Genomic DNA, 57,671 nt, shown 5'->3' on the forward strand with positions numbered 1-57,671 from the left:
GGCTCAACCGGGGCGCTGGGTGGGTCAATCGGGACAACCTCAATCGGGGCGATAGGTTCATCCTCTACAGGTGCCTCAGTGGGTACAGTCTCTACAGGAATTTCACCTGCAAGGGTAGTTTCCTCAGCGGCGGGGGATGCTGAGCTGGCGGCTGCGGTAGGTTCTGCGGTGGTTTCTTCTGCCATTGCTGCGGTGGAAGATAGGCCAGTAACAGCGATTCCTGCTGCTAGTAGTGCGGTGGCGGTCTTTGTGTGAGCTGACATAGGTGCCAGACTCCTTCCTATCACATGATGTGATGTGAAATGATTTAATGTCATGACATGGTAAGGAGCCTGCCCAGCGCTGCAAGCTCTTGCAAAATCCCCTTGAACAGACACTCGCAGAAACTGAACAGGTCCCTTACTTAGATATATGCAAGCTGCTTGCTAAAACGGCGGGCTATTTACTCAGAAATTTCCTTAAAACAGAACTGCTCTCCGGCATGGTGCCGGAGAGCAGTTCTACCTAGCATTTATGCTAGGGCCTAGAACGGTTCTTATCGTTGGTTCTTGCTGGTCACCTGGGGTGCTACCGGCAAGTCGGTAAGGGCCTGAATCGCCTGAGTTAGAGCTGTATCATCTAGACCGATATAGCTTTGCGTCGTTGAAATATCCGCATGCCCTAACAGCTCCTGTACTGCGCGAATGTCCCGGCATCGTGCATATGTTGTGGTGGCGAACCAATGCCTGAGTTGATGGGTGGTGTAACCATCACCCAAAAGCCGGGCAACTCGCTTACCGATGTAATCAGGGTGCCGGTGTCCTGAAAAACGCCCAGGGAAGTAATAGCCCTGGGCTTTCATCTCTAGATAGGGCAGCAGCACCGTGTGAGCTGGAATCGATCGAGTAACCAACCCCTTACCTTGTACCGTAATCCAGCCATCACAGTAATCCTGGGTATGGAGCTTGGCAATTTCAAATCGCCTCAGTCCTGCATAGGCCGCTAGTAGAAGCATGAAGATATCCTCTGAGGTGTCGGTGTTGTCTAGCCCCTTTTGCAGAGCAGTTGCTGGGATAGGCCTTGCTTTGCCTCGCGGGACTTTCACTGATAGCAGCAGCTTCGTGGGGTTATCTGGTCGATGGTTGGTAATTTCCAGGTAGTGGAAGAACCTTCGAATGGTGCCTAAAGCGTTCTTCTTGGTTGCTGGCTTCCAATGGGGATTTGAGAGCCAGTCTTGTAGCTCTCCTGTAGTGATAGTCGCGGGCGTGGCCTGGGGGTAAGCTTTTGACAAAAGATTCAACCATCGCGTTCGGGTGTAGACAGTCGAAGGCTGTCGCCCTGCTGCTAGTAGCCATTGGTTGAAAGCGGTGATTGATAGGGCCCAGGTAGTTGCGTTATCCATAGCTTCTCCTAGTAGCTGTACTAAGGTTTGACGGTGGATACGCGTGTCTCCGAGGCGGGTTACTTATTCTTTTTTGAGAGTGAGGCTGTAGGTTCTCTTAATCCAGGCCAGAGTATTAGACGCCCAACGTCCCTCAGACGGAGTCGACGAGAATCTGATAGCTGGTTTTCAGGGTAGTCGGGGTGGGTGGCTTTATAATGGCCTCTGCTACCTAGGTGTACGGTGAATCCGTTGGCTTTGAGGAGACGAGCCATCTCGCGCCCGTTATTGGGCATAGGTATTTTGTGCATGTGTCCATTATCTCAAATGGTCTTGCGTATCTCCTATGGGGTCGGTTGCCCGTGGTGTGCTTGCCTGGCTGCGAGCTGGTCAATGAGGTCAGGTCTGTAGCCGTTCCATATCTGGGTTTCTTCACCGGGTACTTCGACGATGGGGGCTTGTAGTAGGCCTCGGGCTTTAAGGCGTGCGGCTATGGCTGGTTCGTTCTCTAATTTGATGAGCCTGTAGGGAAGGGCACGGTCATTGAGCTTGCGCTGGGTGAGTCTGCATTGATGGCAGTTTGGGGTGGTGTAGAGGTTGATGGTGGTCATGGTGGTTTTTATTTCTGGTGGAGTTTGTAGGTAGGAGCTAGAGGCTTGGGGAGTAGCTCTTCGGGTATTGAGTAGCCTAGCTGTTCTAGTTTCGCTTGGAGGGCGGTGGTTTCTCCGGGGAGGGCTAGGTAGTAGAAAGTGCAGAGAGTTTCGCCGGTGGGGTTGGTGATGTGTGCTTGGTAGAGGTCTTCGAATTCGGGGGCGCTGCCGGCTGCTGAGTAGTGGTGGCGGGGCCGTTTGGTGATAGTGAGGGTGTGGGGTGTGTTATTAGGCATTACTAGGCTCCCTTGTTCTCGAGCGCAGCTGCGGTGTAGAGCTTTTTTAGCAGTAATGTTGCTTGTAGGACGCGGATGAAGATGGGGGCTTGTAACCCGGAGGCCGCAGGTTCAAATCCTGCCCCCGCAACCAAGATGAGAAACCCACTCGAAAGAGTGGGTTTCTTCGTTTAAACTACTCAGCAAGAGAATCTTTCCCGTAGATGCTTATAAGCGGTAAGCAGGGCGTCAGTGCTCATCCGATTTATGCCTTACACTAGTGAAGTGCTCTTCGCACAAACTTGCTTTTTTACCTATAGGGAAACTCATGGCTAAATACACGCCGCGCCACGCCGCGCCCAAAAACATCGGCAAGCGCCGGGCAACTGCCCTCTCACTCACCGCCCTGCTGGCCCTCAGCATGGCCCCGGCCAACGCAGCCGAAACCGCGCCCCTGACTGAAAACAGCCAGGCCGTGCAAGAAGCAGAAGCGCTCATCCACGAAGCCCTCACCAGCGAGGGAAGTAGCCCCTCAGCTATCTACAACGATGCTCCCGAAACGCTAGTTAGCGAAAATTTCTATGACGCCCCGGCCCAGCTGCCCACCGCTAACGGTGCCCTCATCAAGAAGGAAAACTTCACCTTCAAGGTCGATGCCAACAACGTCATCGCCCACCCGGTAGCCCAGGCCCAGCGGATTATGTATAAGTCCACCGACCACCTGGGGAACCCCGTGGCGGTCACCGGCACCGCACTCACCACCACCAAGCGCTGGACCGGCCCTGGTGAGCGTCCTATCATCGCCATGGCCCCCGGTACCCAGGGCATCGGGGATTCTTGTGCCCCCTCTAACCAGTTCGCAGCAGGAACCGAATACGAGAGCCTCGTTATCACCTCCCTGCTCAATGCCGGTTATAACGTCGTCATTACCGACTACATCGGCCTGGGCACCGTGGGCACCCACAGCTACCTCAACCGAGTAGACCAGGGCAATGCTGTGCTAGACGCCGCCCGCGCAGCTACAGCCGCTGACCTCGGCCTGGGTAGCGCTACCTCACCCATCGGCCTCTGGGGCTATTCCCAGGGCGGCGGTGCGGTGGCGTCCGCCGGTGAACTCCAGGCCAGCTACGCCCCCGAACTTAACCTCAAGGGCATCTACGCTGGCGCCGTCCCCGCTAACCTGCAGGCCGTCACCAGCTTCATCGACGGCGGTCTTTACACCGGTTTCTCCCTGATGGGCGTAGTAGGCCTGGCTGATAGCTACGGCATCGACCTGAGCCACAAGCTCTCAGCCGAAGGCCAGGCAGCCCTCGACACTATTCGGGACCAGTGCACCCTTGACGCCGTGGGTACTTTCGGTTTTAAGAACACTCGCACCCTGACTGCCAGCGGCCAGACCCTGGCCCGTGAAATGACCACCGACCCCCAGATCTCACAAATCATGGCCCAGAATAACCTGGGCCAGCAGGGCCGCCACCCCCAGGTGCCCATTCTGATTGCTTCATCCTGGGGCGATGACGTGATTCCCTACCAGACCAACCGCCAGCTGGCTGCCGACTACTGCCAGCAGGGCTCCCGCGTCACCTTCTACACCCTGGCCGGCGTCACCCACGTGGCGGGTATCTTTGAGGGTATTCCCCGCGGCCTGATCTTCCTAGATCGTCAGTTTAAGGGTCTTCCCAGCATCAACTCCTGTTGGCGGTTCTAGGGTTTAACCGAGACCGTGTATCTATACCAGTAGGCCCGGGTCATCTTACGGTGGCCCGGGCCTACTGCACGTCTTTTTCGGGTGCCTCTCACGGGGAGAGGCTGACTCACGGTATAGGCAACTCCTTTACTCTGTGCTGACTGATGAGATGGAAAAGATTTAGATACCTGCTGACAGGTAGCTAACCACACCCCAGGGTGAAGTAACGGTAACGCGGTACTGGGTCTTGATGACCGAAGCGCTGGTGGTGGCAGCATCGCCGTAGGTTGCTGCGGGCATGCGGGTCATAAAGGAGACTACGCTGGCACCGGCCCGGCCGTTAGCAATATTGCTCATGACCTCGATGTCCCAGCTCCAGCCGTCGCGGCCGTCTGCGGTGGTGTAGTGGTTGCCGTAGCCCCAGGTGTGCATGGTGTTCTTGGTAACCATGGGCGCATCTGCAAAGCGTAGGTAGTTATAGAGCTTGGAGTAGGTGGTATCGGCGCCCTTGAAGTCGTCGTTGAGTCGAATCATGGGGACGTTGGCGCCGGCTCCGCGGGTGCCGTTAGAGCTGTAGGCGGCCCCGCCGTTAGCGAAGATGAAGCGGTAGCTGCCGGTAGGGGTGGGCTGGTAGACCACATCGCCTGCGATGTTCTCGATGGTTACCGAAATGATGGCTCCTTGGCCTACGCCGTTGATACCGTTTACAGAGTTGATATCGGCCATCTGATTGCCCCCCTGCGGGGTAGGTGGGTGGCCAGGTGTTAGCTGTTGCGCTTGAAGAGGCTAGGGGGTTTCCTGCCTGAGCGGTGGGCAGCGAATTGTCGAAAGAGAAAGCCTGTAGCCCGGTAAGACAGCTGCTGGCGGGGTAGACAGCCCACTCAAGTTCCTTGGCAACGGCACCGGTGAAGTTGCCCTGGGAGGGCCAGACATTGGACCAAGGGGCAGAAACGATTTTGTCGTAGGTGCAGTCGTCTTCTACCTGGGGTGCGGACGCGGCAAAAGCAGGTACAGCTGTGCTGGCAAGAATGACGGGGGTGGCCCAGGCTGCGCCACGTGCCAGGGTACGACGCTGGATTTGGGGTGTAGCCACGGCGGTAATTCCTTTGTTTTAGTGCAAGGTTAGGAACGGTTCTGCAACAGCTGTTGAAACAATCGTATCACCAAATCTTTTATTTGGCACGCTTGTCTTTACTTTTTGTGAAAAGTGCTTTGCTAGATTTGGGGAAAAATCCTGGTAAATAGGGTAATGTCTAGAAATATTGGGTATTTAAGATTTTTGTGGCGCTCCTACTGGGTCAAAAAGATAGATATATAAAAACACCTGTGCTTTTACCTCTTGTGGTGGCGTAAAGAAAAGACCGGCCGCACCATTAGGTGCGGCCGGTCTTTAGTTTATTGGGGTGAGGGTCTTAGGCTGCCTGGGCCCAGTGGCCTGCAAGGTCTGCTGCCAGCAGGGTTCGCAGGGTGCCGGTGTAGTCGGCAGGAATTTGGCTAAAGCGGTAGCCGTCGATGGTAAGAGTATTGCCCAGGAAGGGGAGGTGGGTCAGCTTGGCCTGGTCGAGTGCGTGCAGGTCAAGTGAAATGCTGTTGCCAGCCTGGAAGGAGTTCTTGAGAATCAGGACGCGCTCGTTAGTGATGACCAACAGAGAGTCGCCAAAGCTGCCAAACTTGCCGGTGGCTACATCAACAACGGTCTCCCCGCGCACCATGGAATCTGCCATGTGCAGAGCCTTGTGAAACTTCTTGAGCCCACCGTGGGAAGATTGGCGCTTGACGGCAGAGCCCAGCGAAACGCTGGTGTAGGTGTCGGTTGCCCAGTTTGCAAAAATCATGGTGCTCTTCCTCAAACGGTCGGTGGGGTGGTGTACGAGCTGTACCCAACTATACACATATTTTGTCCCCCAAAGGGCAGGCTGTAGAGAAAAAATTTGTCCCCCGCTTGTCGTATCTCCTAAAATTGCCCCTGTTTGAGCTGGTAGGCCCTATATCTGGGAAAAAGCTGGGTGTTAAAGTTTGGCAAAAATTTACCTGTGAAATATATGGGTGGCGGCTGAGGACAAACTGTGCCAGGATTTTGGGGGACAAAGCGGGGTGGGTGCCGTCCCCGGGGAGCATGCCACAATAGATAGCAGTAATACTTCGACCTATAGGGCTGCACACACATGAAACCCCTCATTATCGGTATCGCCGGTGGCACCGGCTCCGGCAAGACCACCCTGACCAACTCCCTGCTTGAAAAGTTTGATGGACAGGTAGGCGTGATTTATCACGACAACTATTACAAGCGCAATGACCACCTCACTTACGAACAGCGCTGCCTGCTGAACTACGATGCGCCCGAAGCCTTCGACAATGATCTTCTAGCGACCCACCTTAAAGCCCTCATCGAGGGGCGGACCATCGAGACCCCTGTCTACGATTTTGCGGATCACAACCGATCAGATGAGACTCTCATCGTTGAACCTCAGCCCATCATCATCCTCGAGGGCATCCTGATTTTTGCTGAGCCTGAAATTCGCGACCTGTGCGATATCAAGCTCTTTGTAGATACCGATGCCGATGTGCGCATCCTGCGCCGCCTACGCCGCGACGTCATCGAACGGGGTCGTACTATTGAGTCGGTTGAGGCCCAGTACCTCACCACCGTCAAGCCCATGCATGAGCTGCATGTGGAGCCTTCAAAGCGCCACGTAGACATGATTATCCCCGAGGGCGTCAATGTGGTTGCTCTCGATATGCTATTCCACCGTATTACCGGCCAGATTGGCACCCAGGCAGGCTAGCCCTAGCCGTAGGCGGGAGCAAATAGTCGCAAGGGGCGTCCTTGCACTCCTAGATACAGATGTGAGGCCCACCTCCTTGGGAGGTGGGCCCCATCTGTTTAACCCTTGTAGCTGTTTTACTGCTTGCCGGCCTTGAGGGCTGCTAGGCGGGCATCGAGCTCTGACTGGCGGCCAAGTTCTTCAAGGTCGTTGAACTGGGCATCGAGGGAGGACGCCGCGAGCTCCTGCTGGCCGCGTACACGGGCTTCTTCGCGGCGCACCTTGTCTTCGAAGCGGGAGATTTCGCTGGTGGGGTCCATGACGTCAAAGGCCTTGAGGGCGTCGTTGACCTGGGACTGGGCCGCAGCTGACTTCTGGCGGGCTACGAGTTCATCGCGCTTCCGCTTGATTTCGTTCAGCTTCTCCTTCATCTGGGTCAGACCGGTCTTGAGCTGCTCAACCACGGCGGTCTGAGACTCAATCTGGGGCTTGATGGCGGAGGCCTCGTTCTCTGCCTGCATCTGGCGACCCAGGGCAATCTTGGCCAGGTTATCGAACTTGTCGGCATTAGCGGTGTCGCCTGCCGCCCGGAACTCGTCGGCTTTGTTGGAGGCTGCCAGGGCCTTAGCACCCCATTCGCCTGCCTCGCGCAGGTCTTCGGCGTGGTCTTCTTCGAGCATGCGCAGGTTGCCGATGGTCTGGGCGACAGCCTGTTCTGCTTCGGCGATGTTGTTGGTGTAGTCGCGCACCATCTGATCGAGCATCTTCTGGGGGTCTTCAGCGGCGTCAATCAGGGCGTTGATGTTGGCCTTGGTGAGCTGGGCGATGCGGCTGAAAATGGTCTGCTTAGCCATGAGGGTACCTTTCGGTGGGTGGGGAAAGCATGAGCGGGCTTGCTGTGCCTTCTTTTATTCTGTCAAGGCTTGGAGCAGATGGTGGTCTGCCACACCTTGTGGTTACTACGTTGTCAGCGAAAACTAAGCCTGTGCACAGGCGCGGGGCCGTGTGTGAACAGGAAGGGGAGAGCCGGACGGACGCCGGTGGGCTAGAAGTTGCCCCCGGCACCTCCGTCGTCGCCCCAGCTGCCTCCGCCGCCGAAGCCTCCGCCAAAAGTGCCACCGCCCATGCCGCCGCCAAAGCCGCCTGAGCCAAATCCACCTGACCCGAAGCCGCCGCCAGAGCTGTGGTTGCTGCCCCCGAGTAGGGTGCCGAGCAGGATGCCGCCCAGCATGGCTGAATTGTAGTTGCCACCGCCGGAGTAGCCGTTGCGCTGGTTGAAGCGGTCCACGTCGGAGCGGGCGATGCGCTGGGCTTCCCCGGCGAGGCGGATAGCGTCATTGGCGTGAGACAGGGCAGCGATAGGGTCGCTGTGCTGGAGCTGCTGGGCTTCGGTGAGGTTGCGTTCTGCCTCGCGGAGGCGAGTGCGGGCTTCGGCTTTTACGCCGCCTCGTCGTGCCCAGACGTATTCGCTGGCTGATGATACCTGGGCCTGGGCAGACACCAGGGTGTGGCCCAGGGTTTCACGGGCGCTGCGCTCTTGTTCGTGGGTTTGGCGCACCGCATCGAGGGCAGTATCGAGGTCTGACCGTACTTCGTGGAGCCGCTGGTTGAGCAGGTAGGGGTCAATCAGCCCGGCGGAGCGTTCGGTTCGGATTTGGCCGAGTACGGCCTGAACCCCGGCGGCAGCACCTGAGAGCTGGCTGCTGCTGCCTGCCCCTGTGCGGGCTAGCTCCTGGGCCTGGGCAACGTCGCGGTTAGCCAAAATCAGGGCGTTATCGAGTGAGGCTGCCATCTTGCCCAGGTCGGTTTCGGCGTGGTGGACCGACTCTAGTAGGCCCCTGGTCTGGCCGAGAGCTTCTTCACCGGCGCGCAGGGCAAGAATGGCCTGGCTTCGCTGGGTGCCCAGCAAGTCTTCTGCCTCCTTGGCCTCTTGCCGGGCAAAGTCTAGGCGGGCCTGGGCTTCGCTGATATTATCTGCCACCGCCCCGAAAGCGCTGGGGGAGTAGAGGGTACCGAGACGGTCGAGGGCTGCCTGGGCAGCGGGAAAGAGCGGGACAGCTGAGGCTATGCCCTGGTTAAGGGTAGCGAGAGCCTGGGGTGCGGTTTCTTCGAGCTTGCGCAGGTTGGTGAAGTTGGCAACCTGCTCGTTGAGAGCCTTCTGGGCGTCCTCGGTGCGGGCAAGAATTTCGTTCAGCCAGGCCCTCTGGTCAGCTTCGGTATCGGGGATCTCATCGTCCAGCTGTTTTTGCAGCTGGAAGGAACGCTGCATGTGGTTCTTAGCCGCCTCGATGGCAGCCAGGAAGGGTTTGACCTCGTCATCGCCGTACTGCAGCCGGGCGAACTCAACTTCCTGCTGGGAGTGGGCGATGGCGTCATCGGTGGCGACCAGCTGGGCACCTGCCCGGGTACGCAGCTCTTCGATAGAGGGCAGGGGCTGGGATGAGCTGGGTTGCCCGCTGCGGCTGCCGCCGGTGTTCTTGCGCGCGGACGCCCGTGAGCGGCTAAAAGCCCAGGCCCCGCCGCCAGCGACGGCGGCTACACCCAGGAGGGTAGCACCACCCACGAGCGCCCCCGAAGTACCTGATGCTACTGAACCAGAACCGAGTTCAGACTCGATACCGGTGACCGCAGCCAGAGCAGCGGCCTCGTAGTCGGAGTTCGCTAGCTCAGGGTAGATGTAATTCTGATAAATCTTCTCCTGCTGGCTGGTAGAAAGAACCGAGGTGGAGCCGGCCATAAAGTAGGCCTGGCGGGCTTCGGTGGCGATGACCAGTACCACGTCGTTGGTACCCATATTGTTGAGGGTGGCAAAATCACTGGTCCACTCCGAAGAGGAGCTGGGGCTTTCGAACTGATCAATGGTCACAACAAAGAGATTGACCTGTTCGTCACTGGCAAGCTGGCTGATGGCATCCTCTAGCGAACTTGTGTCTCCCAGCGAGGAGGTGGTGTCGCTGACCCGAACCCCGGCGTCCAAATCGTAGGGAGCCGCTGCCAGGGTAGCGGGCGATACTCCCAGCGCCAAAGCAAGGGCAAGCAGGGCAGTGGTGGCAGGTTTGCGTGACATGGGGTCTCTCTTCTAGAGGTCAGCGGTACTTGAGCACTATTGTAGCCCCGCTCACCCCGCTCTCTTTTGAGGTAGCTAACGGCGTTCACCCTCAGCTCAGGGCGATGCATTCCTCAGCTCTATGTACAGCAAACACACAGCTTTGCTTCATTTCTAACACAGACCTATAGCGCATAGTGGGAGCTAAGAAAACACCGCAGGTGCACCTCTTGGACAGGTGCCCACATCAAAAGATCTCGAAAGAAAGCTGCTTGAGATGTCACAGAACTCATGGGAACCCACTCCCGATTCGTCGTCCGCTGATCGTACCGTTCCTATGAACCAGCAGCAGGTAGCGGCCTCCGCCGCGGGTGCCTCCAGCCAGGACGACCCCACCACCGCTTTTGCTGCCCAGCAGGCTCCTGCCGCCGGTGCCGGTGCCGCTTACACCGGCGACTACGCTGCTCCTGCCGACCAGCCCGAACAGAACAAGGGCAAGCATGCAACCCGCACCGTCCTGGCGGCAGCTGCTATCGCTGCCCTGGTCGGTGGCGGTATCGGCGGTGGGGTAGTAGCTGCAACCTCAACCGGTGTAGCCTCAAGCATCACAACCACTAGCTCGGGCACCACCATCGTCAATAACACCGACTCCGTCAACGCTGTTACCGCTGCTGCTGCCAAGGCAGCCCCCTCCACTGTCACCATCGCAGCCACCTCATCGAACGCTTCCGGCTCCGGTTCCGGCGTTATTCTCGACACCGAGGGGCACATCCTCACCAACACCCACGTGGTCACTCTCGACGGGGTTACCGCTAACGCAGCCATTGAAGTTCAGCTAGCTGACGGCACCGTCCGCTCCGCCACCGTGGTCGGCACCGACCCCACCAGCGACCTGGCCGTCATTAAGCTGGATGACACCAGCGGCCTGGCCCTCGCCCCCGCAACCCTAGGCGACTCTGATGCTCTGAATGTTGGCGATACCACCGTAGCTATCGGTGCACCCCTGGGACTGTCTAACACCGTGACCACCGGTATCGTCTCGAACCTAGTACGAACCATCGAAGTAGCCTCATCGGCAGCCGACGAATCCACCACTGACTCCGGTAGCAGCACTACCGACCCCTTTGGCAGTTCACCCTTCCAGTTTGAGATTCCCGGCCAGCAGAGCCAGAGCACCACCTCAAGCTCCACCATCGCCATCAACGTCATCCAGACCGATGCTGCGGTGAACCCCGGCAACTCCGGTGGTGCCCTCATCAACTCCAACGGTGAAGTAATCGGTATCAACGTGGCCATTGCCTCCACCGACTCATCCAGCACCTCCACCAGCGGCAACATCGGTGTTGGCTTCGCTATCCCCATCAACTACGCCAAGCGGGTAGCCCAGGAAATTATCGATAACGGCTCAGCCACCCACGGCATGCTGGGAGCTACCGTCTCCACCTCACCCGCCAACAACGACTCATCCGAAGCCTTTGGCGACGGTGCCCTGATTCAGGAGGTCACCAGCGGCGGCGCAGCCGAAGCTGCCGGCCTAAAGTCAGGCGACGTGGTCACCGCTGTTGACGGGCGTAGCATCAGCGAGGCAACCGAGCTGACCGCCGCCGTCCGCCAGGCAGCAGCAGGTGACACCGTCACCCTTACCGTTGAGCGCAACGGCTCAACCCAGCAGGTCACCGTGACCCTGGGGGACGCCGCTAACAGCTAGAGACATCAAAGGCTCTGCCGGCTCACGCTCGCCGTGAACCTGCAGAGCCTTTGTGTGACTAAATTGCTCCACCTACAAAGCCGTGCTGACGCCAGGCCTCAAACACCGCAATCGAGGCGCTGTTGGCCAGGTTGAGGGAGCGACGGCCCGGAACCATCGGGATCTTGACCCGCTGGGTAACGTGCGGGTTATTCTGTACGTGCTCGGGCAGCCCGACCGATTCGGGGCCAAACATGAGCACGTCCCCCTCCTGGTAGGTAATATCAGCGAAGTTAGTGGTGGCCGTGGTGGTAAAAGCAAAGACGCGGGCCGGGGCTAGGGCCTCCCAAGCGTCCTCGAGGGTCTCGTGCACGGTCATGATCGCCAAGTCATGGTAGTCGAGACCAGCCCGGCGCAGGTTGGCGTCCTCAAAGTTAAAGCCCAGGGGCTTGACCAGGTGCAGCTCTGCACCGGTGATAGCGGCAAGACGAATCGCGTTACCGGTATTACCGGGAATCTCAGGGGTATAAAAAAGAATCTTGAACACCCCAACAGTTTACGCGCCCGCCGCGAAATAAAAGCGCGCTGGGAGCTGTTGAGAGGGTGAAGCAGTCCATAGCCTGCCACGGGAGCGGGGGAGTATGATGGAAGGCTAAATTGTTTTGACCAATCGCCACGGAAAGGCCAGCGCCCATGCCCCGGGTCTACCTGGATCACGCCGCCACCACCCCCATGCTCCCTCAGGCTATCGACGCCGTGGTGGAGCAGATGAAAATTGGCGGCAACCCCTCGTCCCTGCATTCAGCGGGCCGCTCTGCTCGCGCTACCGTCGAGTACGCCCGCGAACGTATCGCGCGGGTTGCTGGCTGCGATGCTGCCGAGATTATCTTTACCTCCGGTGGTACCGAGGCAGATAACCTGGCCATCAAGGGGCTCTACTGGAAACGCCGCGAAGCAAACCCGGCTGCGACCCGCATTGTTGTCTCGGGCATCGAGCACCACGCCGTGGGCGATACCGTTGAATGGCTGCAGGCCCACGAGGGGGCCGAGGTGAGCTGGGTAGCTCCGGACGCCAGCGGTGTAGTCAGTGCCGAAGCGGTTCGGCAGGCGGTGGGCGAGAGCCCAGAGACGGTTGCCCTGGTCACCGTCATGTGGGCTAACAACGAGGTGGGCACCGTCCAGCCCGTCGCAGAAATCGCTGCGGTAGCTGCAGAATTTGGAATTCCCTTTCACACGGATGCCGTCCAGGCCTTTGGCACCCTGCTGGTGAACTTCAAGGAATCCGGCGCCACCACCATGGCGATCTCAGCCCACAAAATTGGCGGACCCATGGGAATCGGTGCCCTCATCGCCACCCGCAGCGCCCAGCTCATGCCCGTACTCCACGGCGGCGGGCAAGAACGCTCCGTGCGCTCAGGAACCATTGATGCCGCCTCTATCGCGGGCTTTGGCGCAGCAGCTGCCGAAGCAGGGCAAAACCTTCTGACCGAAGCCAACCGCCAGGCCGAACTGCGGGACCGCCTCATTGAGGGTGTCCTCGCGGCTGTTCCCGAAGCCCAGCTGCGCGGGGCCGCTCCCGAAAGCACCCAGGACCGAGCAGCCGGCACCTTCAGCCGCCTGCCCGGCAACGCCCACTTCACCTTCCCAGGTTGCGAGGGCGACTCCCTGCTCTTCCTGCTCGATATGGCAGGGGTGGAGTCGTCCACCGGCTCAGCCTGTAACGCCGGGGTGCCCCGCCCCTCCCACGTCCTGCTGGCTATGGGACTGAGCGAGGACGAGGCCCGCGGCGCCCAGCGCTTCACCCTGGGCCACACTAGCGCCGAGGACGACGTCACCGCCCTCCTTACCGCCCTCCCCGGCGCCTGGGCCCAAGCCAAAAAGGCAGGTATGGCGGGCCACGCCCCGGACGCCGCTCGATGGAACTAAAACTGCCGAGCCCACAACCAAACTTTTATCGATATTGAGGACAGACTAATGAAAATTCTTGCTGCTATGAGCGGTGGCGTGGACTCGGCCGTTGCCGCTGCCCGCGCCGTTGAGGCCGGTCACGAGGTGGTCGGCGTGCACCTGGCGCTCTCCCGCATGCCCGGCACCCTGCGCACCGGCTCCCGCGGCTGCTGCACCATCGAGGACTCCATGGACGCCCGCCGGGTCTGCGACCAGCTGGGGATTCCCTTCTACGTCTGGGACTTCTCCGAGCGCTTCAAGGAGGACGTGGTCGATGACTTTATCTCTGAGTACGAGCACGGCCGCACCCCCAACCCCTGCATGCGCTGCAACGAGAAAATCAAGTTCGCGGCCCTGCTAGAGAAGGCCGTGGCGCTGGGCTTTGATGCGGTAGTGACCGGCCACTACGCCAAGGTCATTACGGACGAGAACGGCAACCGGGAGCTGCACCGCGCTGCCACCTGGGCTAAGGACCAGTCCTATGTTCTGGGTGTGCTGACCCACGAGCAGCTCAAGCACGCATGGTTCCCCCTGGCTGATACCCCCTCCAAGGACGAGGTACGCGCCGAGGCCGACGAACGCGGCTTCTCGGTAGCTAAGAAGCCTGACTCCTACGACATCTGCTTCATCCCCGAGGGCGATACCCGCGAGTGGCTCGAAGAGCACATCGACATGACCGAGGGTGATATCAAGGACACGGACGGACGCGTGCTTGGCAAGCACCGCGGTTCCCAGGCCTTTACCGTGGGGCAGCGCAAGGGTCTGGCCATTGGGCACCCTGCCCCCGACGGTAAGCCCCGCTTCGTGCTAGAAATCCGCCCCAAGACCAACGAGGTCATCGTGGGCGGTAAGGATCTACTCGAGATTGACGAGATTCGCGGTATCCGCGAAACCTGGGCCGGTCTGCCTGTAGAAGAAGCTGCCGCTTTCCTGGCCGAAGAGCCTGTAGAAGGTGCCCGCTCGGCGTCCTTTGATGTCACCGCCCAGGTGCGAGCCCATGCCGACCCCGTCCCCTCAACCGCCCACCTGGAATGGGTAACTAACGACGAAGCCACTGAGCCCGGTGCCCTGCGCCTGGAAACTGTGGTGCGCCTGCACGAGAAACTGCGCGGTGTTGCTCCGGGGCAGACCATGGTGATTTATCAGGGCACCCGTGTGTTGGGCCAGTCCACCATCGCCCGCGCCTACAGCCTCGACCGGGCTGACATCACCGCTAAGTAACAGATTCCATGAATAGGTGAAGCAGGCTCGCAGCGAAGCTGCTGGCTCGGCGGCTGGCGTGAATCGCTTGTGAGCGAAGCGAACCAGCGAGAGGGGCGGCAGCGAGCGCGAGCCTGCTGAACCTTTTGAAGCTTCTACACCCGGACAAGTCCACAGGGTGAAATCTGCGGGCTTGCCCCTGCAAACAGCACCTGAGGTTTTTAGACTAAACACATGAACACAACTCCGAAGGCCCACGACGTGCAGGCCCATGCTGACTTCGATACCCGCGCCACCTCGATGGCTGGGGTCGATCCGGCCGTCCTGGAAGAACTTTTCACCATGCGCCAGACCATCGACAACATGGACGCAGCTCTGGTGCATATTCTCGCTGAGCGTTTCCGCGCAACCCAGCGCGTCGGCCACCTCAAGGCCGAGCACTCCCTACCAGCGGGGGACCCGGGGCGGGAGGAAGCCCAGATTAAGCGCCTGCGCTCGCTGGCTGAAGCTGCCCACCTTGACCCGGAGTTCGCCGAGAAATTCCTGAACTTCATTATTTCTGAGGTTATAAGGCACCACGAGAAGATTGCGGCTGAGGCCGAACAGAAGTCCTAGCCGCTCAACCCTTAGCCCGCAATGCTACAGCCACCGGTAGGTGGCAGAAAGAGTTACCTCTATGCCCACTCGCCCTGCCCTTTACCTGCCGACCGACGCCGAAATGCTGGCTGCCCGTAAGGACTTAGAGAACCCGCTGACCTTTGAGGAGCACCTGACGGTTGGGGCTACCGGCCTTGGCCCCTGGGCGGGGGACGATGTGTTCGATGCTGTGATCCGTATCCGCGGTGAGCTGGGGGAGCCCCATATCAGTTACCTGCCGGAGCAGGCCGACCGGGGCTACCGGGCAACCCTGTTGGCACGGTCTATCGCGGCCCTAGAAGGGCTGAGTGCGGACGGCACCGCCGCAGGCTGGCGGCTCACGGGCGGCTACGCTGCTGAGGGGGATGCCGCCAGGTCGCTCCTGGAATCTGATATCAATATCCTGGCGGACGTCGTGGGGAAGGAAAGCGGGGCTGCCCCCGGAACCATCAAGCTACGTCTGCTGGGGCCGTTGAGCCTAGCTGCCAGTACCTACTTAACCAGTGGCGAGCGTGTCCTCTCAGATCATGGTGCTCGGTGCGATCTTGCCGAGGCCCAGCGGGCTGGTTTTCACGGTGTGCTGAAGCTGCTGCGTCAGGCTGTGCCCGGTGCGCAGGTGCTGGTGCAGGTAGAAGAGCCCCTGCTGATTGAGGTGGCGGCAGGTCAGCTGCCGACCTCTAGCGGCTACCGTACCCTGCGGGCTGTGCCCCGGCACGAGTTGGTGGCCCTGCTGGGGGCTCTGCACGAGGAACTAGAGGGCTTGGGCGCTCAGGTTGTCACTCGGACTGATTATGTGAAGCTACACCCTGAGGTCAGGCAGACTCTTGCTATCCCCCTGCTGTCGATGGAGGGCCAACCCACCTCGGCATGGGAGGCGCTAGCTCCCCGCCTAGAAGCTGAGCGGGGGCTTTATCTAGAGGTTGTTGATCCGTTGGTCCGGGTGCCTGCTGGCGACCTGGCCCGGGGGCTGTGGCGTACCTGGTCGGATCTTGGTCTGGGGAAGAAGCTTCTCAACCAGCTGGTGCTGACCGAAACCGGTAGCCTGGCCACCACTGACCCCCAGCGGGCTACTACCGTGCTGGGGCACCTGACCGAAACAGCCCGTGCCCTGTCTGAAATCGCCCAAGACGCCTAAACCGGCTCACCGCCTAACCCCGGTACACTAGGGGGAGGCCCATTGTGAACCTCACCAGGAGACCCACCGTGAAAGAAACCATTCTTGTAGTTGACGACGACGACGCCCTGTCAGAGATGGTCGGTATCGTGCTGGCACAAGAGGGCTACGAGACGGTCTTCTGCGACGCCGGTGACCGGGCCTTTGAGGCTTTTGCTACCCACCACCCCGACCTGATTCTGCTGGACTTTATGCTGCCGGGCATGGACGGCATTGAGGTCTGCACCCAGATTCGCGGGGAGTCGGACGTACCCATCATCATGCTGACCGCCAAGGGCGATACCGAGGACGTGGTCAAGGGGCTAGAGGCTGGTGCCGATGACTACATGACCAAGCCCTTCAAGCCCGCTGAGCTGCTGGCCCGCGTCCGCGCCCGCCTGCGCCCGCGCGAAGACTGCCATAACGAACCTTTGCGTATCGGTAACCTCACCATTGACCTGGCAGGGCATACGGTGAGCCGCGAGGGTGAAACGATTCAGCTCACCCCCCTCGAATTTGAACTTCTGGCGAACCTGGCCCGGCAGCCCGGTCAGGTCATGACCCGCGAGGCCCTGTTGGGCAACGTATGGGGCTACGAAAAGACCGTCGATTCCCGCCTGGTCAACGTGCATATTCAGCGTCTGCGCGCCAAGATTGAGCGCGACCCCGAGAACCCCGAGATCGTGCTGACCGTGCGCGGTGTGGGCTACAAGGCTGCGGCAGGCCACCGTTAACCCGTGGCTGGTACTTTACCTCGCGCGTTCGCTCGAACTACCGCCCCCGCAGGCCCCTCCCGGGCCTACGGACCCCTGGCTAGTGCCCGCAGACTCTGGCAGCAGTCCCTACAGTTTCGAGCTGTAGTAGCCGCGGCCTGCCTGCTGCTGGTGGCCTTCATCTTTGTGGGCTCTTTTATCTCCCACCAGATTGCTAACTCCCTCTTCCGCGGCAACCTGCGGCAGGCCCTCGAAGAATCATCATCTGGTTTTAGTAACGTGCAGACTCTCATCAACGGCTCTGATGCCACCGGACGCACCGAGATTCAGCGCGATGTTTCGCGTTTCTTAACCGTGCTTGAGAGCAGTAGCGCCGATAGCAACCGCAACTGGGTGCTTCTTAAGGACGTGAACGCTACCACCGATGGCTTTATCGTGGAGCAGACCCAGAGTAGCGAGGTCACGGTCAGCGACGTGCCCCAGGCACTCGCCCAGAGCATGAGTGAGGGCACGGGGATTTACTGGCAGTCCTCGAGTATTACCTCAGCGGACGGACGCCGCACCCCGGTTCTGGTGGTCGGCACCAGTATCTCGATACCCCAGAACCCCGACTACTCCCTCTACCTGATTTATGACCTGTCGACCTCACAGGCGACCGTGCAGTACATCAACCTGGTGGTCTGGGTGGGCTTCGGCGTGCTCCTGGTGGTGGTGCTAACCATCGTGTGGATGATCGCCCGTTTCGTGATCCGCCCGATTAGTTCTACCGCTATCACCGCTGAGAAACTGGCAGCCGGTGACTTGGACCAGCGTGTGCTGGTGCGCGGCCAGAACGAGACGGCGCGCTTGGGTATGTCTTTTAACCGTATGGCTGACTCCCTGCAAGATCAGATTTCTCGTCTTGAGAAGCTGTCGACCATGCAGCAGCGCTTTGTTTCTGACGTGTCGCACGAGCTGCGTACCCCGCTCACAACGGTGCGCATGGCAGCCGATATGCTGCACGATAACCGCGATAACATGGAGCCCCTCTACAAGCGCTCTACCGAGCTGCTCTATAACCAGGTGGACCGCTTCGACTCCCTGCTGGCTGACCTGCTCGAAATCTCCCGCTTCGATGCCGGCTCCCAGACCCTCGATACGGTGTCGGTTGATTTCATGGCCGTGCTCGATGAGGTACTCAAGGCTGTAGAGCCCCACCTGATGCGCACCAACACCAGTTTGACCGTGCACACCGATCACACCGAGATTATGGTCGATATGGACCACCGCCGCATTGAACGGGTGCTGCGCAACCTGCTGTTCAACGCCGTAGAGCACTCCGAGGGTCAGCCCATCGACGTGTACGTGGACGCCACCGAAAGCACCCTGGGCGTTGCCGTACGTGACCACGGTATCGGCCTGAGCCCCGAAGAAACCGAGCAAGTCTTCAACCGCTTCTGGCGGGCTGACACCTCCCGCAAACGCACCCTGGGCGGTACCGGCCTGGGGCTCTCGATCGCCGCCGAGGACGTCCGCCTGCACCAGGGAGCCCTCGAAGCCTGGGGTATTAAGGGGCAGGGGGCCAGCTTCCGCATGACCATCCCCATTGACCAGGACGTGCCCATGGGCCCCTCCCCGGTCCTGCTGAGCGGCGAGCCGCTGCCCGCACCATCCGCTCCGGCTACCGGTGCCACCCCGACCGTGAACCCCGACGCCCCAAACCCCTCGGAGCCCACCGTTGAACCCTAACCTTTCCCGCCGGTCAGCCCTCGGCCTGGCCCTGAGCTCTCTCGTGACCCTCACCGCCTGCGCCGCTATTCCCACCGACGGCGAAGTCAACCACTACGCCGACCCCCAGGCTACGGGCAGCACCTCCGCCAGCGGCAACTCGCCCGAAGGGCCCACCCCCGGGGCCCGGCCTACCGAGATCATCGAGGGCTTCTTGCACGCCGGGGTAGGGGTGAAGGATGACTACAGCGTAGCCAGGCTCTACCTAACCGAAGACCTGGCCCAGTCCTGGAAGCCGGACGGGCGCACCCTGGTCTACAACTCATCCTTCACCACGGCCTCCGTCAGCGACTCAAGCTACCTGGTCACCGTGCCCACGAGCACCCTGGTTGACGATAAGGGCCTGGCTACCTCCTACACCACAGTGGCTGATACCGAGGTAGAGTTCACCCTGCGCCAGGTCGACGGGGAGTGGCGTATCTCCTCCGCTCCCGACGGAACGGTGCTGAGCAGAAACGAATTCGCGGACGTTTTCAACCCCTTCACCCTCTACTTCTACGACCCCACCTACACCTACGCTGTGCCCGATGTGCGCTGGTTCGCCGAACGCACCACGGTAGCTACCTCCCTGGTGAGGGTGCTCCTTGAAGGGCCGGCCCCCTACCTCACCGGGGCTGTTGTGACCGCTGTACCGGCCGATACCAGCCTGACCCGCAACTCCGTCCCCATCGAAAACGGGGCGGCTGACATCCAGCTCTCCGGGGGCACTTCCCTCACCGCAGCCAGCGCCCTCGAAACCGAGCGCCTACGCACCCAGCTCACCCAGACCCTCACCAACCTCGCCTCGGTCACCACGGTGCAGCTCACCATCAACGATCAAATCGTTGCGGCCCCCACTCTCGAGAACTACCGGGAACCGGCAGTTAACCCCGAAGCCGCCAGCAACATCGTGGGTATCGAAGATAACCGCCTGATCGCCCGGGCAGCCCTGGACGATACCGCCAGCCAGCAGACCATCGTAGAGACCTCAGCCCAGGCCCTCATTACCCTGCCCGCCATGAACTACACCCGTAACTACTACGCCTACACCAACACCGGGCAGAACGAGATTTGGCTGGCTAACTCCAACGGTGCCCGCTCGGTCTACCGGGGCACCCACGTGCTAGCGCCCTGCTTTGACCACCAGAACTGGCTCTGGGTGGGGGAGCAAGACGGCTCTGTGCGGGTTATCGCCGCAGGTCAGGAAGACAGCGCCGCCCGCGAGGTCACCAGCTGGATCGAGGGGGAGCTCCTGCAGAGCATCTCTATCGCCCGCGACGGTAGCCGGGCCGTACTGGTCACCTCGGCAGCCGACGGAAGCAACTACGGGGCCTGGGTCTCAGCTATCCGCCGGTCGGCAGACGGTACCCCCACCCAGCTCCTTGACCCGGTGCGCCTGGGCGCAGAGATTAACCCGCGCGGGGCTGAATGGGTCAGCGACGTGGAGGTCTTCCTCTGGAACACCGACACCACCCAGACCGAACTGGTCTCACTGACCGGCGAGAACACCCAGTACGATTCCCTGCAAGGCATTACCCGCATTGTCACCGGCAACGGCATCGACCAGGCGGTTGCAATGACCCGGGACGGTGGGCTGTATATCGTAGCCGGGCTGAGCTGGACCCGCATTGAAAGCAGCCTCAGCGAAATCAACTACGCCGGCTAAGAGAAATGGTCTGGACCACTTATCCCCAGCCCTGGCAGGTAGCCACCTGACCCTGCCAGGCTGGGGGTATGACGTCCGCCCACCCTCTTCCGCCCGATATGCTGACCAGCTGGCGGCAGACCACAGAACTCTTCTTCCCCAGGGTCTGCGCCAGCTGCCAGACCTACGGGCCCAGCATGCTGGCGTCCGCTGCCCTCTGCCCCCTCTGCGACCAGCTGGTGCGCCTGGCCACCCTCAACCTACAGGCCATTACCCTGCCCGGCACGCAGCTGCCGGTGGTGTCTGCTGGCCGCTATGAGCACGAGCTGGGGCGCTGCGTCCTGGCCTATAAGGACGCCGGACGCATCGACCTGAGCCCCTACCTTGCCTCGGCCCTGGCCCGGGCCGTGACCTGCCTTCTAGGGCTGAGCGAGAGCGAACTGGCGCCCGCCGAGCCCATCTACCTGGTGCCCCTACCCTCCAGCCGGGCCTCGGTGCGCAGGCGGGGCTATGCCCCAGCCCCGCTCCTAGCCCGCGCGGTGCTACCCCTCCTGCGCCACCCCGCACCAGTCAAGGTGGCGGACGCGCTCGCCCAGGTTCCTGTCTGGAAGCGGGGAATGCGCGGTGCCAAAGGTGCCCAAGCCCAGAAAACCCTGGGCCTCGAAGAGCGCCACCGGCAGATGCAGGGAAAACTTACCCTGGGCAAGCCTGCCCTGCACCAGCTGGGGCGCTACTACCGTCTAGAGGGGGCCCGCTGTCTGTTGGTTGACGATGTGTTCACCACCGGAGCCTCCCTGCAGGAGGGCTACCGGGTGCTTACCAGCCAGGGCGCCACCGTGCTGGGAGGGGCAACGATTGCCTATGTTCCCAAGCGGCAGCCATATAGCACAGGGTGAGGTAGGCCACCAAAATATTGAGTCCTTCCTGCGAAAAGAACCGTAAAAGGCTTAAAAAATGACTTAGACCACAAAAGGGCGTAGAGTTGCGTTAAGGAATCCACAAGATAGATTCCCCAATACCCGGCAGTCACAGGGCCGGGTATTCACCCCCTGAGAATGGAGGGAATTGTGGAACTCAACATCACCGGCCGCAACGTCAAAGTAAGTGAACGTCTGCAGGAACACGTTGAAAGTAAAATCACCAAGTTCGAAGCCCTCGGCGACAACGTAACCGACATCGAAGTCAAGTTCACCAAGGAAGGCCAGAACGGCCCTGCCGCGATTCGAGTGGAAATCACCGTCATTGGCCGCGGCCCCGTGCTCCGAGCAGAAGCAACCGGTCAAGATAAGTTCGCAGTTTTCGACGAAACCTATGGCAAGCTCCTAGAACGCCTCCGCCGCGCCCGCGACCGTCGCAAGACCCGCCGCGCAGGGGGTAAGCACCCCATCTCGGTCTCAGAAGCCACTGGCTCACTGCCCGTCATCACCGACCAGGTTGCCCTCACCGAAATTCAGACCGAGGACCTGCCAGTTGAAGAAGCAGCTTTTGCTGGCGAATACGACCTGCACGAAGAGGCAGATTCGCCCATCGAAATTCGTCAAAAGAGCTTCCCCGCCGACCACCTGACCCCTGAAGAAGCGGTTGACCGCATGGAGCTGGTTGGCCACGACTTCTTCCTCTACGTCGATAAGGCAACCGGATCCCCCGCAGCGGTCTACCGCCGCAAGGGCTGGTCCTACGGTGTCATTACCCTCGAAGAAGGTACTGACTAAGGTCGATACCCGCCCGGCCTAGGGCCCTCTGCCATACCCCTACCGCAGGTAGGGGAGCGCAGGAGCGCAGGGGGCCCTGCCCTGTTCCCGGCCCTACCCCTGTGAATCTAAAAGGTAGGCCCGTCAAGCCCACAGGTGAACGGCCCCAGCCCGTTTGCGGACTAAACTAGAATAGAGTGAGCACGGTGGGCTCACCCTGCCAACCTCCCATACCAAACCAATCAAGGAGCAAACTTCAGTGGCATCTCTCTTGGAAAAGCTACTCCGCAGCGGAGACCAAAAAGTCCTCAAGCAGCTGCGTGCTTACACCGATGCAGTGAACTCACTCGAAGATAGCTTTGTTGCGATGAGCGATGCAGAGCTACGCGCTGAGACCGACGCCTTCCGCAAGCGCGTTGAGGACGGCGAGTCACTGGACCTTCTGCTCCCCGAAGCTTTTGCTGTGGTCCGCGAGGCGTCTAAGCGCACTCTGGGCAAGCGCCACTACGATGTTCAGCTCATGGGTGGCGCCGCCCTGCACCTGGGCAATATCGCCGAAATGAAAACCGGTGAGGGTAAGACCCTGGTTGCCACCGCCCCTGCCTACCTCAACGCCCTCTCCGGCAAGGGCGTGCACGTGGTCACCGTCAACGACTACCTGGCTGAGTACCAGGCTAACCTGATGGGGCGTGTCTTCCGTTTCCTGGGTATGGAGTCGGGCGTTATTCTGGCGAACCAGACCCCCGATGTGCGCCGTAAGCAGTACGAAGCCGATATTACCTACGGCACCAACAACGAGTTCGGTTTCGACTACCTGCGTGACAACATGGCCTGGACCAAAGAGGAACAGGTGCAGCGCGGCCATAACTTTGCCATCGTCGATGAGGTTGACTCTATTCTGATCGACGAAGCCCGTACCCCGCTGATTATCTCTGGTCCCGCCATGGGCGAAGCCAACCGCTGGTACGGCGAATTTGCCCGTATCGCCCGCACTCTGGTGGCCGGCGAAGACTACGAGGTCGATGAAAAGAAGCGCACCGTGGGTGTGCTCGAATCGGGTATCGATAAGGTTGAAGACCACCTGGGCATCGATAACCTCTACGAGTCACAGAACACCCCCCTGATTGGCTTCCTCAACAACGCTATTAAGGCCAAGGAACTTTTCAAGGGCAACAAGGACTACGTCGTAATGAACGGCGAAGTCATGATTGTCGATGAGCACACCGGCCGTATCCTGGCAGGCCGCCGCTACAACGACGGCATCCACCAGGCCATTGAGGCCAAGGAAGAGGTCGAGGTCAAGCCTGAAAACCAGACTATGGCGACCGTGACCCTGCAGAACTACTTCCGCATGTACGACAAGCTCTCGGGTATGACCGGTACCGCTGAGACCGAGGCTGCCGAGTTCATGAACACCTACGAGCTGGGTGTCGTGCCAATCCCGACCAACAAGGAAAAGCAGCGCGTCGACCAGCCCGATAAGGTCTACAAGAATGAGATTGCCAAGTTCAACGCGGTGGTCAAAGATATCGAAGAGCGCCACGCTACCGGCCAGCCCGTGCTGGTAGGTACCACCAGCGTTGAGAAGTCCGAGTATCTGTCTAAGCTCCTGGTTAAGGCCGGTATTCGACACGAGGTGCTCAACGCGAAGAACAATGCCCGTGAGGCTGCCATCGTGGCCCAGGCTGGCCGTAAGGGTGCCGTCACCGTGGCAACCAACATGGCAGGCCGCGGTACCGATATTATGCTCGGTGGCAACCCCGAGTTCGAGGCTGTTGAGACCATGAAGACTCTGGGCCTTGACCCCAAGGAGAAGACAGAAGAATACGAGGCTAAGTGGCCCGAGGTGCTTGCCGCAGCGGAGCAGGCCTCTGCTACCGAGCACGAAGAGGTTAAAGACCTGGGCGGTCTCTACGTACTGGGTACCGAGCGTCACGAGTCTCGCCGCATCGATAACCAGCTGCGCGGACGTTCGGGCCGCCAGGGCGACCCCGGCGAGTCCCGCTTCTACCTGTCACTGTCTGACGACCTGATGCGCCTCTTCAATGGCCAGGCAGCTGCCCGCCTGATGGCCGGTGCCCCCGACGATACCGCCCTGGAAGCTAAGATTGTTTCCCGCGTCATCGCCAACGCCCAGGGCCAGGTTGAGGCCCGCAACGCTGAGCAGCGCAAGAACGTGCTCAAGTATGACGATGTGCTCAACCGCCAGCGCGAGGCCATGTACAAGGACCGCGCCCAGATTCTGGCAGGGGATGACCTCAAGGAACAGATTGCCAAGTTCCGCACCGAGGTTATCACCTCAGCAATCGATGCCCAGGCGGGCGAAGGCCATGCCGAGGACTGGGACTTTGAGAAGCTCTGGGAGAACCTGCGCACCATCTTCCCGGTTACCATTACCCCCGAAGACCTGGCTGAAGAAGCTGGTGACAAGACCAAGGTCACCCGCGACCAGATCGTCAAAGAAGTACTGGCTGACGCTGAGATACAGTACGGCGAGCGCGAAGAGTCCGTGGGTGAGGACGCCATGCGCGAGATTGAGCGCCGCGTGGTGCTCTCGGTCATCGGTAAGCGCTGGCCTGAGCACCTCTACGAGATGGACTACCTCAAGGAAGGCATTGGCCTGCGCGCCATGGCCCAGCGTGACCCCCTGGTGGAATACCAGCGTGAGGGTTACGCTCTCTACCAGAGCATGATGGGCGGTATTCGTGAGGAGACCGTGTCGATGCTCTACAGCGTGGACCTGTCGAAGCAGCGTACCCAGCAGTCGAAGATTCAGCTGAAGATTCCTGCCCAGCCTAAGTTCTTGCAGTACTCAGCTCCCTCTGAGTCTGGTAAGACCGAGGTGCATACTGAGGCCGTGAACGACCGCAGCAACGAGCAGATTTCGATTCTGAACCAGCGCAAGAAGTAGTTCAGCACAAGAAACCGCTCAGACCAAAGGCCCCGAATCCTTGATGTAGGATTCGGGGCCTTTGGTCTAGGTTGAAGCGTTTTCCCGGTCTCGTGAGAGAGCCCGGCTTTAGAGGGGCTTGTCGGTCCCCAGGTGGGAAAGGACGGCCTCGTGCAGGTGGCCGTTGGTGGCTAGGGCGTTGCCGCCGTGGGGGCCGTCCGCCCCAGCCAGGGAGGTGAAACGTCCGCCTGCTTCGGTCACGATGGGGACTAGGGCGGCCATGTCATAGAGGCCGAGTTCGGGTTCGGCGGCGGCGTCGACAACGCCCTCTGCCACCATCATGTAGGACCAGAAGTCGCCGTAGGCTCGGGTGCGCCAGACGGTGTCGGTCAGGTCGATGAAGTTATCGCGCAGGCCCAAATTGCGCCAGCCGGTGAGGGAGGAGTAGGAGAGGGAGGCGTCCTCGAGCTGGGCGACAGAGGAGACCGAGATGCGGGTAGCCTTGGCGAGGGAGCGGCCGGTGTAGGCGCCGGTGCCTTCGGCTGCCCACCAGCGGCGCTGGAGGGCCGGGGCAGAGACGACGCCGACGACGGGCTTGCCGTGGTCGAGCAGAGCGATAAGGGTGGCCCAGACAGGGACGCCGCGCACGAAGTTCTTGGTGCCGTCGATGGGGTCGATGACCCACTGGCGGGGGGAAGACCCGGTTTCCCCAAATTCTTCACCCAGCACTGAGTCACGGGTGCGGACGCGGGACAGCTGGGAGCGGATGAGCTGTTCGGCTTCGCGGTCGGCGTCGGTGACGGGGGTGAGGTCGGGTTTGGTGTCGACGGCGAAATCGTGGGAGGTGAACTTGGCCAGGGTGAGGCGGTCTACCGCATCAGCCATGATGTGGGCCAGGCGCAGGTCGTCGGTGTAGTTAGTCATGGTCTCGTGTGCCTTGGTGTGTTTAGAGGTCTACGACGCCGAGTTCTTTCTCGGTGTCGCCGGTTTCTTCGTCGACGCGCAGGAGCTTGCGCAGGGATTCGAGGCGTTCTGGGCCTGCGGGGCCGGCCTTGCCCGTTTCGACGTAGGCGGTAAGACCGCAGTCGGGGGCGGACGCCGAGTGGGTACAGCCCTTGGGGCAGTTGGCTGAGCCCGAGGCAAGGTCGGTGAAGGAGGCGACCAGGGTGTCAGGCTCGACATGGGCGAGTCCGAAGGAGCGGATGCCGGGGGTGTCGATAATCCAGGTGCCGGGGGCTGACTTCTGGGGCTGGAGGGCCAGGGCTGAGGACGAGGTGTGGCGGCCGCGCCCGGTCACGGCATTCACGTGGCCAGTGGCGCGTTCTGCCCCGGTCAGGGCGTTGACCAGGGTTGATTTGCCTACACCGGAGTGGCCCAGGAGCACAGAGACCGAGCCGTCGAGATACTCAGAAAGCTGCTCAACTAGAGTGGTGTCGAGCCCTTCGGAGCCTTCCTCGCTGGGGGCCCGGCCGTCCTTGGACTTAGACAGCAAGATGGTGAGCTCAAGGTCTCGGTAGTAGTCCAGCAGCCATTTAGGGTGTTTGAGGTCGGTCTTGGTGATGCAGAGAATGGGGGTGAGCTCAGCGTCGAACGCGGCTGCCAGGGACCGGTCGATAAAGCCGGTGCGGGGTTCGGGGTTTTCTGCGGCGACCACGATAACCAGGTTGTCGGCGTTGGCAACGACGACGCGCTCGACGGGGTCGGTATCGTCGGCGCTACGGCGTAGCAGGTTGGTGCGCTCCTCGATGCGGACGAGGCGGGCTAGAGTATCGGGCTTACCGCTGGTATCACCCACGAGGGCAACCTTGTCACCCACCACGATGGGGGAGCGGCGTAGCTCTCGGGCGCGCACGGCGGTGACGACCCGTTCGCTGCCCTTGCCCTCATCGAGGATAGCGGTGTAGCGCCCCCGGTCTACGGTGATGATACGGCCGATTTCGGCGTCCTTGTGGGCTGGGCGGTCCTTGGTGCGGGGGCGGGAGCCCTTCTTATTGGGGCGGACGCGCACATCGCTTTCATCCCAGGAACGGCGCATTAGGCGGCACCTGCCTGCCACTGACCCAGCATGTTCTGCCACAGCCCGGTGAAGTTGGGCAGGGTCTTGGAGGTGGTCTCGACGTTCTCAACCACGATGCCCGGCACCACCAGACCCATCACGGCAGCGGCGGTTGCCATGCGATGGTCGGCGTAGGTACGCATGAGGGCCCCGTGAGCTACAGGGGCGGTGACGCGAATACCGTCCGCAGTTTCTTCGGCTGAACCGCCCAGGCGGTTAATCTCGTCGGTCAGGGCGGCAAGCCGGTCAGTTTCATGGCCACGCAGGTGGGCAATACCGGACAGGACGCTGGTCGCCGGCGAGAGAGCGATGAGGGCAGCAACGGTGGGGGCCAGTTCACCGGCCTCGGCCAGATCTAGCTCAACACCCGGCAGGCCGGACGCCGCGCCGCCGGCAGGGCCGGTGACGGTCAGGTTTCCGTCGGCTAGCTCCGCCCGAGCCCCGAAGAGCGGCAGAATCTTTCGCCAGTGGTCCCCACCCTGGGTAGTGGACTCGGGCCAGCACGGAACCGTCACCGATGCCCCGGTGGCTACCGCAGCAACCAGGAAAGGCCCAGCATTAGAAAGATCGGGCTCAACGGTGACCTCAAAGCCGGGGAAGCCACCGGGGGCAACAGTCCAGGTATCGATGCCGTTGAAGTCGACGCTAATACCGAGCTCACGCATGGTCTCAACGGTCATCTCAATGTGGGGCATCGAGGGCACCGGGCCACCCTCGTGCCGCAGCACCAGACCCCGCTCAAAACGGCAGGCAGCCAGCAGCAGGGCAGAGACAAACTGGGAAGAACCCGAAGCATCAATGGTCAGCTCGGGCACCTGCACCGAACCGGCAGAAACGACGGTAAAGGGCAGGGAGCCGCGACCGGCGTCCTCAACCTCAACCCCCAGGCCCCGCAGGGCCTCAATCACCGGCAGCATGGGGCGTACCCTGGCATGCTCATCGCCATCGAAATGGAAAGTACCGGGCAGCAGGGCAGCAACCGGGGGTACAAAACGCATGACGGTACCCGCCAGCCCCACATCAATGGATGCCGCACGGGCAGCGGTCGCAGAAAAATCTAGGGGGGTCACCCGCAGGTCAGGGCCAAAGGCATTACCGGTTTCAATCTCTTCAAAACGGGCACCCAGGGCAGTCAGCGCGGCCACCATCAGCTGCGAATCGCGCGAATGCAGGGGAGCATGAATCACCGAGGGGCTGTCCGCCAGAGCCGCCAGCAGCAGGTAACGATTGGTGAGCGACTTAGACCCGGGAATCTCCACCCGGGCATGGGCACCGCCGGGCACCGTAACGGTGGGCGCTAGCCAGTCTCCATCGGCCACTAGGGGCCGCTTGGTCGCATCAACCACAAATAAAACCTACTTCGGAATCAGTTACTACGGTGTACTCCCTCCCTATTTTAGGTGGGCGGGGCAGCAAACAAGAAAACCCCGCACCGATATGATGCGGGGTTTATCGAAAGTTCACGGGGTCTTACACCCGGTAGGAGCCAGCTTAGGCGAAGAGGTCCTCAACCTTTTTCTGGGCGTCAGAAGCGGCGTCCTGAACATCGGATGCCAGCTGATGGGACTTCTTAGCTACCTGATCACCCAGCTTGGAAGCTCGCCAGGCTAGTGAGGGGTTACCGTCGGTATCAACAGCTGAGATAGCAATAGCGCCCAGCAGGGAGCCATTGAGCACAGCAGCATTACGGCGGGCAGTCTTCTCTTCCTTAGTCACAGCCTCGGTAGCGCGGTACTCAACGTAGGAGTTAATAGCACCGGTAGCCAGCAGGACGCTCGCAGAAAGACGGGGCAGCTTGCCCAGGGCAAAGAGGGCACCGGCAGCTACCTGAGAGCCAGCCAGAGCCTGACCCACCAGCTTCTCCTGGCCACGCAGCACAGAAAGCTGAGGGGCAGAAGTCGCAGCCAGGTTAACCACCTTAGCCAGGTGCTTGGACGATTCGGGGTCACGTAGACGGTCAACACCCGAGATAATAAAGCTTGAAGCCAGCAGAGGGCGAGCAAAACGGCGAACCAAAGACATGAGTTCCTCCTTCACGGGGTGCGAGGCCCCTTTGCGGTGTATCACAGATACCTAACACTACTAAGTATACATATAGACCGGCGGGTTCAGCCACTTTACAGCACCACCAGTGCAAAATTACTCTGGTGCTGGGGAATAAACTCGTCTCTCTGTCGTTACGCATGACGAGATTTGTTCAAGGTTTCGCAGGCTCACGCTCGCTGTGAGCCTGTTCAACCAGTACAGGTCTCGTTGTACTCGGCGCGTAGCCGCGCCCACTGGCAGGTACAGTAAGACAAAAGACCACAGCACACCTGGAGGGAAATGACAGCCACGCCCCCGGCCCCCAGCACTGAACCTGCGCCGACCACCGACGTCCTCGCCCCCGAAGGCAACGAACCCGATGTGCGCTCCCGCGAAACCGATGCCGAGCGCAAAGCCCGTTTCGAACGAGAAGCCCTGCTGTACGTAGACCAGCTTTACGCAGCCGCCCTGCGCATGGCCCGCAACCCGCAGGACGCCGAAGACCTCGTCCAAGAGGCCTACACGAAAGCCTTCTCCGCCTTCCACCAGTACAAGCCCGGAACCAACCTCAAAGCCTGGCTCTACCGCATTCTCACCAACACCTACATCAACGTCTACCGCAAACGCCAACGCGAGCCCTACCAGGCCAATACCGACACCGTCGAAGACTGGCAGCTAGCCCAGGCTGGAGCCCACGACTCCAAGGGCCTACCCTCTGCGGAAAACGAAGCTCTCGCTCACCTGCCCGACAGCGATATCAAAGAGGCCCTGCAGTCCATCCCCGAAGACTTCCGTATGGCCGTCTACTACTCCGATGTCGAAGGGTTCTCCTACAAGGAAATTTCCGAGATTATGGACACCCCCATCGGCACCGTCATGTCCCGCCTGCACCGGGGCCGCAAACTGCTCAGAGACAAACTCACCGACTATGCCGCCGAACGCGGCATCAAAACCACGACCACCGGCAAGGCCGGCGCCCGCCAAACCGCTAGGGCCTAAGAAAGGAGCCACCAATGACCACCGTACACAACCCGAGCCCTTCTACCCCCTGCGAAGAGCGCCTGGCCAAAATCTACACCTACATTGACGACCCACTCAGCTGCCAGGACCTCGAAGAACTCCAGGCCCACCTGGCCGAATGTGAAACCTGCGCCAAGGAATACGACCTAGAGTGCATTATCCGCCAAGCAGTGCGCCGCACCTGCAAGGAGACCGCTCCTGTCGACCTCAAAAGCCGTATCCGTGCCTGCATCGACGATATCCATACCGGAGGGTACCCGGCAGCTAGCTAGCCAATAACAAAGGGCCCCTGCTCGCTTCTGCGAGTAGGGGCCCTTGTTGATTGCCTTATGAGTTGGGGCGCTTACCGTGGTTAGCGCCACCCTTACGGCGATCCTTACGCTTGCGACCGCGCTTGCTCATGAGAGCCTCCTTGATCAAGGTGGAGTGCCCGTCAGGATAACGGAACACAAATGGTCGATAGCACCTTGGAACAGGCACTTCTCACTATTTTCGCATACCTTGGCTAGCTTTGCACACCCCGGGTTAGTCACAGGGGTAGGCACCGGTCAGGGGCTTCCTTAAACGGGCTCTGAAATCTGAAGCCAGTTGTACCAGCCGCGGTGCAGAACCAGCCAGGCGATCAGGCCGTAGCCGGACTGGCCGGGGCGACCGTCGTTCGCTGCCAGGTCATTGCGCCACTGCTCGTGGTGCAGCAGGGGGTTGAAGGTATCGACGTAGACGTGGTTACGGCGGGTCACCACATCGGCGTAGGCTGCTGACAGGTCGGCAATCTTGCGGTTGCGCTCGGCATCAAGAGTGGGCGGGGGGCCAACAACCAGAACCTTCACATTGTTCTGGGAGGCCATATCGACCATGTTCGCCAGGTTCAGGCGGGAGCGGGCGCTGGTGAGGCCCAGGTCGATGTCGAAGGTTGAGGGGGCAATGACCAGGCGGTTTTCGTGGCCCTGGGCAAAGCGGCGGCTGGCTTCTTCAAACCAGCGAGCGTTGAGCTGTTCACTGCCCTCGCCGGGAGCTGCCAGATTATAGGCAGAGATAGAGGCAGAGGTCTGAGGGGTACGCGCCATAACGCGCCCGAACCACCCGAGGGTGCGGGGATCCCCGACGCCTGCGAGCAGATCATCGCCAACGGCTACAAGTCGAATTTTTCGCTGATCCACGTGTTTCTTTCTACAAGGTTGAGGGCTAGGTCGCCCCGCAACGATGGTCTCGTTCGTTCTGTACCAGTCTAAACCCTGGAACCTGCCAGCGCACGGTGGGCGCACCGCAAACAGGCAGCGCCCGAATCCTGACGGGCAAGATTCGGGCACTGAGAGCTGAGCAATCGCCCTGCTTTAGCGGTCGAATACCTCGGAGATGAGGTTATCGAGCTCGCGCTGGTGACGCTTACCGGTACCGGCTGCGGGGGAAGCAGCTGCCGGGCGGGAAATCAGCTTCATACGGTAGTCAATCTGGGGGAGCAGGTTGACCGCCATGAAGGGCCACTGGCCCTGGTTGGCAGGTTCATCCTGAGCCCAGACCAGTTCTGCATTGGGGTAGGCAGCAATCTGCTCCTTAATCTCTGCGGACGGCAGGGGGTAGAGCTGCTCGACTCGCACAATTGCGGTGCTCTTATCGCCGCGCTTAGCGCGCTCTGCTTCCAGGTCGTAGTAGAGACGACCCGAGACGAAGACCAGGCGGGTCACGTCAGCGGGGTTCAGGTTACCCTGGTCCTCGATGATGGGCTTGAAGCTACCGCTGGTGAAATCTTCAACCGATGAGGCAGCAGCTTTGAGGCGCAGCAGCTGCTTGGGGGTGATAACAATCAGCGGCTTGTGCGGGCGGGAGTGGGCCTGGCGGCGCAGCAGGTGGAAGTGGTTAGCCGGGGTCGAGGGAACAGCAACAGTCATGTTGTTCTCGGCGCACAGCTGCAGGTAGCGCTCCATGCGGGCCGATGAGTGGTCAGGGCCCTGGCCCTCAAAACCGTGGGGGAGCAGCAGAACCAGTGAGGAGCGCTGGGCCCACTTCTGCTCTGCTGACGAGATGAACTCGTCAACGATGGTCTGGGCGCCGTTAGCGAAGTCGCCGAACTGGGCCTCCCAGAGTACCAGGGAGTCGGGGCGCTCGACAGAGTAGCCGTACTCGAAGCCTATGACGCCGTACTCGGAGAGCAGGGAGTTGTAGATGGAGTACTTGCCCTGGGTTTCTGAGAGGTTGGCCAGGGGGTTCCACTCTTCGTCGGTCAGAGAGTCGTGCAGCACGGAGTGGCGCTGGACGAAGGTGCCGCGCTGGACGTCCTGACCGGTCAGGCGCACATCGCGACCTTCCAGCAGCAGGGAGGCGAAGGCAGCAAGCTCGCCGAAGCCCCAGTTGATGTCGCCCTCGGTCGACATCTTGACGCGCTGTTCAAGCAGCTTCTTGAGCTTCTTGTGCACGGTGAAACCCTCGGGAATCTTGCCGAAGGCCTGGCCGATCTGGGCCAGGGTCTCAGCGGAGATAGCGGTCTCGCCGGCAACGTGAACGGAGTCCTCATTCTGCTGGGCAGCAGGGCGCTCGATGTTAGAAACAGCGGCGGCGTCTGCGGTGACCAGGGGAGCGGAGGACGACTGAGCCTCGTGGGTCTCGGTGAAAATCTGCTCCAGGCGGGACTGGTAGTCCTTCAGAGCGCGCTCGGCCTCGTCCTGGGAGATATCGCCGCGGCCGACCAGGGCCTCGGTGTAAATCTTGCGGGTTGAGGGCAGCTCCTCAATTTGCTGGTACATCTTGGGCTGGGTCATCGAGGGGTCGTCTGCTTCGTTGTGACCGCGGCGGCGGTAGCAGACCAGGTCGATGACGACGTCCTTGTTGAAGGCCTGGCGGTAGGCGAAGGCGATGGAGCCTGCGCGGACGACGGCCTCGGGATCATCGGCATTCACGTGCAGCACGGGAGCCTGGATCATGCGGGCGATGTCGGTGGAGTAGGTTGCGGTACGGCCATCGCGCGGGGTGGTGGTGAAACCCACCTGGTTGTTGACCACGATGTGTACGGTACCGCCGGTGGTGTAGCCCTCAAGCTTGGACATCTGCAGGGTTTCCAGCACGATGCCCTGGCCAGCGAAGGCCGCGTCACCGTGAACCAGGATCGGCAGTACGGGGTAGTTGCCGATGCCCTGTTCAGCCAGGGTGTCCTGCTTCGCGCGGACGATACCTTCAAGCACGGTGTTGACGGCTTCAAGGTGGGAGGGGTTGGCAGCAAGGTAGACCTGGATCTGGTTGCCGTTGTGGGAGGTGAAGATACCCTCGGTGCCCAGGTGGTACTTGACGTCACCGGAGCCGCCGGTCAGGCGGGGGTCCATCTGGCCCTCAAATTCACGGAAAATCTGGGCGTAGGACTTACCGGCAATGTTGGTCAGTACGTTGAGGCGGCCGCGGTGGGCCATGCCAATGCCGACGCCCGAGAGGCTGGCGTCCGCTGCCTCAGAGATAACGGAGTCCAGCAGGGGAATTAGGGATTCGCCGCCTTCTAGGGAGAAGCGCTTCTGGCCCAGGTACTTAGTCTGCAGGAAGGTTTCGAAGGCCTCGGCCGCATTCAGGGTGCCCAGCACGCGGAACTGCTCGTCGCGGGAGGGCTTGGTGTAGCCGTGCTCCAGACGATCCTGGAACCACTGGCGCTCTTCGGGGTTCTCGATGTGCATGTACTCCACACCCAGGGTGCGGGTGTAGGCCTCGCGCAGCAGCTCAAGGATGGTGCGCAGGGGCAGGGATTCCTTTTCGCCAAAGCCACCGGTGGGCCAGTAGCGGTCAAGATCCCAGAGGGTCAGGCCGTAGTTCTCCAGACGCAGGTCGGGGTGGGAGAGCATCTGGTAGCCGATGGGGTTGGTCTGGGCAATCAGGTGGCCGCGCACGCGGAAGGCGTGAATGAGCTGCTGGATGCGGGCAACCTTAGAAATCTCTGATTCGGGGTTGACCTGGTTATCGCGGGCCCAACGGACGGGCTCAAAGGGGATGCGTAGGTCCTCAAAAATCTGGTCGTAGAAGCCGTCGCCACCGAGCAGGTAGTGCTCCACAATCTTGAGGAACTCGCCGGAACCTGCACCCTGAATGACACGGTGGTCGTAGGTGGAGGTGAGGGTCAGAATCTTGGAGACACCGTTGCGGGCGATGACCTTTTCTGACGTACCGCGGTACTCTGCGGGGTAGTCGAGGGCACCTGCGCCGATGATGGCTGCCTGGCCCTTAGAGAGACGGGGGACGGAGTGGACGGTGCCGATACCGCCGGGGTTGGTGAGCGATACGGTGGTGCCGGCGAAGTCCTCAACGCCGAGCTTGCCCTCACGGCCACGCTTGACGATATCGTTGTAGGCTTCCCAGAACTCTGAGAAGGAAAGCTTCTCAGCACCCTTGATGTTGGGTACAACCAGGTTGCGGGATCCATCGGGGCGGGGAAGGTCGATGGCCAGGCCGAAGTTAACGTGGGCGTGCTGGATAGCGGCGGGCTTACCCTTGGCGTCCTCACCGTAGCTGACGTTCATGGAGGGGAAGGCCGCAAGAGCGCGGATAATGGCGTAGCCGATGATATGGGTGAAGGAGACCTTGCCGCCGCGGGTGCGGGCCAGGTAGCTGTTGATTTCGGTACGGTTATCGATCAGCAGCTTGGCGGGGATAGCGCGGACTGTGGTTGCGGTGGGTACGCTCAGTGACTCGTCCATGTTGGCCGCTACTGCCTTGGCGGGGCCGCGCAGGGTAACAATCTGGTCTTCTTGGGGAGCGTCGCTCACGGGTTCTTCCTTCGGGGTGGCGGGCTTGGTCGCTGAGGGGTTGCTTGCCTTGGGGGCTGCCTGCGGGGCTGACTTGGGGTCAGCTTCAGGGGCAGGAGTCTTGGGAGTGGAGGGGACGGGGGCCTTGACGGGCTCTTCCTTGGCCGGTGCGGACGCTGCAGCGGGCGCCGGTGCCTGCTGCGAGCTGGGTGCGCTGCCGGTTGTGCCTGCCCACTGATCAAACAGGGGCCACCACGTCTCGTCGACTGAGTTGCGGTCTTGCTCGTACTTTTCAAAGAGCTCTTCGACGAGCCACTCGTTACCCGCGAACTCTTCGGGAACAATATGTTCTGGCTGGTTTGGCACTTCTCTTACGCCTCTTCCATCTCTTGTGATTGCTGGGTGCCAAAACCGCTTTTGGCACGAGGTGGGCGGGCATCGTACACTACATTGGGCGCGTGATGTACCGCATATCTTTGTCTAGTTTAGAAGTGTTTTGGGGGTTCGTCCAACGCACTACTTTCTATGACATCTCGCCGTGAGACTGTCTGGCAGAAACAGGCTGGCATTTCGCAGGTGGTGAAAGGGAGCCCACTGAGTAAACCGCTCGATATTCGCTAGAATTGACCACTATGGAAGACCCTTCTAGTTGCTGCGCATCTTCGCAGCCCTCACGAGCGCTTTGGCGCACATTATTCTTTAACCCAACCGCGGGCGTCCGCATCTCTGGCAACCCGCGCCCAGCCCAGCAGGCGGTGAGAGCCTAAACCATGGAATGGCTCCTGCTTCTCATTGGCTTTGCCCTGATTCTGGGCACCGGCTTCTTTGTGGCCGTAGAATTTTCGCTGGTAGCTCTTGATCAGTCCAAGGTCCAGCAAGAAATTGATAGGGGAGACGCCGCAGGTGAACGAGTGCTTGCCTGCCTCAAATCCCTCTCAACCCAGCTATCGAGCTGCCAGCTGGGTATCACCATGACCACCCTGCTTACCGGTTACACCCTTGACAGCGGTATCAACGCCCTAGCCGGCGACACCATCGCGTCCTGGGGGCTTGCCCCTTCTGTGGCCTCGGCGCTCACCCTGATTTTCTCTATGGGTATCGCCACCTCGCTCTCCATGATTATCGGCGAGCTGGTACCCAAGAACCTGGCGATTGCCGAGCCCTACCGCGTGGCCCGAACCCTGGCCTCGGCCCAGCTGCTTTTCACTAAGGTGATGGGCCCCATCGTCCGCACCGCTAACGGGTCAGCAAACTGGGTGCTCCACCGCTTTGGCATGGAAGCTAAGGAAGAGCTCTCAGCAGCCCGTTCACCCGAAGAGCTTTCCTCGATGGTGCGCCGCTCAGCCGACCTGGGCACCCTGGACTCCGACACCGCCCGCTTCGTCGATAAGACCCTCTCCTTCGCCGAGCTCACCGCAGCTGACGTCATGACCCCCCGCCGCAAGGTCATCATGCTCGAAGACACCGCTCCGGTCAGCGACGTCATCGAGCTGGCCCGCACCACCGGCCACTCCCGCTTCCCCCTCTACCGGGAAGACCAGGACAACATCGTGGGTGTCGTGCACGTGAAGAAGGCTGTGGGCCTTCCCCTCGATAAGCGCGACACGCTGGAAGCCGGAACGCTCATGGAGGATGTGCTGCAGGTACCCGAAACCGTGCACCTGGACTCTCTGCTCATGCAGCTGCGAGAGGGCGCCCTACAGCTTGCCGTGGTGCTCGACGAATACGGTGGCACCGCAGGCATCACCACCCTTGAAGACCTGGTTGAAGAAATCGTCGGTGAAGTCTCCGACGAACACGACACCAACTCCTTCGACGAACGCCCCCTGCGCGTGGGCAGCGGCGACTACATCTTCTCGGGCCTACTCCGCCCCGACGAGGTCAAGGACTACATCGGCACCCTCGATGTGGACGATGACCCCGCCTACGAAACCATGGGCGGCTTCATGATGGACCACCTGGGCCGAGTCCCCGAAACCGGCGACGTGGTGCCCGTTGAGGGCGGGCGCCTGCGCGTAGAAAAGATGGAACAGCGCCGGGTTGACCGCATCCGCTTTATTCCCGAAGCCCTCACCATAGATGACCTCGCCGCTCGAAAGGAGGGGGCCCAATGAACGACTGGGTAGCTATCTCCCTGCTCTTTGTGCTCCTTGCCGGTAACGCCTTCTTCGTGGCCGGTGAGTTCGCCATTATGTCGACCCGCCGCTCCCAGATTGAGCCGCTGGCTGAGACCGGTAATAAGCGCGCGGTCACCGTACTTTATGCGCTGGAGAACGTCTCGCTCATGCTGGCTACCTGCCAGCTGGGTATTACCGTCTGTTCCCTGCTGATTCTGAATGTTTCAGAGCCCGCCCTGCACCACCTGGTGTCTGCACCCCTAGAAAGCTGGGGCATCCCTTACGAGGTGGCTAGCGCTGTAGGCTTTGCCTTCGCGCTAATCCTGGTGACCTACCTGCACGTTATCTTCGGCGAGATGGTCCCCAAGAATATGGCGGTATCGCTGGCTGCCCAAGGCGTTGCTCTGTGGATTGCCCCGCCCCTGGTCACGGTCTCGCGGGTGCTCAAGCCCCTGGTGGGCTTCCTCAACTGGATTGCCAACCACACCCTGCGCCTGATGAAGGTAGAACCTAAGGCGGAGGTTGCCTCAACCTTCACCCTTGACGAGCTGCAGAATATCGTGGCCCAGTCAACGGCAGAGGGCACGGTTGAGGACGGCTCGGGCGTGCTGTCTGGCGCTCTGGAATTCAGCTCGAAGACCGTTGCTGAGATTATGGTGCCCGGCGACAAGCTGGTGACCATGAACTTCCCCTGCACCCCGGCCGAGCTGGAACGGGCCGTTGCTCACACCGGCTACTCCCGCTTCGTCATGAAGGACGAGCAGGACGGCACCTACATGGGCTACCTGCACATCAAGGACGCCCTGGTCTACGAGGCTGATCGCATGGACCAGCCTATTGCCTGGAGCAAGCTGCGCCAGATGTCAATCGTCAAGCCCGACACCGACATCGATGACGCCCTGGCCACCATGCAGCGCAACAGGGCCCATGTCTCTCACGTGGTTGACGCCCAGGGCCAGAGTGTTGGTGTGCTCTTCTTAGAAGACATCCTGGAAGAGCTGGTGGGTGAAATTAAGGACACCACCCAGGAGCACGTGCGCCGCCGCGAGGAGGCCGCTTCAAAGCACAGCGCCGACTAGCTTCCTCTAGCTAGCTACCGGTTTCTGCCGGTGCGCGGACGTCCGCCCCACCTTTCCTGCCCCGTGGCAGGGAGGGGGCGGGCGCCCTTTTATTTCTAGCGGGGAGCGGGTGTGATGCGGTGTACCTGCTTTTTATTTGCGAACCGTTCGCAGAAAGGAGTAGGCTGGTAGAAGCCCTAAACCTAATCCCAGACCAAAGGACAGCGCCATGCGAAAGATTTTCCCCACCGTCTCACTGCTTGCTGTATCGGCGCTGGCCCTCTCTGCTTGCGGGTCAAGCGGGACGAGCGCGTCCTTGTCCTCAAACGACGGAACCCTGCAGGTCGTCACCACCACCGACGTCTACGCCGATGTAGTAGCGGCAGTCGGCGGCGATAAGGTAGAGGTCACCCCGCTCATTGCCTCAACCGCCGTGGACCCCCACTCCTATGAAGCCACTAGTCAGGACCGCCTGACCGTGAAAGACGCTGACCTGGTTGTCGTCAACGGCGGCGGCTACGATACCTTCCTCACCGAAATGGCCGGCACCGATAACCCCGACCAGATTGTGGTGAACGCGGTAGAGCTCTCGGGCCTCTTTAGCGCCGACGACCTGGCCCACATGACAGAAGAGCACAGCACCACCGGTGAAGACCACTCTGACCACGTGCACTCCTACAACGAGCACGTCTGGTACGATCTGGACACCATGAAGAAGGTAGCTGACCAAGTAGCAGCCGACCTGGCTGGGCTCGACTCCGCCAACGCGGACGCCTACACCAGCGCAGCTGCAGCCTTCTCCACCGATGCTGACCAGCTACTTGACCGTCTCAAGGCTATTGACACCGAAGAGCGTACTTACCTGGCGACCGAGCCGGTCTCGGGCTACATGCTGGAGGACGCCGGCTTCACCGACTCCACCCCGGCAGATTTGACCGCAGCGGTCGATAGCGAAAGCGATATCGCCCCCCTGACCCTGCAGGAAGCCAAGGACGCCCTCACCGGCGGTAGCATCGACCTGCTGGCCTTCAACGAGCAAACCCAGACCACCCAGACCACCGAAATCTATACCTTCGCCCAGGAAGCCGGAGTTGCCAGTGTCTCCTTCACTGAGACCCTGCCCGAGAACACCGGCTACATGGACTGGATGACCCAGAACATCGACAACCTAGAAAAGGCAGTAGCATAAAGCCTATGGCTCACCCTTCTACCCAGCTCGCCCCCGCCCTTACGGTGACCGGGGGCGGGCTTTCCTTTGGCCACCGCACCCTGTGGCAGGACCTCAATCTCACCGTCGAACAGGGCGAATATTTTGCCGTCCTGGGCCCTAACGGTTCGGGCAAATCGACCTTTATCAAGGTCATCTTGGGTCTGACCCAGCTGAGCGCCGGCAAAATTTCGGTTCTGGGTGCCCCTGCGCGCCTGGGGAACCCCGGCGTCGGCTACATTCCCCAGCAGAAGGCGATTGGCACCGAGATGCCCCTGCGGGCCCGCGATTTTGTGGGGCTGGGGGTGGATGGCCACCGCTGGGGCTTCCGCGTGAAGAACCGGGCCTACCGGGAGAAGGTTGACTCCCTGCTCGATGCGGTCGGCGCCAGCGACTACGCCAACGTGCCGGTGGGGCTTCTATCGGGCGGCGAGCAGCAGCGCCTGCGTATCGCCCAGGCCCTTGCCAACGACCCCAAGATTATCCTGGCAGACGAGGCCCTGCTCTCCCTGGACCTCAACCACCAGTACGCCGTCTCAGACCTGATTCACCGCTACAACCGGGATCACGGAGCCACGGTCGTTTTCGTGACCCACGAGATCAACCCAATTATCGACCATGTAGACCGCCTGCTCTACCTCGCGGGCGGACGCTTCACCGTGGGGTCGGTGGAGCAGGTCATGCGCAGCGAGGTGCTCACAGACCTCTACCAGACCCCGGTATCGGTGATACAAACCAACGGCCGCTACGTTGTGGTGGGCGGCGAGTACGGGGAACACCACTGTGCCCTAGAAACCAACCACCCCCAGCTACTTGCACCTGCGAAAGGGGCAGATAACCGATGACTTTTGCGGACTTTATGGGCAAGGTCTTTGTCTTTGACCGCTACGGTGAGCTGGTGGCCCTGCTGAGTCAGTCCATTATCGCCGGGGCTATTTTGGGTGTGATTGGTGGCTTTGTAGGGCTCTTTGTGATGCTCCGCCGTCACGCTTTTGCGGTGCACGCCATCGCCGAAATGTCCTTTGCCGGGGCTGCCCTCTTCTTGCTCTTGGGCTATAACGTGGTCACCGGTTCCTTGGTGGGCTCCATTATCTCTGCCCTGCTGATTGCCCTGATGGGCGCCCGGGCTCACGAAAACGATTCGATCATCGGTGCCCTGATGCCCTTTGGTCTGGGGCTGGGAATCCTCTTCCTCTCCCTCTACTCGGGCAGGGCAGCTAATAAGTTCTCGTTGCTGACCGGTCAAATCGTTTCGGTTGACTCTGCCCAGCTGACCTCTATGGTCATCGGCGGGGTGGTGATTATTGCGGCTCTGGCTATCATGTGGCGGCCGCTCATGTTCGCCTCTCTTGATCCGGTGGTTGCCTCAGCCAAGGGGGTGCCGCTGAAGGCCCTTTCGATTGCTTTTATGATTGTGCTGGGTATCGCCACCGCCCTGTCGGTGCAGGTGGTGGGCTCCCTGCTGGTTCTTGCCCTGCTGATTACCCCGGCAGCGGCAGCCCTGCAAATCACAGCCTCACCCCTGCGCGCCCTGATTCTTTCAGTGCTCTTTGCAGAAACAGCCATGGTGGGCGGTATTCTTCTGGCCCTGGCAGGTTCCCTGCCCATCAGCCCCTACGTGACCACCCTGTCCTTCCTCATCTTCGTGGTCTGCCGCCTGGTGCGAGCCGTCCGCCAGCGCTACTCAGCCTCGGGGCGCGTCCGCTCCTCATCTGAAGCCGCAGCAGTACCTAGCCCTGCTGGTGGGCAGAGCAGCTAGAGCAGACCCCGGTAATCTCAATGACGTGCTTGACCTCGGTGTAGCCGTTCTTTGCCGCAATCGCCAGGGCTAGCTCTTCAAGCTCAGGAATCTCAAATTCCCGGGCAGCCCCGCAGATACGGCAGAGCAGGTGATGGTGGTGATGCTCTGAGTCGCAGCGGCGGTAGATAGCTTCGCCGTCCTCGGTCTTGAGGGCCTCTACCTCACCGGTGCCCACCATGGACTGCAAAAGACGGTAGGTGGTTGCCAGCGACACCTTATCGCCGCGCGAGAGCATGAGCTGGTGCAGGTCTTGAGCAGAAATAAAGTCTTCGAGGGTTTCGAGGGTTGTGGTGACTGCCCGGCGCTGTTTAGTGTTGCGAATTTCGGTGGGCTTGCTGGCTGACGACGCTGAGTTGGTGTTCACGGGTCATTCCCTCGTCTAAAATCGGTCTCTCTCTGTGCCTACTGTACACCAGGTTTCCCGGGGCAGATACGGCCCTCACGCGGGGCGAAAAGCAGCGCTAGCGGTGAGGTCTAGCCAGCAGCCAGAGCAGGTAGGCGCCGCCCAGGGCACCGGTCACTAGCCCCACCGGCAGTTGCACCGGGGCAAAGAGATGCCCCGCCCAATAATCGGACCAGGCAAGGAGGACCGCGCCCAGCAGGGGCGACTGCCACAGGGCAGCTCCCGGGGTGGCCCAGAGCCGTCGAGCAATCTGCGGTGCCACCAGGGCTATGAAGCCGATGGGCCCGCCCAGGGCAATAGCACCGGCTGTCAGCAGTACAGCCAGGGCAAGCAGCAGATAGCTGGTGCGGGTGACAGGAAGACCCAGGGCGGCGGCGACGTCATCGCCGAGCTCTAGGATGCGGACGCTGCGGGCAGCTAAGAGGGCAGGGGCCAGCAGGAGGAGCAGGGTAAGCGCTATCGGCCCGGTCTGCGACCAGGTCAGAGCACTGAGGGAACCGTACTGCCAGGTGCGGGCTACCTCGGCGGCTTCAAGGTCTGCCCGAGTCAGCAGATAGTCGTTGACCGAGCCCAGCATCGCTCCCAGGGCTATACCCACTAAAACGAGTTGATGGGCTAGGCTCCGGTTGCCACAACGGGCAAGACCCAGGGCTACCGCTGCGGTGAGAAAGCCGCCAATGAGGGCTCCAGAAGCAACCCCGATGCCGGGCGACCCCGATTCAGCAGCTGGTACCACCAGCATGATAGTGAGAGCACCCGTAGCAGAACCCGTTGTAAAGCCGATAATATCGGGGCTCCCTAAAGGGTTGCGAGAGACCGACTGGAAGACCATACCTGCCAAACCCAGGGCCGCACCGATTGTAAGTGCCGCCACCAGCCGGGGCAGGCGCTGGTTGAGCAGGATATGGGTATCGAGTTCGCTGCCCTGCCCCGCTAGCGTAGCTGCAATCTGGGGCAGCGACAGGGAATAGGTGCCCGTGGTCAGCGCCAGCCAGGCTACACCGCACAGCAGAAGCAAAATACCAACAGTCACCAGACCGGTCCTTGATTTTAACGCGTGCTGTTTCATGCTCGGTCCCCTTCCTGCCTGCTGCCCAGCACCCCAACCTGCTGCGAATACCGACTTAAACGGCGGGCAGCGGGGCAGGAGCGGGGGCGCTCGCGGCGTAGCACCAGTATCAGAAGCACGGGAGCACCAATCAGGGCGGTGACGATCCCGACCTCAAGCTCGGCAGGGGCCAGCACGAGCCGACCGATCACATCGGCTATGAGTACGAGCAGCGCCCCAAAGAGTAGAGAGAGCGGTAGCACCCGCTTGATGCTGCTGCCCACCAGCAGGCGAAGGGCATGGGGAACCACCAGGCCCACAAAACCAATGGGGCCCGCAAGGGCGGTAGCCCCACCGCAGAGCAGGGTGATGGCTAGCAGGGTCAGAAGTCGCACCTGCCCAACGGGCACCCCCAGGGCAGCCGCGGCGTCCTCACCCATGAGCAGGGCATCGAGGGGCTTGATGACGAGCATGCCTAGCACGAGGCCCAGGACGATAAGCGGCGCTACCGCTCCCACCTGCTCGTAGGTGCGTTCGGTCAGCGACCCCACGACCCAAAACCGGTGGGAGTCGAAGGCAGAAGAATTGAACATGGTGATACTGCCGGTGACGGCTCCGGCGCAGGCGCTCAGAGCTAACCCGGTCAGTAGAAGGTGGGCCAGCGGGTCGGTGGAGGGAGAATGCCTTCCCAGACCAATCCAGCCAACCAGCAGGGCAGCTCCTGCGGCCCCTAGACAGGCCAGCCAGAGTCTACCGCTGAGAGAGCCTATGCCGAGGACGGCAGCTCCAACCACCACCGCCAGGGCGGCCCCGGCGTTGACCCCGAGCAGACCCGGCTCCGCCAGGGGGTTGCGGGTGAGGGACTGCATAAGCACCCCGGCAACCGCCAGACCCGACCCCACCAATAGCGCTGCCAGAGCCCGCGGAAGGCGCAGCTCCCAGACAATTACCGAGGCTACTGAATCGTCAGGGGAAACCAGAGCCCTGATGACATCGGGCAGGGGCAGCGCACGGGACCCCAGCGCCAGGCTGATCGCCAGCAGAAGACCTACCAGGGCTAGCCCAAGAACGATGAGAAGAAAGAGCGTAAGGACGCCTGCGCCCGACCGAAAGTGCTGGGTTCGGGCTGGTACTGAGGTAGGGGAGGCGCCTGCCAGCGGACGCCGGTGGGCTGGGAAAAGTGGGGGCACGGTAGCGTTTCTCTAGGTGAGACGGGAATTTGAAATTTACTTAGGCTAGCCTATCTTAAACCTATGGCTACTCTGACTTCAAAAACAGCACGCACTATCTCACTATGCGCAACCCTCACCGCCCTGGCTCTCACCTCAGCCTGCGGTAGCAGCTCAACCACCTCCGAAACCAGCTCGTCCTCAAGTTCGAGCGCCGCGGCGTCCGCAAGCTCCACCACAGAAGCCGCCTCGGCCCCCACCGCCCTGCCCGACGGCATGGGCGCAAGTGAAGCCGACGGCGTCTTCCCCCGTACCGTCACCCACTTCGGCGGCCAAACCACCATCGAAACCCAACCCCAGAAGGTCGTGGTGCTCTCCACCGGCCAGCTCGATGACGTTCTCACCCTTGGGGTTGCCCCCATCGCCTCTACCACCGCGACCGATGCTGAGCTCGTCCCCTCCTACCTGAGCGAAGAATACGGCGATGACTTCTCCAGCCTGAACGACCTGCAGACCGTCGGTACCCGCAAGGCCCCCGACACTGAGGCAATCGCCAACCTTGCCCCCGACCTGATTCTCATTAACTCCACCAATAAGGACGAAGCCCTGATGGAATCACTACAGGCTATCGCGCCGGTAGTGGTGACCGAAGGAACCGGCGTGAACTGGAAACAGGACTACTTGCTCATCGCCGCAGCTCTGGGCAAGACCGAGCAGGCCCAGGCTGACCTCGATGAATACACCGCCCGCGCAGCAGCCCTGGGTGAAAAAGTCGATGACTCCACCACCTTCTCCTTCCTGCGCTACACCTCCGATCGAACCCGCATCTGGGGCGTCTCAAGCTTCGTGGGTTCTATCGCAGCGGACGCAGGGCTAGCCCGCCCCGAGTCCCAGACCTTTGCTGATACCTCCCAGGACATCTCTGCCGAACAGCTTGATCTGGCCGACGGCGACTACCTCTTCTACGGTGCCCAGGGCGGAGACGGGGCGGGGCTAACCGATGCCGCCCTCTGGTCCAGCCTGGGCGCGGTTGCAGCTGGCAAGGCCTACCAGGTGGACGATGAAATGTTCTTCCTGAATGCCGGCATGACCGCGGCTAACGAAGTGCTCGACACTCTCGAAGAAACCGTCAGCTCCAACTAGTCTGACTGTGGTGGGAGCTACTAGGGTGGTAGGTATGAAACTTACCAAATACACCCACTCCTGCGTCAGGCTCGAAAAGGACAGCGCCGTGCTGGTGCTCGACCCCGGAAACTTCTCCGAGGTCGAGCAGGCACTGGACGGGGCCCACCATATTCTGGTCACCCACGTGCACCCTGATCACTTCGATGAGGGCAAGATAGTTGCTTTTCTGAGGGAGAACCCGCAGGTAACCATTCACGCCCCTGCCGCTGTCATTGATAGCGTTCTTGCGGCCCTACCCGAGGCCCACGCGCAGTCTGTAGAAGCTGATGGGGAGCTGACCCTCTCGTCCTTCTCTATCAAAACCTTCGGTGGCAACCACGCTGTCATCCACCCCCTGCTGCCGGTGATCGATAACGTGGGCTACCTGATTGACGATAACCTCTTCCACCCAGGGGATTCTTTTGTGGTGCCCCACGGCATTGAGGTGGGCACTCTGCTGGTGCCGATTCATGCCCCATGGAACAAGATTCAGGAGGTCATTGACTTCATTATCGCTGTGCGTGCCCCGCGGGCCTTCCAGATTCATGATTCACTGCTTGCCGAAAACGGTCGAAACATGATCATTGGCCATGCAACCAACTTTGGTCAGAAATACGGCACTACCTTTGAGTACCTGGCTCCTGGCCAGTCTGTAGAGATTTAGGAGTAAGCCCCATGAGCACTGTTTTTACCAAGATTATTAACCGAGAACTGCCCGGCCGTTTTATCTGGGAGGATGAGCAGGCAGTTGCCTTCTTGACCATCGAGCCCTTCCAGTATGGCCACACCCTGGTGGTTCCCAAGGCTGAGATTGACCACTGGGTTGACCTGCCCGAGGAGCTCTCTGTCCACCTCTTTGACGTGGCTCAGAAGGTATCGAAGGGCCTGATGAAGGCTTTTGAGCCCACCCGCGTGGGCATGATTATTGCCGGTTTTGATGTGCCCCATACCCATATTCATGTGTGGCCCGCTGTTGACCAGAGCGAGTTCACTTTTGAGCAGGCTAACCGTAACCCCGATGTGGCTGTCATGGACGAGGCTGCTGAAAAGCTGAGGGCAGCCCTGACCGAGCTGGGCTACGGCGACTCGGTAGCTTCCTAGCCCCCGCCAGGTAGGTACCATCTACATCAGAAAAACCCACCAACGAGGTGGGTTTTTCTGATTTTTATGGTCTTTTCTGGCGTAGTGGCTGAGTGTCTGTGGTGTGCGGGCCGTCGTCCTAAAAATAAGTAAAGTGTGCTTGACATAACTTCGTGCCTGTATGTAAAGTTTATTTCACATCAGCTGTAAAGTAACCTTTACATAAGGAGGTAATATGAGCATCGATAAGACCCAAAGCACCTGGGGCCGTTCTCGCTTGGGCGGTAGCCAAGCAACCTTGATACTTGCCAGTATTCTGGGCGCAACTGTACTGGCCCAGCTGCTGGCCTGGGGTATTATCGCCCTTCGGTCTGAGCAGGTCACCTGGTGGTGGGTGCCGGTTGCCTCGTTAGCTTTTATTCCGGTGTTAGCCGCCACCTTTTGGGCGCTTCTGGTCGACCGAAACACTATCAAAGGAGCCACCCGCAACCCAGAATCCAGCATCGAAAATCACTGGTACGGAAAGGCAACAGAAACTACCTTTCACCTCATGATTGCAGCGATGGGACTGGGTGCCGGAGCTTTCGCTATCTTCGACTGGCAGGTATCGCCATCCATTCTGCTGACGTCCGTCACCCTGCTGGCCATGATGGTCTTCCTTGTGAGCTACCAGGTCTATAAACGTAAGGGTGCATAGGCTGTGCAGAACCAGCTCAAAGAACTACGCGCTGGGCGGGGCTACTCCCAGCAGCAGCTTGCCGACGTACTCGGTGTGTCGCGTCAGACTGTCATCTCAATTGAAAAAGGACGCTTTGACCCGTCCTTGCCCCTGGCCTTCCAGCTCGCTGAAGTTTTCGGTTGCCGGATCGAGGATATTTTCTTTCCCATTGCACCCGAGAACAACTAGAAGAGAGAAATGACCAGGAAAATCGGAAAAACCCACCAATGAGGTGGGTTTTTCTGATTTAGATGGTACCTAGGGCAAGGACGGGCGGAGCCTAGGCGTTCTTGAAGGCCTCCATGGCCTCACGCAGGGCTTTAGCCACCCGCTTCTCACTGACGGTGTAGGCGGTGCCGAGTTCCTGGGCGAAGAAGCTCACGCGCAGTTCCTCAATCATCCAGCCGATCTGCTCCAGCTCGGGAGTCGGCACCGTGCCCCCTGGCAGGGACTGCATAGCCTTATCGTAGGCGTCCTCAAGTTCCTGCACGGTCAGCATGAGTTGGTTATCCCGGTTGACGTTGGGCCCCAACTTCTCAATGCGCTTGGAGATCGCCTTGAGGTAGCGGGGCAGATGGTGCAGCTGAACCGCACCGGTCTCCGTCACAAACCCCGGGTAGACCAGGTTCTCCAGCTGGCTCTTCATGTCGCTCATGGCGTGAATGACCGCAAGCGAGGTGGACTTCTTAATGAGCTTCTGCACCTTAGCTGTTTCCGACAGAATATCGGCCACCAGCTTGGTCATCACGAAGACCGTGTCGATGAGCTCAGCCCGCACGCTGTTGAACAGGGCAGTGTACTCCGCCCTAGTAAAAGGCGGGGTAGCGGGTACCAGCTGGTCAATAGCGGCTACCGTGCAGTCACTAATGAGCGCGTCAATTGACCCGTGGGGGTTCTGCGTAAAGACCAGCTTTTCGCGGTTGTTCAGGTGCTCAGAGACGTAGCGCTCGGGTGAGGGGGCATTGAGCTTGAGCAGGCGGATGACGCCGCCGCGCTGGGCCCGGGTAGCTTCAGCCTCGGTGGGGAAGACCCGCACAGCAACGGATGCCCCCTCATCAACCAGGGCCGGGTAGCCTGCCACCGTCTGGGTGGCAATGACGCGCTCGACCTTACGGGGTAGATCCTGCTCCGGCCAGTTCGTCAGGCCCGAGACCTCCCGCACGGCTTTACTGCCCGGTACCTGCGCCGGGGCGGACGCTGGTGCCCCCTTGGCCTCTGCACCCCGGCTCCCAGCCCCGCTGGGAGCTGCAGAAGGCACAGAGCCGCCGAGGGCGTCCTGCCCCTTCTTGCCACCAGCAGCCATGGCTGCCATCTTGCCCATGGCCTCGGGGCTAGCGCCCAGAGAAGCTGCCAGGGCAGAGCGAATCTCGGCGTGCAAAAGACCCTGGAGTTCGACGAGGTCTTTACCTTCGCCCAGAATCTTATTCTGGTGGTTGCGCACCTGGAAGGTGAAGCGCAGATGCTCGGGTACCGCATCCCAGTTGAACTCGGCCGGATCGACCACGTGCCCGCGCAGGCGGCGCAGCACCAGGGCCAGGGCCTCAGTGAGGGAATCAGTAGCGGGGGAATAGTCAGCGTTGAGCTTCTCAACGGACTGACGGGCAACGTCCGGTGCCGGAACAAAGTTCTTGCGAATCTGCTTGGGCAGGGACTTAATCAGGGCCGTCACCAGTTCCTCCCGCAGACCCGGAATGAGCCACTCAAAAGGAGCTGGTTCAAGCTGCCCTAAGAAGAGCACAGGAACCTGCACCGCGATGCCGTCCGTCTGTGTCTGGGACGAGCGCACCCCACCAATCTGCACACTGGGGGCGTACTCGTAGCGCAGGTCAAGAGCTAGCTCCCCGCCGGAAGTGCGGGCTGCCCAGGTACGGGGGAAGAGAGACTCATCATAATCGGCGGCCTCTTCGTCAATCAGGTTTTCGGGGGTGAAATCCAGCAGGTGTTCGTTGACCCGGCGTTCCTCCTTCCACCAGCGGTCAAAGTGGCGTTCAGAGACAACGTGCTTGGGTATGCGGGCGTTGTAGAAGTCGAAGAGGACAGAGTCATCGACCCGCAGGTCGCGGCGGCGTAGACGAGCCTCAAGCTCCTCAACCTCAGCCAGAGCCTTCTGGTTGCGGGCAAAGAAGCGGTGGCGGGTCTGCCAGTCGCCCTCTACCAGGGCAGATTGAATGAAAATCTCGCGGGCAACTACCGGGTCAACCCGCCAGTATTGGATACGCCGGTCGGCAATGATGGGCAGCCCAAAGAGGGTGACCTTCTCATGGGCCAGCACCGACCCCTGGCGGGCAGACCAGTGCGGGTCAGAATAAGAGTGCTTGAGCAGGGGCCCAGCCAACTCTTCCACCCACTCTGGCTCAATCTGCGCGTTCACGCGCGCCCACAGGCGAGACGTCTCTACCAGCTCAGCAGATACCAGCCAGACCGGGTTCTTCTTAAAGAGGGCAGATCCCGGGAAAATCGCGAAGCGGGTACCGCGCGCGCCCCGATACTCGTGGCGGTTCTGCTCATCCTGTATGCCGATATGGGACAGCAGACCTGAGAGCAGCGACTTGTGCACCTCGGTCTCACTGGCAGCCGGGTCAATATCGCGCCCGCCCTCAACCGTAATACCGGCCGAGCGGCCAATCTCCCGCAGCTGGGCAAAGAGATCCTGCCACTCACGAATACGCAGGAAGTTCAGGTACTCCCGGTGGCACATCTTGCGGAACTGGCTCGATGACAGTTCGGCCTGCTTCTCATTGATGTACTGCCACAGCAGCAGATAGGAGGTGAAGTCTGACTTCTCATCCTTATAGCGGGCGTGCAGGGAGTCTGCCTCACCCCGGTGCTCGGCAGGGCGCTCGCGGGGGTCATGAATGGTCAGGGCTGCCGCCAGCACCATGATTTCCTTGGCAACGCCCCGCTTGGAGCCCTCCACAATCATGCGGGCTAGACGGGGATCAACGGGCAGAGCTGCCATGGCGCGCCCGGCGGCAGTGAGCGGTGAGGACGGATGCCGCCCCCCTCTACCGCGTGCCCCGCGCGTATCGCGGGGGAGGGCGTCCGCCCCTTCACGGCCGTGGGTAGCAAGTGCCCCCAGCTCTCGCAGCAGGTTGACGCCGTCGTTGATAGCGCGGGTTTCGGGTGGCTGAACGAAGGGAAACTTCTCAATATCGGCGGGGGACTTGACCACGCCGATAGCGGTCATCTGTAGAATGACCTCGGCCAGGTTGGTGCGGAGAATCTCGGGGTCGGTGAACTCGGCCCGGGCCTGGAAGTCCTCTTCGGAGTAGAGGCGGATAGCGATACCGTCGGAGACACGGCCACAACGGCCCGAGCGCTGATTGGCTGAGGCCTGCGATATACGCTCGATGGGTAGGCGCTGCACCTTGGTCCGCGCGGAGTAACGCGAGATTCGGGCGGTACCGGTATCGATCACGTACTTGATGCCGGGCACAGTCAGGGAGGTTTCAGCCACGTTGGTTGCCAGGACGATGCGGGGCCGGCCACCGGGTCTGAAAACCCGGTGCTGCTCAGCCATCGACAGGCGGGCGTAGAGGGGCAGCACCTCGTAGTCGGCCAGGCGGCGGGTGGATCGCACCATATCCTCGATAGCGTCGGCCGCGTCGCGGATTTCACGCTCGCCCGAGAAGAAAATCAGAATGTCGCCGGGGGGCTCTTCGGAAAGCTCCCGGATGGCGTCGAGTACGCCCTCAATCGGGTCGCGGTCGTCGTCCTCGAGGCCGCCACCGGCGTCCGCTTCATCCTCCCCGCCGTCGCCGGTGCGCGCCTCGCTGAGGGGGCGGTAGCGGATCTCGACGGGGTAGGTGCGGCCGGAGACCTCAATGATGGGCGGGGCATCATCGGGCAGGGCTGCCTCGGCGATTTCTTTTTCTTCGGGGCTCAGGCTGTCATCGACAACGCCGACGCCGGGCACAAAGCTGGGGGAGAAGTGGCGGGCGAATCGCTCGGGGTCGATGGTGGCTGAGGTAATGACGATTTTCAGGTCGGGGCGCTGCGGCATAATGCGCTTGAGATAGCCCAGAATGAAGTCAATGTTGAGGGAACGCTCGTGGGCCTCATCGATAATGATGGCCGAGTACTGGCGCAGTAGCCGGTCGTTCTGAATTTCGGCCAGCAGAATACCGTCGGTCATGAGCTTGATAGCGGAGCCTTCGCCCACCTCTGCGGTGAAGCGCACTTGGTAGCCCACCGTTTCGCCGATTGTCTGCCCCAGTTCTTCGGCGATGCGTTCAGCCACCGATCGGGCAGCCAGACGGCGGGGCTGGGTGTGGCCGATCATGCCCTTTTCCGCCAGACCCAGTTCAAGGAGCATCTTGGGGAGCTGGGTGGTCTTACCCGAGCCGGTTTCACCCGCGACGATGGTGACCTGGTTGTCGCGAATGGCTGCCATGATGTCGTCTCTGCGGGCAGAGACGGGCAGGGCTTCGGGGTAGGTGATGGTCTCGGGTATCAGCGGGGTGTAGGAACGGCGCTGGTTCGGTTTCTTCCCGGCCTGCTTGCCTCGGGGGCCTGAGCTGCGGCCGCGACGCTGGGAGCGGGCGGGCACGTCCGCCCCCTCACGCGGGCCGGATGCCTTCTTCCCCCTACCGCCGTGCTTTCCGGCGGTCTGGGGTTCGGTGGGCTCGGATGCGCGGACGCCCGCGCCGTGCATAGCAGCGGCGATAGCGGAAAGGGGCTGGGCAGGAGTGCGGGAAGAATCTGAACTAGACATACTGCCCTCTATTTTAGGGCAGAGCTGGCACGAACGGTCAGGTTTCACTGGGCGCGTGAAGCCTATCGACTATAGTCGACAAAAACTTCAAACTTTCGCAGATTGAAACACGGAGAAGCTAGCCCAGCGCCAGCGGGTTCCCGTTTTTGACACGCGTAATTGTGCATGGTAGGCGAGCAGTAACAGCTGATACAGCGGCTCGGCTGTCTCGTTATTTTGGCACGAGCGCTGAGTTTTGGCTCAATCTACAGGCCCGGTATGAGCTAGATATGCTTGAAGAAACAAAAGCTGAGACTTTGGCAGCTATCGTTCCATTGAACGCTGCCTAGAGATGGGGACACCCCGCCCTCCTGCCCTGGGGTGGGGGAGCGGGGCGCGGGCGTCCTGACAGAAAATTTAGAGGCTGGCAGCAACGGGGAGTACGAGCTCCATCATGTCGGTGAAAGCGGTCTGACGCTGCTCGGCGGTGGTCTCAACACCCTTGAAAAGGTGGTCTGAGACAGTGAAAACAGAGAGGGCCTGCACACCGGCGGCGGCAGCCACAGCGTAGATACCGGCGGTTTCCATCTCAACAGCCAGCACACCCATCTCAGCCCACTTAGAGGCGTCGGAGAAGTCAGAGCGGTAGAAAACGTCAGAAGACAGCACATTACCCACGTTGAGGGTCTTGCCCTGAGCCTCGGCCTCCTTAGCCACAGCCGACAGCAGGGGCCAGGACGCGGTGGGGGCAAAGGTACCGGGGAGCTTGTAGTGGTGCATGAAGTTAGAATCGGTCGAAGCGGCTGAGGCCACGACCAGGTCGAAAAGGTCAAGGCCCTCAGCTATGCCACCGCAGGTGCCGATGCGGATCAGGTTCTTCACTCCAAAGGTGTGAATCAGCTCGTGGGCGTAGAGGCTGGCCGAAGGGATACCCATGCCGGTGCCCATGACCGAAATGCGCTGGCCCTTGTAGTCGCCGGTGAAGCCGAACATGTTGCGCACGGTGTTGAACTGTACGACGTTCTCAAGGTAGGTATCGGCAAGGAACTTGGCGCGCAGCGGGTCGCCGGGCAGCAGGATGGTTTCGGCAATTTCAGCGCCGTTCGGAGCAATGTGCGGGGTGTTGACGGCTTCTGCCATGTCACTCTCATTTCTGGTGCGAAAGGGTGGGGTTTTCGCCCCTAGTCTACCCGGCTTCATATAAGCAACCCTACTTAGTAATTTGGTAGGCTGGGAGGGAACACCGAAAGGAGTATTCAATGACGAAAGCACTCTATCTCACCCTGGTCGCGGCTTTTGGTGCCTCAATCAGCGGTGTCATCGGCCTGCTCCTGACCTAAACTAGGCACATGGAGCTACGCTACTGGGCACTCACCGACGCCCCTTACCTTTACTCGATTCACCGCACATCCATCTGGCCTCGAGCGGCAGATGTCAGCCCTCGCCAGCGAAAGCGATACCGGAGCCTGGGGCAGGGCCTGGGCCTACTACTGGCTAGCCGACCCCTACCGCGGGCAGGGCTACAACAAAAGCAGCCCTCACGGCGGTGTGCGACTGGGCCCTGGGTGAGACCAACCCCGCACCTACCCTACCTGCCCTCGATACCGGCCTACTGGCGTCCTTACCCTCGCCCCGGCTCCGCCGCCTGGAGCTGGGCTACCGCGCCAATAACCCCGCTAGCGGAGCCGTCGCCGTCGCGGCCGGGTTCCAGATTGAAGGGATTGAGCGGGAGAAATTCCTCTACGCCGGGCAGACCTACGACGCGGTGATAGCCGCTAGGCTCCGCAAGGACGGACGCACCCCGACCACTGCGCCCTTTACCTTGAAAACAAGCAGGGGTTTGAAGTAGAACTCGTCGCCCCAAACTAACCCGCACTTAGTCTGAAAACCCCGCAACTAGTTGCGGGTGAAACAGAATAAATGCGGGGAAGAAGGCGGACATCGGGCATAAAAAGAGAAGGTAGGCCAGCGCTTCGCGCATTCTGGCCTGCCTTCTCTTTTTGTGCCCTCGAAAGGATTCGAACCTTCGACACCCAGCTCCGGAAACTGGTGCTCTATCCACTGAGCTACGAGGGCAAACACTGAACCTTCACTATAGATAGTGAAACTCAGACCTGATTACTCTATCAGAAACCCCGCCCCACAATACAAACCGATTACAGTAGGAACAAAGACCAGCGCACCGAAGGGCTGAATCAATGACCACACTCACCGGCAACTACGCGGGAACCAACCACACCTCCCACACCTTTGACTTCTACCCGTCCAGCGCACCCACCGGTGAACACCACCCCGTGCCCCTGCTCATCTACGTCCACGGCGGAGCCTGGCGATTCGGCGACAAATCCTCCTTCTTGCTAGCCGACAATGGTCTACACCGCGTCCGCGAACGCTTCGCCCACGCCGGCTACGCCACAGCCTCCATTAACTACCGGCTCAGCCACGAGGCCCTCTTCCCCGCCCAAATCAACGACCTCAAAACAGCCATCCGCTACTTCAAAACCAGGGCCGAAGATTTCGGAATCGACCCCAACCGTATCGTTCTCGCAGGCGGATCAGCGGGTGGGCACCTGGTCCAGCTGGCCGCCGCCACCGGCCACCTGAACGAGCCCTACCTCGAAGGACTCTCAGCCAGCGCGCTCGCTGCTCGCACCATCGCCGGTGAGCCGGACTCGTCCGTCCGCTGTGCCGTCTCAATCTACGGGGTCAGCGACCTGCGCACTATCTTCGACGACCGCGTGGCCTGGGGCTTCCCCTCCGACCACCCCGAGGACGACGGCGCCGAATGGCGGCTACTCGGCTCCACCTACCCCGCCCCGGCAGGTAGCCCAGCAGAGGTTAACTGGGCCAAAGCCCACCCCATCGATTACGCACAAGAGGCCCAGAGAACCGGCGAACGTACCCACGCACCGGTGTACTACATCCACGGCACCGCAGACACCTGTGTGCCGCCTAACCAGTCCGTCGAGGCCCACCGTGCCCTCTCAGCCGCCGGAATCGCCACCGAACTCACCCTGATTGGTGGAGCAGACCACTCCGACCCGGCAATCTACGCCAGCGAGAGCACCTGGGAACATATCATTCGCTGGGTAGGTCTACAGCTCACCCTGTAGACTTGACCCTATGACTCCCGAAGAACTCTCAAGTGCAATTGACGGCGCGCTGACCGCAGCGTTCGAAGCCGGCGAACTGACCCTGACCGACGGCGAAACCGCCCCCGCTGTGCGCGTAGAGCGCCCCAAGAACCGCGACCACGGCGACTGGGCCACGAACATCGCCCTACAGATTTCTAAGAAGGTGGGGAAGAATCCCTGCGAGGTAGCCCAGATCCTGGCTGCCCGAATCACCGAGATTGCCGGTGTGGCAAGCGTAGATATCGCCGGCCCTGGCTTCCTCAACATCACCCTGGACGCCGCCGCGGCGGGTGAGCTGGCTAAGACCATCGTTGAGCAGGGCTCAGCTTTTGGTACCAACGAAAACCTGGCTGGCCAGACCATCAACCTGGAGTTCGTCTCCGCTAACCCCACCGGCCCCATCCACCTGGGCGGTACCCGTTGGGCCGCTATGGGCGATTCCCTGGCCCGTATCTTCATCTCCCAGGGGGCCAAGGTCGTGCGTGAATACTACTTCAACGACCACGGTAACCAGATTGACCGCTTTGCTCGGTCCCTGCTGGCCCGTGCCAAGGGTGAAGAGGCTCCCGAGGACGGCTACGGTGGCGAGTACATCACCGATATCGCTAACCGGGTGCTTGAGGTCCGCCCCGACGCCCTTGAGGCCGAAGACCCCCAGGAAGTTTTCCGGGCTACCGGTGTTGAATTCATGTTCGAGGACATCAAGGCTTCCCTGCACGCCTTCCACGTCGATTTTGACGTCTACTTTCACGAGAACTCCCTGTTTGAAAACGGCAAGGTAGACGAGCTGCTTGAGAAGCTCAAGGAGTCCGAGAACCTCTACTTCAAGGACGGCGCCTGGTGGCTCAAGTCCACCGACTTCGGCGACGACAAGGACCGCGTGGTCATCAAGTCTGACGGCAATGCCGCCTACATCGCCGGTGACATCGCCTACTTCCAGGACAAGACCAAGCGCGAAGAGAACCCCGCTGACCTGGCAATCTACATGCTGGGTGCTGACCACCACGGCTATGTAGCCCGCCTCAAGGCCGCTGCCGCTGCCCTGGGCGATGACCCCAACATGGTTGAGGTCATGATTGGCCAGATGGTTAACCTGGTCAAGGACGGCAAGCCCGTGCGTATGTCCAAGCGCGCCGGTACCGTCGTGACCCTGGAAGACCTAGTTGAAATCGTGGGTGTGGATGCAGCCCGTTACTCCCTGACCCGCTACTCGGTTGACTCCAACATCGATATCGACCTGGACCTGCTGACCAAGCAGTCCAACGAGAACCCGGTCTTCTACGTGCAGTATGCCCACGCCCGCACCTGCGCTCTTGCCCGCAACGCTGAGGTAGCCGGCGTCACCACCGACTCCGTCGATACCGCCCTGCTGAACTCAGAGGCAGACTCAGCCCTGCTGGCTGCCCTGGGCCAGTTCGCCGGTGCTGTCAAAGAAGCCGCTGACTTCCGTGAGCCCCACCGTGTAGCCCGTTACCTGGAAACCCTGGCCGGCGCCTACCATCGCTGGTACGGTGTCTCCCACGTTGCCCCCAAGGGCGATGAAGAAGTCACCGACCTGCACCGCACCCGCCTACTGCTGAATAACGCAACCCGCCAGGTACTGGCCAACGGCCTGGGCCTGCTGGGCGTGAGCGCACCGGAGAAGATGTAAATGGGCGCAGAAGCCGCACTGTTCAAGCCCGACTGGCTGAGCTACCCGTCTGCCCCGGCCGACCTCGACCCCGTGATTTGGATGCCCTCCTTCACCCGCTCCGAGAGCGGCGAACTTGAGGTGGACGGCACCCCCGTCAGCCACCTGGTCGCCGATTTCGGCACCCCCGAGTACGTCTTTTCTGAGACCACCTTCCGCGCCCGCGCCGCTGAATTCCGTTCCGCCTTCGAGACGGCTTTTGAGAAGCACGGGGCTGAGGTCTCGGTCTACTACGCCGGTAAGTCCTTCCTGGCGACCGCTGTGGCCAAGTGGGCTGAGGAAGCAGGCCTGTGCCTCGATACCGCAAGCGGTGGTGAGCTAGCTATCGCCATGCGGGCCGGGGTGCCCGGTGCGAAAATCGCCCTGCACGGTAACAACAAGTCGGCGGGCGAGATTGCCCGCGCCCTGCGCTACGGGGTAGGACGCCTGGTGGCCGACTCGGTGCCCGAGGTGCAGCTGATTGCGCAGGTAGCAGCCGAGCTGGGCGTCACCGCCCCGGTCATGCTCCGCGTGACCCCGGGCGTCCACGCCTCGACCCACGACTTCATTGCTACCGCCCACGAGGATCAGAAGTTTGGTCAGTCTCTGGTAGCCGGTACCGCGCCGCTGGCAGGTCTGTCGCTTGAAGAGCTGACCGAGCTGGGAATCACCGCAGATGATGCCTACGCCACCGTGGCTGCCGCTCTGGCCCTGGCCAGCGAGCACATTGACCTGCGAGGTTTGCACTGCCACATCGGCTCCCAGATTTTTGAGGCCGAGGGATTCGGCAAGGCCGCTGAAAAGGTGCTGACCTACATGCAGCAGCTCAATGAGCGCTTTGGTGTGGTGCTACCCGAGATTGATCTGGGCGGCGGCTACGGTATTGGCTACACCGAGCAGGACACCCCGCGCGGTTCAGCCGATATCGCCACCGAGCTGGCTGACATGGTCTCTAAGACCTGCGCCAACGTGGGCATGGACATTCCTCAGCTCTCCTTTGAGCCGGGCCGCTCCATCTCGGGCCCTTCGGGTATCACCCTCTACACGGTCGGTACCATCAAGGACGTGGCGATTGAGGACGAGAACGGGGACACCCGCGTGCGCCGCTACGTCTCGGTCGACGGCGGTATGAGCGATAACCCCCGCCCGGTGCTCTACGAGTCTGACTACGCCGTAACCCTGGCTAACCGGGCTCTGGCAGGGGAGCAGATTCTCTCTCGCGTGGTGGGTAAGCACTGCGAATCTGGCGATATTGTGATTCGCTACTGCTACCTGCCGGCCGACCTGGCAGCGGGAGACATCCTGGCTGTTCCGGCCACCGGCGCCTATAACCACGTTATGGCATCGAACTACAACTACCTGACCCGCCCGCCGGTTATCGCTACGGCGGAGGGCAAGGAACCGCGCGCTATTATCCGCCGCGAAACTGAAGAGGATATGCTGGCCCGAGATCTGGGTCTAGTTTAGGGTTCTTCACCAGGACGCCGCCTGCCAGCCTCCCTGCCTGCGGGCAGGGAGCGGTGAGGCGGCGTCCTGCTATTAACCACTCCGTGAGAAAATAAA

Annotated in this window: 50 protein-coding genes, 1 tRNA gene and 2 pseudogenes; 31 read left to right on the forward strand and 22 right to left on the reverse strand. The window is 60.9% G+C overall.

All coding sequences use genetic code 11. The annotated features are described in order from the left end of the window. The 4 genes and pseudogenes from E4U03_RS02820 to E4U03_RS02835 form a co-directional block, all read right to left on the reverse strand. Positions 1–263 (reverse strand): annotated as a pseudogene (locus tag E4U03_RS02820) (hypothetical protein); the annotation flags it as partial. A gap of 272 nt (positions 264–535) precedes the next feature. After that, complete coding sequence (locus E4U03_RS02825; RefSeq protein ID WP_135011478.1) at positions 536–1,381, reverse strand: tyrosine-type recombinase/integrase; 846 nt, start codon at positions 1,379–1,381, stop codon at positions 536–538. A gap of 323 nt (positions 1,382–1,704) precedes the next feature. Beyond that, positions 1,705–1,971 carry a glutaredoxin domain-containing protein gene (locus tag E4U03_RS02830; protein WP_135011479.1) on the reverse strand — a complete coding sequence of 89 codons (267 nt, stop codon included), beginning with the start codon at positions 1,969–1,971 and terminating at the stop codon, positions 1,705–1,707. An 8-nt stretch (positions 1,972–1,979) separates the two neighbouring features. Continuing rightward, entirely contained in the window at positions 1,980–2,246 is a 267-nt protein-coding gene (locus E4U03_RS02835) for a hypothetical protein (RefSeq protein WP_135011480.1), read from the reverse strand. Between the two features lie 307 nt (positions 2,247–2,553). Between E4U03_RS02835 and E4U03_RS02840 the strand changes: the two genes are divergently transcribed. Continuing rightward, entirely contained in the window at positions 2,554–3,933 is a 1,380-nt protein-coding gene (locus E4U03_RS02840; RefSeq protein WP_135011481.1) for a lipase family protein, read from the forward strand. Positions 3,934–4,092: 159 nt separating this feature from the next. Here E4U03_RS02840 and E4U03_RS02845 read toward each other — a convergent pair whose 3' ends face one another. Next, the gene (locus E4U03_RS02845; RefSeq protein ID WP_167752245.1) at positions 4,093–4,638 is read right to left on the reverse strand and encodes a hypothetical protein; all 546 of its coding nucleotides are present in this window, start codon (positions 4,636–4,638) and stop codon (positions 4,093–4,095) included. Positions 4,639–5,324: 686 nt separating this feature from the next. Beyond that, complete coding sequence (locus tag E4U03_RS02855; RefSeq protein WP_135011484.1) at positions 5,325–5,747, reverse strand: hypothetical protein; 423 nt, start codon at positions 5,745–5,747, stop codon at positions 5,325–5,327. A 330-nt stretch (positions 5,748–6,077) separates the two neighbouring features. Here E4U03_RS02855 and udk point away from each other — a divergent pair, with 330 nt between their 5' ends. Continuing rightward, positions 6,078–6,698, forward strand: coding sequence for a uridine kinase (gene udk, locus E4U03_RS02860; RefSeq protein WP_135011485.1), 621 nt, complete (start codon positions 6,078–6,080; stop codon positions 6,696–6,698). A 116-nt stretch (positions 6,699–6,814) separates the two neighbouring features. On the opposite strand, the gene E4U03_RS02865 is transcribed toward udk, so the two are convergent. Both E4U03_RS02865 and E4U03_RS02870 read right to left on the reverse strand, forming a co-directional pair. Beyond that, complete coding sequence (locus E4U03_RS02865; RefSeq protein WP_135011486.1) at positions 6,815–7,531, reverse strand: PspA/IM30 family protein; 717 nt, start codon at positions 7,529–7,531, stop codon at positions 6,815–6,817. Positions 7,532–7,722: 191 nt separating this feature from the next. Next, entirely contained in the window at positions 7,723–9,744 is a 2,022-nt protein-coding gene (locus tag E4U03_RS02870; RefSeq protein WP_135011487.1) for a TPM domain-containing protein, read from the reverse strand. Between the two features lie 256 nt (positions 9,745–10,000). On the opposite strand from E4U03_RS02870, the gene E4U03_RS02875 reads away from it, so the two are divergent. After that, positions 10,001–11,431 (forward strand): S1C family serine protease, encoded by a 1,431-nt coding sequence (locus tag E4U03_RS02875; RefSeq protein ID WP_135011488.1) that lies wholly within the window; start codon positions 10,001–10,003, stop codon positions 11,429–11,431. Positions 11,432–11,489: 58 nt separating this feature from the next. Here E4U03_RS02875 and E4U03_RS02880 read toward each other — a convergent pair whose 3' ends face one another. Continuing rightward, on the reverse strand, positions 11,490–11,957 hold the full coding sequence (locus E4U03_RS02880) for a tRNA (cytidine(34)-2'-O)-methyltransferase (protein WP_135011489.1): 468 nt from the start codon (positions 11,955–11,957) through the stop codon (positions 11,490–11,492). 146 nt (positions 11,958–12,103) lie between these two features. On the opposite strand from E4U03_RS02880, the gene E4U03_RS02885 reads away from it, so the two are divergent. From E4U03_RS02885 to secA, 10 genes are all read left to right on the forward strand, one after another. After that, positions 12,104–13,336 carry a cysteine desulfurase family protein gene (locus tag E4U03_RS02885; protein WP_135011490.1) on the forward strand — a complete coding sequence of 411 codons (1,233 nt, stop codon included), beginning with the start codon at positions 12,104–12,106 and terminating at the stop codon, positions 13,334–13,336. A 48-nt stretch (positions 13,337–13,384) separates the two neighbouring features. Further along, positions 13,385–14,578, forward strand: a complete 1,194-nt coding sequence (mnmA, locus tag E4U03_RS02890; RefSeq protein ID WP_135011491.1) for a tRNA 2-thiouridine(34) synthase MnmA — start codon at positions 13,385–13,387, stop codon at positions 14,576–14,578. Between the two features lie 213 nt (positions 14,579–14,791). After that, positions 14,792–15,172, forward strand: a complete 381-nt coding sequence (locus E4U03_RS02895) for a chorismate mutase (RefSeq protein WP_135011492.1) — start codon at positions 14,792–14,794, stop codon at positions 15,170–15,172. Positions 15,173–15,233: 61 nt separating this feature from the next. Next, positions 15,234–16,328 carry a hypothetical protein gene (locus E4U03_RS02900; protein WP_135011493.1) on the forward strand — a complete coding sequence of 365 codons (1,095 nt, stop codon included), beginning with the start codon at positions 15,234–15,236 and terminating at the stop codon, positions 16,326–16,328. Between the two features lie 68 nt (positions 16,329–16,396). After that, positions 16,397–17,080 carry an MtrAB system response regulator MtrA gene (gene mtrA, locus E4U03_RS02905; RefSeq protein ID WP_135011494.1) on the forward strand — a complete coding sequence of 228 codons (684 nt, stop codon included), beginning with the start codon at positions 16,397–16,399 and terminating at the stop codon, positions 17,078–17,080. Positions 17,081–17,083: 3 nt separating this feature from the next. After that, the gene (gene mtrB / locus E4U03_RS02910) at positions 17,084–18,787 is read left to right on the forward strand and encodes an MtrAB system histidine kinase MtrB (RefSeq protein ID WP_135011495.1); all 1,704 of its coding nucleotides are present in this window, start codon (positions 17,084–17,086) and stop codon (positions 18,785–18,787) included. Then, a complete protein-coding gene (locus E4U03_RS02915) occupies positions 18,777–20,471 on the forward strand; it encodes a GerMN domain-containing protein (protein WP_135011496.1) in 1,695 nt (564 codons plus the stop codon). The genes mtrB and E4U03_RS02915 overlap by 11 nt, the downstream gene beginning before the upstream one ends. A gap of 68 nt (positions 20,472–20,539) precedes the next feature. Beyond that, the gene (locus E4U03_RS02920; RefSeq protein ID WP_135011497.1) at positions 20,540–21,346 is read left to right on the forward strand and encodes a ComF family protein; all 807 of its coding nucleotides are present in this window, start codon (positions 20,540–20,542) and stop codon (positions 21,344–21,346) included. Positions 21,347–21,517: 171 nt separating this feature from the next. Further along, positions 21,518–22,162 carry a ribosome hibernation-promoting factor, HPF/YfiA family gene (gene hpf / locus E4U03_RS02925; RefSeq protein WP_135011498.1) on the forward strand — a complete coding sequence of 215 codons (645 nt, stop codon included), beginning with the start codon at positions 21,518–21,520 and terminating at the stop codon, positions 22,160–22,162. A gap of 238 nt (positions 22,163–22,400) precedes the next feature. Continuing rightward, positions 22,401–25,052, forward strand: coding sequence for a preprotein translocase subunit SecA (secA, locus tag E4U03_RS02930; protein ID WP_135011499.1), 2,652 nt, complete (start codon positions 22,401–22,403; stop codon positions 25,050–25,052). Positions 25,053–25,160: 108 nt separating this feature from the next. On the opposite strand, the gene hisN is transcribed toward secA, so the two are convergent. The 4 genes from hisN to E4U03_RS02950 form a co-directional block, all read right to left on the reverse strand. Beyond that, positions 25,161–25,955, reverse strand: a complete 795-nt coding sequence (hisN, locus tag E4U03_RS02935; protein ID WP_135011500.1) for a histidinol-phosphatase — start codon at positions 25,953–25,955, stop codon at positions 25,161–25,163. A gap of 22 nt (positions 25,956–25,977) precedes the next feature. Continuing rightward, positions 25,978–27,066 (reverse strand): ribosome small subunit-dependent GTPase A, encoded by a 1,089-nt coding sequence (gene rsgA / locus E4U03_RS02940; RefSeq protein ID WP_135011501.1) that lies wholly within the window; start codon positions 27,064–27,066, stop codon positions 25,978–25,980. Next, complete coding sequence (gene aroA / locus E4U03_RS02945) at positions 27,066–28,433, reverse strand: 3-phosphoshikimate 1-carboxyvinyltransferase (protein ID WP_416220605.1); 1,368 nt, start codon at positions 28,431–28,433, stop codon at positions 27,066–27,068. The genes rsgA and aroA overlap by 1 nt, the downstream gene beginning before the upstream one ends. Before the next feature lie 145 nt (positions 28,434–28,578). Beyond that, positions 28,579–29,109 carry a DoxX family membrane protein gene (locus E4U03_RS02950; RefSeq protein ID WP_135011502.1) on the reverse strand — a complete coding sequence of 177 codons (531 nt, stop codon included), beginning with the start codon at positions 29,107–29,109 and terminating at the stop codon, positions 28,579–28,581. Positions 29,110–29,412: 303 nt separating this feature from the next. On the opposite strand from E4U03_RS02950, the gene E4U03_RS02955 reads away from it, so the two are divergent. Both E4U03_RS02955 and rsrA read left to right on the forward strand, forming a co-directional pair. Then, positions 29,413–30,111: a sigma-70 family RNA polymerase sigma factor gene (locus E4U03_RS02955; protein WP_135011503.1), complete on the forward strand. Its 699-nt coding sequence runs from the start codon at positions 29,413–29,415 to the stop codon at positions 30,109–30,111. A 14-nt stretch (positions 30,112–30,125) separates the two neighbouring features. Beyond that, positions 30,126–30,404, forward strand: a complete 279-nt coding sequence (gene rsrA, locus E4U03_RS02960; protein ID WP_135011504.1) for a mycothiol system anti-sigma-R factor — start codon at positions 30,126–30,128, stop codon at positions 30,402–30,404. 55 nt (positions 30,405–30,459) lie between these two features. Here rsrA and E4U03_RS13685 read toward each other — a convergent pair whose 3' ends face one another. From E4U03_RS13685 to E4U03_RS02970, 3 genes are all read right to left on the reverse strand, one after another. Next, positions 30,460–30,534 (reverse strand): 50S ribosomal protein bL37, encoded by a 75-nt coding sequence (locus tag E4U03_RS13685; protein ID WP_377129465.1) that lies wholly within the window; start codon positions 30,532–30,534, stop codon positions 30,460–30,462. A 158-nt stretch (positions 30,535–30,692) separates the two neighbouring features. Next, positions 30,693–31,292 (reverse strand): GDSL-type esterase/lipase family protein, encoded by a 600-nt coding sequence (locus tag E4U03_RS02965; RefSeq protein WP_135011505.1) that lies wholly within the window; start codon positions 31,290–31,292, stop codon positions 30,693–30,695. A gap of 174 nt (positions 31,293–31,466) precedes the next feature. Further along, positions 31,467–35,213, reverse strand: coding sequence for a multifunctional oxoglutarate decarboxylase/oxoglutarate dehydrogenase thiamine pyrophosphate-binding subunit/dihydrolipoyllysine-residue succinyltransferase subunit (locus E4U03_RS02970; protein WP_135011506.1), 3,747 nt, complete (start codon positions 35,211–35,213; stop codon positions 31,467–31,469). Between the two features lie 404 nt (positions 35,214–35,617). Between E4U03_RS02970 and E4U03_RS02975 the strand changes: the two genes are divergently transcribed. The 5 genes from E4U03_RS02975 to E4U03_RS02995 all read left to right on the forward strand — a co-directional run bounded on the left by E4U03_RS02975 (position 35,618) and on the right by E4U03_RS02995 (position 40,988). Next, positions 35,618–36,961: a hemolysin family protein gene (locus tag E4U03_RS02975; RefSeq protein WP_135011507.1), complete on the forward strand. Its 1,344-nt coding sequence runs from the start codon at positions 35,618–35,620 to the stop codon at positions 36,959–36,961. Continuing rightward, positions 36,958–38,043: a hemolysin family protein gene (locus E4U03_RS02980; protein WP_135011508.1), complete on the forward strand. Its 1,086-nt coding sequence runs from the start codon at positions 36,958–36,960 to the stop codon at positions 38,041–38,043. The genes E4U03_RS02975 and E4U03_RS02980 overlap by 4 nt, the downstream gene beginning before the upstream one ends. A gap of 208 nt (positions 38,044–38,251) precedes the next feature. Then, a complete protein-coding gene (locus tag E4U03_RS02985) occupies positions 38,252–39,211 on the forward strand; it encodes a metal ABC transporter solute-binding protein, Zn/Mn family (protein WP_135011509.1) in 960 nt (319 codons plus the stop codon). 5 nt (positions 39,212–39,216) lie between these two features. Next, positions 39,217–40,074 carry a metal ABC transporter ATP-binding protein gene (locus tag E4U03_RS02990; RefSeq protein WP_135011510.1) on the forward strand — a complete coding sequence of 286 codons (858 nt, stop codon included), beginning with the start codon at positions 39,217–39,219 and terminating at the stop codon, positions 40,072–40,074. Then, positions 40,071–40,988, forward strand: coding sequence for a metal ABC transporter permease (locus E4U03_RS02995; protein ID WP_135011511.1), 918 nt, complete (start codon positions 40,071–40,073; stop codon positions 40,986–40,988). Before E4U03_RS02990 ends, E4U03_RS02995 begins: the two co-directional genes overlap by 4 nt. Here E4U03_RS02995 and E4U03_RS03000 read toward each other — a convergent pair. The 3 genes from E4U03_RS03000 to E4U03_RS03010 form a co-directional block, all read right to left on the reverse strand. Continuing rightward, a complete protein-coding gene (locus tag E4U03_RS03000; protein ID WP_135011512.1) occupies positions 40,960–41,394 on the reverse strand; it encodes a Fur family transcriptional regulator in 435 nt (144 codons plus the stop codon). The two genes, E4U03_RS02995 and E4U03_RS03000, sit on opposite strands and share 29 nt — an antisense overlap. Positions 41,395–41,491: 97 nt before the next feature. Continuing rightward, positions 41,492–42,466, reverse strand: coding sequence for a FecCD family ABC transporter permease (locus E4U03_RS03005; RefSeq protein WP_245207652.1), 975 nt, complete (start codon positions 42,464–42,466; stop codon positions 41,492–41,494). Between the two features lie 32 nt (positions 42,467–42,498). After that, on the reverse strand, positions 42,499–43,671 hold the full coding sequence (locus tag E4U03_RS03010) for a FecCD family ABC transporter permease (protein ID WP_245207653.1): 1,173 nt from the start codon (positions 43,669–43,671) through the stop codon (positions 42,499–42,501). Positions 43,672–43,734: 63 nt separating this feature from the next. Here E4U03_RS03010 and E4U03_RS03015 point away from each other — a divergent pair, with 63 nt between their 5' ends. From E4U03_RS03015 to E4U03_RS03035, 5 genes are all read left to right on the forward strand, one after another. Further along, a complete protein-coding gene (locus E4U03_RS03015) occupies positions 43,735–44,793 on the forward strand; it encodes an ABC transporter substrate-binding protein (RefSeq protein ID WP_135011514.1) in 1,059 nt (352 codons plus the stop codon). Between the two features lie 34 nt (positions 44,794–44,827). Next, positions 44,828–45,478, forward strand: a complete 651-nt coding sequence (locus tag E4U03_RS03020; RefSeq protein ID WP_135011515.1) for an MBL fold metallo-hydrolase — start codon at positions 44,828–44,830, stop codon at positions 45,476–45,478. A gap of 11 nt (positions 45,479–45,489) precedes the next feature. Then, positions 45,490–45,915 (forward strand): HIT family protein, encoded by a 426-nt coding sequence (locus E4U03_RS03025; protein ID WP_135011516.1) that lies wholly within the window; start codon positions 45,490–45,492, stop codon positions 45,913–45,915. A gap of 214 nt (positions 45,916–46,129) precedes the next feature. Next, positions 46,130–46,591, forward strand: a complete 462-nt coding sequence (locus E4U03_RS03030; RefSeq protein WP_135011517.1) for a hypothetical protein — start codon at positions 46,130–46,132, stop codon at positions 46,589–46,591. 3 nt (positions 46,592–46,594) lie between these two features. Further along, complete coding sequence (locus tag E4U03_RS03035; RefSeq protein WP_135011518.1) at positions 46,595–46,801, forward strand: helix-turn-helix transcriptional regulator; 207 nt, start codon at positions 46,595–46,597, stop codon at positions 46,799–46,801. Positions 46,802–46,892: 91 nt separating this feature from the next. On the opposite strand, the gene hrpA is transcribed toward E4U03_RS03035, so the two are convergent. Beyond that, the gene (gene hrpA, locus E4U03_RS03040; protein ID WP_135011519.1) at positions 46,893–51,326 is read right to left on the reverse strand and encodes an ATP-dependent RNA helicase HrpA; all 4,434 of its coding nucleotides are present in this window, start codon (positions 51,324–51,326) and stop codon (positions 46,893–46,895) included. Positions 51,327–51,484: 158 nt separating this feature from the next. On the opposite strand from hrpA, the pseudogene E4U03_RS03045 reads away from it, so the two are divergent. Continuing rightward, positions 51,485–51,655: pseudogene (locus E4U03_RS03045) on the forward strand (HigA family addiction module antitoxin); the annotation flags it as partial. A gap of 67 nt (positions 51,656–51,722) precedes the next feature. Here the strand turns inward: E4U03_RS03045 and deoD are convergent. Next, complete coding sequence (gene deoD, locus E4U03_RS03050) at positions 51,723–52,445, reverse strand: purine-nucleoside phosphorylase (RefSeq protein WP_135011521.1); 723 nt, start codon at positions 52,443–52,445, stop codon at positions 51,723–51,725. Positions 52,446–52,736: 291 nt separating this feature from the next. Between deoD and E4U03_RS12735 the strand changes: the two genes are divergently transcribed. Together E4U03_RS12735 and E4U03_RS13315 are read left to right on the forward strand one after the other, a co-directional pair. Continuing rightward, positions 52,737–52,874, forward strand: a complete 138-nt coding sequence (locus E4U03_RS12735) for a hypothetical protein (protein WP_167752247.1) — start codon at positions 52,737–52,739, stop codon at positions 52,872–52,874. Further along, a complete protein-coding gene (locus E4U03_RS13315; RefSeq protein WP_416220606.1) occupies positions 52,852–53,154 on the forward strand; it encodes a hypothetical protein in 303 nt (100 codons plus the stop codon). Before E4U03_RS12735 ends, E4U03_RS13315 begins: the two co-directional genes overlap by 23 nt. Positions 53,155–53,308: 154 nt before the next feature. On the opposite strand, the gene E4U03_RS03060 is transcribed toward E4U03_RS13315, so the two are convergent. Next, positions 53,309–53,381: transfer RNA gene (locus E4U03_RS03060), tRNA-Arg, on the reverse strand. Positions 53,382–53,503: 122 nt separating this feature from the next. On the opposite strand from E4U03_RS03060, the gene E4U03_RS03065 reads away from it, so the two are divergent. Genes E4U03_RS03065 through lysA form a run of 3 tightly spaced genes read left to right on the forward strand, consistent with a single transcriptional unit; the run spans position 53,504 to position 57,575 of the window. Then, a complete protein-coding gene (locus tag E4U03_RS03065) occupies positions 53,504–54,418 on the forward strand; it encodes an alpha/beta hydrolase (protein WP_135011522.1) in 915 nt (304 codons plus the stop codon). Positions 54,419–54,428: 10 nt separating this feature from the next. After that, positions 54,429–56,090 carry an arginine--tRNA ligase gene (argS, locus tag E4U03_RS03070; protein WP_135011523.1) on the forward strand — a complete coding sequence of 554 codons (1,662 nt, stop codon included), beginning with the start codon at positions 54,429–54,431 and terminating at the stop codon, positions 56,088–56,090. Further along, positions 56,091–57,575 carry a diaminopimelate decarboxylase gene (lysA, locus tag E4U03_RS03075; protein ID WP_135011524.1) on the forward strand — a complete coding sequence of 495 codons (1,485 nt, stop codon included), beginning with the start codon at positions 56,091–56,093 and terminating at the stop codon, positions 57,573–57,575. Positions 57,576–57,671 lie beyond the last annotated feature (96 nt).

The sequence above is a fragment of the Rothia nasimurium genome (assembly GCF_004569295.1).
Classification (GTDB): Bacteria; Actinomycetota; Actinomycetes; order Actinomycetales; family Micrococcaceae; genus Rothia; species Rothia nasimurium_B.

Excerpts from the sequence above, each read along its gene's own strand:
- E4U03_RS02825 (WP_135011478.1), bottom strand. The coding sequence starts at position 1,381 with ATGGATAACGCAACTACCTGGGCCCTATCAATCACCGCTTTCAACCAA.
- E4U03_RS02830 (WP_135011479.1), bottom strand. The coding sequence starts at position 1,971 with ATGACCACCATCAACCTCTACACCACCCCAAACTGCCATCAATGCAGA.
- E4U03_RS02835 (WP_135011480.1), bottom strand. The coding sequence starts at position 2,246 with ATGCCTAATAACACACCCCACACCCTCACTATCACCAAACGGCCCCGC.
- E4U03_RS02840 (WP_135011481.1), top strand. The coding sequence starts at position 2,554 with ATGGCTAAATACACGCCGCGCCACGCCGCGCCCAAAAACATCGGCAAG.
- E4U03_RS02845 (WP_167752245.1), bottom strand. The coding sequence starts at position 4,638 with ATGGCCGATATCAACTCTGTAAACGGTATCAACGGCGTAGGCCAAGGA.
- E4U03_RS02855 (WP_135011484.1), bottom strand. The coding sequence starts at position 5,747 with ATGATTTTTGCAAACTGGGCAACCGACACCTACACCAGCGTTTCGCTG.
- udk (WP_135011485.1), top strand. The coding sequence starts at position 6,078 with ATGAAACCCCTCATTATCGGTATCGCCGGTGGCACCGGCTCCGGCAAG.
- E4U03_RS02865 (WP_135011486.1), bottom strand. The coding sequence starts at position 7,531 with ATGGCTAAGCAGACCATTTTCAGCCGCATCGCCCAGCTCACCAAGGCC.
- E4U03_RS02870 (WP_135011487.1), bottom strand. The coding sequence starts at position 9,744 with ATGTCACGCAAACCTGCCACCACTGCCCTGCTTGCCCTTGCTTTGGCG.
- E4U03_RS02875 (WP_135011488.1), top strand. The coding sequence starts at position 10,001 with ATGTCACAGAACTCATGGGAACCCACTCCCGATTCGTCGTCCGCTGAT.
- E4U03_RS02885 (WP_135011490.1), top strand. The coding sequence starts at position 12,104 with ATGCCCCGGGTCTACCTGGATCACGCCGCCACCACCCCCATGCTCCCT.
- mnmA (WP_135011491.1), top strand. The coding sequence starts at position 13,385 with ATGAAAATTCTTGCTGCTATGAGCGGTGGCGTGGACTCGGCCGTTGCC.
- E4U03_RS02895 (WP_135011492.1), top strand. The coding sequence starts at position 14,792 with ATGAACACAACTCCGAAGGCCCACGACGTGCAGGCCCATGCTGACTTC.
- E4U03_RS02900 (WP_135011493.1), top strand. The coding sequence starts at position 15,234 with ATGCCCACTCGCCCTGCCCTTTACCTGCCGACCGACGCCGAAATGCTG.
- E4U03_RS02920 (WP_135011497.1), top strand. The coding sequence starts at position 20,540 with ATGACGTCCGCCCACCCTCTTCCGCCCGATATGCTGACCAGCTGGCGG.
- hisN (WP_135011500.1), bottom strand. The coding sequence starts at position 25,955 with ATGACTAACTACACCGACGACCTGCGCCTGGCCCACATCATGGCTGAT.
- rsgA (WP_135011501.1), bottom strand. The coding sequence starts at position 27,066 with ATGCGCCGTTCCTGGGATGAAAGCGATGTGCGCGTCCGCCCCAATAAG.
- E4U03_RS02950 (WP_135011502.1), bottom strand. The coding sequence starts at position 29,109 with ATGTCTTTGGTTCGCCGTTTTGCTCGCCCTCTGCTGGCTTCAAGCTTT.
- E4U03_RS02955 (WP_135011503.1), top strand. The coding sequence starts at position 29,413 with ATGACAGCCACGCCCCCGGCCCCCAGCACTGAACCTGCGCCGACCACC.
- rsrA (WP_135011504.1), top strand. The coding sequence starts at position 30,126 with ATGACCACCGTACACAACCCGAGCCCTTCTACCCCCTGCGAAGAGCGC.
- E4U03_RS02975 (WP_135011507.1), top strand. The coding sequence starts at position 35,618 with ATGGAATGGCTCCTGCTTCTCATTGGCTTTGCCCTGATTCTGGGCACC.
- E4U03_RS02980 (WP_135011508.1), top strand. The coding sequence starts at position 36,958 with ATGAACGACTGGGTAGCTATCTCCCTGCTCTTTGTGCTCCTTGCCGGT.
- E4U03_RS02985 (WP_135011509.1), top strand. The coding sequence starts at position 38,252 with ATGCGAAAGATTTTCCCCACCGTCTCACTGCTTGCTGTATCGGCGCTG.
- E4U03_RS02990 (WP_135011510.1), top strand. The coding sequence starts at position 39,217 with ATGGCTCACCCTTCTACCCAGCTCGCCCCCGCCCTTACGGTGACCGGG.
- E4U03_RS02995 (WP_135011511.1), top strand. The coding sequence starts at position 40,071 with ATGACTTTTGCGGACTTTATGGGCAAGGTCTTTGTCTTTGACCGCTAC.
- E4U03_RS03015 (WP_135011514.1), top strand. The coding sequence starts at position 43,735 with ATGGCTACTCTGACTTCAAAAACAGCACGCACTATCTCACTATGCGCA.
- E4U03_RS03020 (WP_135011515.1), top strand. The coding sequence starts at position 44,828 with ATGAAACTTACCAAATACACCCACTCCTGCGTCAGGCTCGAAAAGGAC.
- E4U03_RS03025 (WP_135011516.1), top strand. The coding sequence starts at position 45,490 with ATGAGCACTGTTTTTACCAAGATTATTAACCGAGAACTGCCCGGCCGT.
- E4U03_RS03030 (WP_135011517.1), top strand. The coding sequence starts at position 46,130 with ATGAGCATCGATAAGACCCAAAGCACCTGGGGCCGTTCTCGCTTGGGC.
- hrpA (WP_135011519.1), bottom strand. The coding sequence starts at position 51,326 with ATGTCTAGTTCAGATTCTTCCCGCACTCCTGCCCAGCCCCTTTCCGCT.
- deoD (WP_135011521.1), bottom strand. The coding sequence starts at position 52,445 with ATGGCAGAAGCCGTCAACACCCCGCACATTGCTCCGAACGGCGCTGAA.
- E4U03_RS12735 (WP_167752247.1), top strand. The coding sequence starts at position 52,737 with ATGTCAGCCCTCGCCAGCGAAAGCGATACCGGAGCCTGGGGCAGGGCC.
- E4U03_RS03065 (WP_135011522.1), top strand. The coding sequence starts at position 53,504 with ATGACCACACTCACCGGCAACTACGCGGGAACCAACCACACCTCCCAC.
- argS (WP_135011523.1), top strand. The coding sequence starts at position 54,429 with ATGACTCCCGAAGAACTCTCAAGTGCAATTGACGGCGCGCTGACCGCA.
- lysA (WP_135011524.1), top strand. The coding sequence starts at position 56,091 with ATGGGCGCAGAAGCCGCACTGTTCAAGCCCGACTGGCTGAGCTACCCG.